Origin of the sequence: Pseudomonas guariconensis (assembly GCF_024127895.1) — a bacterium.
GTDB lineage: Bacteria > Pseudomonadota > Gammaproteobacteria > Pseudomonadales > Pseudomonadaceae > Aquipseudomonas > Aquipseudomonas guariconensis_B.
On sequence record NZ_JAMYBK010000002.1, the window covers coordinates 112,134 to 167,216 of the forward strand.

A 55,083-nucleotide genomic window follows, 5' to 3' on the forward strand; every position below is an offset into this window, starting at 1 on the left:
CGTTATCCGCTGATCTGGCGGCCGCTGAAATAGAAATGAAAAAGCCGACCTAGAGGTCAATGCCGGTCAGTTAAGACTTTCAGTTGTCATTTGGGGCCGCTTCGCGCCCCATCGCCGGCAAGCCGGCTCCCACATTGTCCGTGCAAACCGCATCATATGTGGTCGCCGCGGTCTCTGTGGGAGCCGGCTTGCCGGCGATGGGCTGCAAGGTAGCCCCAAAAATGACAAAGCGCTGCTTAACTGACTGACATTAACCTCGAGGTCGGCTTTTTCATTTGTGCTGTCCTCTTCGCGGGCAAGCCCGCGAAGGACCAGGCCACACTTTAGATGGTCAGTGTCCAGTCATAGTCCACGATCAGCGGCGCATGCTGGGAGAAGCGTGGCTGACGCGGCAGGCGCGCATTGCGCACGAAGCGGCGCAGGCCCGAGGTCAGGATCTGGTAGTCGAACCGGTAGCCCAGGTTGAGCATCTCGGCCTGCTCGTTGTCGGGCCACCAGCTGTACTGGTCGCCTTCGCGACTGACTTCGCGCAGGGCATCGACATAGCCCATGTCGCCGATGATCGCATCCATCCACGCGCGCTCCGGTGGCAGGAAGCCCGGCGACTGCTGGCTGTCGCGCCAGTTCTTGATGTCGAGCTTCTGCTGCGCCACGTAGAGCGAGCCGCAATAGATGTATTCGCGACGCTTGCGTCGCTGCTTGTCCAGGTACTTGGCGAAATCGTCCATCAACTTGAACTTCTGGTTCAAGTCTTCGTCGCCGTTCATTCCCGAAGGTAGCAGCAGGCTGGCGATGCTTACCTTGTCGAAATCGGCCTGCAGGTAACGCCCGTAGCGGTCGGCTGTCTCGAAGCCCAGGCCGGTGATGACTGCCTTGGGCTGCATCCGCGAATACAGTGCCACGCCACCCTGGGCAGGCACTTCCGCGTCGCAGGCGTAAAGGAAATAGCCATCGAGCTGGAAAGCTGGGTCGTCGAGTTCAAAGGCCGAGGCGCGGGTATCCTGAAGGCAGATGACGTCGGCATTCTGGGCTTGCAGCCAGCTGAGCAATCCACGCTCGGCCGCAGCCTGAATGCCATTCACGTTCACACTGATGATCCGCATAAATGGCCCCAAAAATCTCGTGCGTGTATGATACCCGAGCTCAACCCATTTAGCTAAATCCGTGGTGTCCGGGACTCTTCATGCAGCCGTATCAGCGCGACTTCATTCGTTTTGCCATCGATCGCGGGGTTCTGCGCTTCGGTGAGTTCACCCTGAAATCGGGGCGTACCAGCCCGTACTTCTTCAATGCCGGCCTGTTCAACAGCGGTTCGGCCCTGGCCCAGCTGGGGCGTTGCTACGCGGCGGCCATCGTCGACAGCAAGATCCCCTTCGACGTGCTGTTCGGCCCGGCCTACAAGGGCATTCCTCTGGCGGCGGCCACCGCGGTGGCCCTGGCCGAGCAACACCAGCTCGACGTGCCCTGGTGCTTCAACCGCAAGGAAGCCAAGGACCACGGCGAAGGCGGCAGCCTGGTCGGCGCGCCGCTGGCCGGTGAGGTGCTGATCATCGACGACGTGATCACTGCCGGTACCGCCATCCGCGAGGTCATGCAGATCATCAATGCCCAGCAGGCCAAGGCCGCGGGCGTGCTGATCGCGCTGAACCGCGAGGAGCGTGGCAACGGCGAGCTGTCGGCTATCCAGGAAGTAGAGCGCGATTTCGGCATCCCGGTGGTGAGCATCGTCTCGCTGACCCAGGTGCTGGAATTCCTGGCGGACGATCCGCAGCTCAAGCAGCATCTGCCGGCTGTGGAGGCCTATCGGGCGCAGTACGGGATCTGATCCTGACACAGGTAATGAAAAAGGCGACCTCCGAGGTCGCCTTTTTGTGCTGTTGTCTGCAGCGGCCTATCGCCGGTGCAGGCGATCAATGCCGCTTGCGGTTGGTGATCAGGGTACCCACGCCGCTGTCGGTGAAGATCTCCAGCAGCACCGCGTTCGGCACGCGGCCATCGATGATGTGCGAGCTGTTCACGCCACCTTGCACCGCTTCCAGCGCGCACTTGATCTTCGGCAGCATGCCGCCGTAGATGGTGCCGTCGGCGATCAGCTCGTTGACCTGCTCGGTGGTCAGGCCCGTGAGGACCTGGCCCTGCTTGTCCATCAGGCCGGCGATGTTGGTCAGCAGCATCAGCTTCTCGGCCTTCAGCGCCTCGGCCACCTTGCCGGCGACCAGGTCGGCGTTGATGTTGTACGACTCACCGTTGGCGCCCACGCCGATCGGCGCGATCACCGGGATGAAATCGCCCTTGACCAGCATGTTCAGCAACTCGGTGTTGACGCTGACCACCTCGCCCACATGGCCGATGTCGATGATCTCCGGCTGGGTCATGTCCGGTGTCTGACGGGTGACGGTGAGCTTGCGTGCACGGATCAGCTCGGCGTCCTTGCCGGTCAGGCCGATGGCGCTGCCGCCATGACGGTTGATCAGGTTGACGATGTCCTTGTTGACCTGGCCGCCCAGGACCATCTCCACCACGTCCATGGTCGCCGAGTCGGTGACGCGCATGCCATCGATGAAGTGGCTCTCGATCGACAGGCGCTTGAGCAGGTCGCCGATCTGCGGGCCGCCGCCGTGCACCACCACCGGGTTGATGCCGACGGCCTTCATCAGCACGATGTCGCGGGCGAAGCCGGTCTTGAGCTCCTCGCTCTCCATCGCGTTGCCGCCGTACTTGATCACCAGGGTCTTGCCGACAAAGCGGCGGATGTAGGGCAGCGCTTCGGACAGTACCTTGGCGACTTGGGAAGCGGCATCGCGATCGAGGGTCATGCAGGGCTCCAGTAAGGAACAGATAGTCGGTCAGAACGGCAGTTGCAGGGCTGGATCGACCCGCAGCAACTGCGAGCGGAAAACAGCCTGGATACGTTGCAGCTCGGCGTCGCTGTCGGCCTCGAAGCGCAGCACCAGCACCGGTGTGGTATTGGAGGCGCGGACCAGGCCCCAGCCGTGGGCGTAGTCGACCCGCACACCGTCGATGGTGGTCAGGTTGGCTTCGCCCCAGTCGGCGTCGCGTTGCAGCGCATCAATGATGCTGAATTTACTCTCGTCGGTCACATCAATGTTGATTTCCGGCGTGGAAATATCGTTCGGGAACGCGGCGAACAGGGTTTCGGCATCCTGGTCGGCCTTGCTGAGGATCTCCAGCAGACGCGCGGCGCTGTAGATACCGTCGTCGAAGCCGTACCAGCGCTCCTTGATGAAGATGTGCCCGCTCATCTCGCCGGCCAACAAGGAGCCGGTCTGCTTCATCTTCTTCTTGATCAACGAATGGCCGGTCTTCCACATTAGCGCGCGGCCGCCGTGCTGCTCGATCAGCGGGGTCAGGCGGCGGGTGCACTTGACGTCGAAAATGATCTCGGCGCCCGGATTGCGCGACAGCACGTCCTGGGCGAAGAGCATCAGCAGGCGGTCCGGGTAGACGATGCTGCCGGTATTGGTCACCACGCCGACGCGGTCGCCGTCACCGTCGAAGGCCAGGCCGATGTCGGCACCGGTTTCCTTGACCTTGGCGATCAGGTCTTCGAGGTTCTCGGGCTTGCCCGGGTCCGGATGGTGGTTGGGGAAGTTGCCGTCGACCTCGCAGAACAGCGGGATCACATCGCAGCCCAGGGCTTCGATCAACTGCGGGGCGATGACGCCGGCGGCGCCGTTGCCGCAGTCCACCACCACTTTCAGCTTCCTGGCCAGCTTCACGTCGCGGGTGATCTGCTGGAAGTAGCGCTCGAGGATCTCGACCTTTTCCACGCGGCCTTCGCCACGGCTGAGGTCGTTGGTCTTCAGGCGGGTCAGCAGGGCCTGGATCTGCTCGTTGGCCAGGGTGTCGCCGGCGATGACGATCTTGAAACCGTTGTAGTCGGGCGGGTTGTGGCTGCCGGTGAGCATCACGCCGGACTTGCCGGCCAGCACGTTGGCGGCATAGTACAGCGCCGGGGTCGGTACCAGGCCGACATTGCTGACCTGGCAGCCGGCATCGGCCAGCCCCTTGATCAGCTGTTCCACCAGCATCGGGCCGGACAGGCGGCCGTCACGGCCGACCGAAACCTGGGGCTCGCCCTGGGCCAGGCTCTGTGCGCCGATGGCGCGGCCGATCCAATAGGCGGTCTCGCCGGTCAGGGTCTTGCCGACCACGCCGCGGATGTCGTAAGCGCGGAAGATGCTGTCGGGCAGTGCGGGTACCAGCTGGGCCATGTCATTCATCTCTGGAACTCCAATAATCAAAGGCTTTTGGGCAGGCGCGAATTGAACGCTTGGACGATGCTTTCGCCAGAGAGTTCGCCATCCATGGCCTGAACGGTCGTCGAGCCGGCTCAGTGGCTGCCGGAATGGCCGAAGCCGCCGGCACCGCGCTGGCTCTCGTCGAAGGATTCGACGATATCGAAATGTGCTTGCACCACGGGCACCAGCACCAGCTGTGCGATGCGCTCGCCGACGGCGATGGTGAACGGGGTGTTGCCACGGTTCCAGCACGACACCATCAGCTCGCCCTGGTAGTCCGAGTCGATCAGGCCGACCAGGTTGCCCAGCACGATGCCGTGCTTGTGGCCCAGTCCCGAGCGGGGCAGGATCATGGCGGCCAGGCCCGGGTCGCCGATGTACACCGACAGGCCGGTGGGGATCAGCAGGGTCTGGCCCGGCTCGAGGACGGTGTCTTCCTTGAGCAGGGCGCGCAGGTCAAGGCCGGCGGAGCCAGGGGTGGCGTATTGCGGCAGGGGGAATTCGTTGCCCAGGCGAGGGTCGAGGATCTTGGCTTGGAGAGCGTGCATGTAGCTTATTGGACCTGGTTGAGCCGTTCGGCGATGAAGGCGACCAACTGGCGGGCGATCTTGCCCTTGCTGGTCTGCGCGAAGAGGGTCTGGTGTTGCTGGCGGTCGATCACGGTCAGGGCGTTTTCCTCGCTGTTGAAGCCGATGCTGGGGTTGGCCACATCATTGGCGACGATCAGGTCGAGGTTCTTGTCCTTGAGCTTGCGCGTGGCGTAGTCGAGCAGGTGCTCGGTCTCGGCGGCGAAGCCGACGCTGAACGGGCGATCGGGGCGGCCAGCGATGGTCGCAAGGATATCTGGATTGCGCACCATCTGCAGCAGCATGCCGTCGCCGGTCGTGGGATCTTTCTTGAGTTTTTGCGGGGCGACGACCTCGGGGCGGTAGTCTGCGACCGCAGCCGAGGCGATGAACAGGTCGCAGGGCATGGCGGCCTCGCACGCGGCGAGCATGTCCCGCGCGCTCACCACGTCGATGCGGTTGACACGATCGGGCGTCGGCAGGTGCACCGGACCGGTGACGAGGGTCACCCGAGCCCCGGCTTCGGCGGCCGCCTCGGCCAGGGCGAAGCCCATCTTGCCGGAGCTATGATTGGTGATGTAGCGCACCGGGTCGATGTTTTCCTGGGTCGGCCCGGCGGTGATCAGCACGTGCTTGCCGGTCAGTGCCTGGCGCTTGAAGCTTTCGGCGGCGCACCAGGCGAGGTCCGTGGCTTCGAGCATGCGGCCAAGGCCCACGTCGCCGCAGGCCTGGCTGCCGGAGGCCGGGCCGAACACCTGGATGCCGCGGCTCTTGAGCAGGTCGAGGTTGGCTTGGGTGGCTGGGTCGCGCCACATGGCCTGGTTCATGGCCGGCGCCACGGCGACGGTGGCGTCGGTGGCCAGCACCAGGGTGGTCAGCAGGTCGTCGGCCATGCCTTGGGCCAGGCGCGCCATGAGGTCGGCGGTGGCCGGGGCGATCAGCACCAGGTCGGCCCACTTGGCCAGTTCGATGTGCCCCATGGCCGCTTCGGCGGCGGGATCGAGCAGATCCATGTGCACCGGGTGGCCGGACAGCGCCTGCAGGGTCAGCGGCGTGATGAACTCGGCGCCGCCGCGGGTCATGACGACGCGCACTTGCGCGCCGTGTTCCAGGAGTCGGCGAATCAGCTCGGCGCTCTTGTAGGCGGCGATGCCGCCACCCACGCCGAGAACGATGCGCTTGCGATACAGCCGCTGCATAGGCTTGCCTTTTTCCAGTGAAAGCGGGCGGCGACGACAACTGCCTGCGGCAGAACGTCGCATCTACGGAGCGGGATAGATTAACACAGGGCTCAAATGTGCCGCAGTACGACGCAAGGAGAGGGGATGAGCATCAGGGAGTGGCCGGCGCAGGAGCGGCCGAGGGAGAAGTTGCTGCAGCGCGGGGCTGCGGTGTTGTCGGATGCCGAACTGATGGCCGTGCTGCTGGGGTCGGGGGTTGCCGGGCGTAATGTGCTGGACCTCGCCCGAGGGTTGCTGGTGCGTTTTGGTGGTTTGCGGCAGTTCCTGGAGGCCGATCGTGGGGCGATCCTCAGCGAGCCTGGCTTGGGGCCGGTGAAGTACGCCCAGTTGCAGGCATTGCTCGAGATTGGCCGGCGCTACCTGGACGAGAGCATCGAGCGTGCTCCGGCCCTGGAGAGCCCGTCGGCGGTGCGGCGTTATCTCAAGTCAATGTTGCGTCATGAGGCCAGCGAAGTGTTTGGCTGCCTGTTTCTTGATACCAAACACAGGCCACTGGCTTTCGAGATCCTGTTCAGAGGCACGATCGACCGGGCAAGCATCTACCCGCGCGAAGTCGTGCGCCGGGCGTTGTTGCATAACGCGGCGGCGCTGATCCTCTGTCACAACCATCCTTCCGGCCACTGTGAGCCCAGCCAGAACGACGTGCACATGACGCTTTCGCTGAAGCGGGCGCTGGCCTTGATCGATGTGCGGGTGCTCGACCACATCATCGTTGGCGATGGTGAGCCACTGTCCATGGTCGAGCATGGGTGGATCGCGACCTGATGGTCCAGGGGGCCAGTACCGGCCTATTCGCGGGCAAGCCCGCTCCCACAGGGCCTGAGTCGAGCACACATGATGTGGCTTGCAGGGCCATGTGGGGGCGGGCTTGCCCGCGAATAGGCCGGTACAGCCTGCATCATCTTCAGCGGCTTACCGAGACCTTGCTGAAATCCAAGCGCCCGAACGGGCTCACCTGGTACCCCTCGACCCCCTGGCGCAGCAAGGTCGCCGCCGTCGGATGCGCCAGCGGTACCCACAGGGCCTGCTGCTGGATCAGCGTTTGCGCCTGCTGGTACAGCCGGCTGCGCACGCTCTGGTCATTGGTGGTGCGACCGGCGCTGATCAACTGGTCCAGGCGGCTGTCGCAAAAGCGCGCGAAGTTGGTTCCCGACTGTACCGCCGCGCAGGAAAACTGCGGGCTGAGGAAGTTGTCCGGGTCGCCGTTGTCGCCAGCCCAGCCCATGAACAGCAGGTCATGCTCGCCAGCCTTGGCGCGGCGGATCAGTTCGCCCCACTCGATCACGCGGATCTCGGCCTTGATCCCGATTTTCGCCAGGTCGGCCTGGAGCATCTGTGCGCCCAGGTTGGGGTTGGGGTTGAGCAGGCTGCCGGAGGGGCGGGTCCAGATCGTGGTGGCGAAGCCGTCCGCAAGGCCGGCCTTGGCCAGCAATGCCTTGGCCTTCTTCAGGTCCTGTGGATAGCCGGGCAGGTCCTTGGCATAGCTCCAGGTATTGGGCGGATAGGGGCCGTTGGCGGCGGTGGCGGTGTCCTCGAACACGGCCTTGAGGTAGGCCGGCTTGTCGAAGGCAAGGTTGATCGCCTGGCGCACTTCAGGTTTGTTCAGCGGCGGATGCTGGCTGTTGATGGCGACGAAGGCGGTCATGAACGCCGGGGTGGTCGCGACCTCGAGGTTGCCATCCTTGCCGGCTTCGGCGACATCCAGTGGCTTGGGCGAGAGCGCCACCTGGCATTCGCCGCGCTTGAGCTTCTGCAGGCGCACGTTGGCGTCTGGGGTGATGGCGTAGATCAGCGGGTCGACCGTGGGCTTGCCGGCGAAGTAGTCGGGGTTGGCGCGGTAGCGCACCACGGCGTCCTTCTGGAAGCGCTGGAACATGAACGGCCCGGTACCCACCGGCTGGCTGTTGAGCTTTTCCGGGGTGCCGGCCTTGAGCAGCTTGTCGGCGTACTCGGCGGAATAGATCGAGGCGAAGCCCATGCTCAGGGTCGCCAGGAAGGTCGCGTCCGGGTGGGTGAGGGTGAAGCGCACGGTGTGCGGCTCCGGCGCCTCGATCAGCTTGATCAGGCTGCCCAGTTGCAGCGACTGGGCATGCGGGTAGCCGCCCGGGGCTGTCTTGTGCCAGGCGTGGGCGGGGTAGAGCATGCGCTGGAAGCTGAACAGCACGTCGTCGGCGTCCAGTTCGCGGCTTGGCTTGAACCAGGGCGTGGCATGGAATTTCACGCCGTTGCGCAGCTTGAAGTCATAGACCAGGCCGTCATCGGACACCGTCCAGCTTTGCGCAAGGCTAGGCACGACCTTGCCCTGGTTCGCATCGAACTCCACCAGGCGGTTCATCAGCACGTCGGCCGAGGCATTGGTGGTGGTCAACGAGTTGTATTGGACGACGTCGAAACCTTCGGGGCTGGCCTCGGTGCAGACGGAGAGGGGCGCCGCCTGGGCGAGGCCTGCGGCGAACAGGGAGGTGAACAACAGTGAAAGGGCGGCGACACGCATGCTGGACTCCTTGTGGCCCATCTGACTGTGCAGTGAGGAAACGTCCTACCCTAGTGTGCGCGTCGATAAATGACCACCTTCTTTTTCGTCTTCTCTGCGACGAGCGGTCGACAGTGCGCGAGGCTTGTCGCTATGCTGGCCAGGCGCGCTCGGCCCAGCCAGGATACGTATCATCTATTGTTGTGGCCGAGTCTTTCTGGTATAAAGCAGCGCTCTTTTCTAGGGGCTCGGCCTGTCGCACCTGCGGATCCGGTCGATAAGACCCCCGGAATCACGGCGCCTGGCGCCAAAGACTGAGAGATTAAGCGGCCAACCCATGCCGGGTTGGGCATGTGGTTTTAGAGGGCTGAGGCATGTCGAGAGTCTGTCAAGTTACCGGTAAGGGTCCGGTAACCGGGAACAACATTTCCCACGCAAACAACAAAACCCGTCGTCGTTTCCTGCCGAACCTGCAGCACCACCGTTTCTGGGTTGAGTCCGAGAAGCGCTTCGTGCGTCTGCGCGTTTCCGCCAAGGGCATGCGTATCATCGACAAGCGCGGTATCGATGCCGTTCTGGCCGACATCCGCCGCAGCGGCGCCAAGGTTTAAGGGAGAACATCATGCGTGAACTGATCCGTCTGGTATCGAGTGCTGGCACTGGCCACTTCTACACCACCGACAAGAACAAGCGCACCACTCCGGACAAGATCGAGATCAAGAAATACGATCCGGTCGTCCGTAAGCACGTGATCTACAAGGAAGCCAAGATCAAGTAATTGATCGGCGACCTGAAAAAACCCGCATCCACAAGGAGGCGGGTTTTTTTATGCCTGGCGGTCAGCCATTGGCTGCCACTCAGGGCCGCTTTGCAGCCCCATGGCCCCAAGTGGCAAAGGCGGGCTTACTTCTGTTCGAACATCACATAGATCTTGCGGCACGGCTCCAGCACTTCCCAGGTGCCCTTGAAGCCCGCCGGGATGACGAACCGATCACCGGTACGCAGGGTCTTGGCATTGCCTGCCTCGTCACGCAGCACCGAGACGCCCTGGACGATCTCGCAGTATTCGTGCTCGGTGTAGTTCACCGTCCATTGGCCCACCTCACCCTCCCAGACGCCCGCGGCGAATTGCCCGCATGGGCTGGAATAGTGGTTGTAGACGGCCTGGTCGGGTTCGCCCTTGAGGATTTTCTCCGCTGCCGGGCGGTAGCGTTCGGCCTCGGTAATGGTCTGGGCGAAGTCGATGATGCTGTCGATGCTCATGGTGAACCCCTCTTGTTGTTTAATAAAATGCACATCAGTAGGCTTTTAGGCCTTTCGTGTCAAATATATTGATAGTTTGCACGGGCTGGTTTAGGGTATCGGTTGCCAGTGTGCGTTTGTCGCCCGGCCAGAATTTCTGACAGCGCCCGTGAGTCCTCAGTGCGGCGTTGCACCTTAACAAGAGGAGGAGTTTCGTATGACCACCCTGACTCGTGCGGACTGGGAACAGCGTGCCCAACAATTGAAGATCGAAGGTCGCGCTTTCATCAACGGCGAATACACCGATGCCGCATCCGGTGAAACCTTCGACTGCCTGAGCCCGGTGGACGGACGCTTCCTGGCCAAGGTCGCCAGCTGCGACCTGGCCGACGCCAACCGCGCCGTGGCAAACGCCCGCGCCACCTTCGAGTCCGGCGCCTGGTCGCGCCTGGCCCCGGCCAAGCGCAAATCGGTGCTGATCCGCTTCGCCGGCCTGCTGCGCCAGCACGTCGAGGAACTGGCCCTGCTGGAAACCCTGGACATGGGCAAGCCGATCGGTGACTCCTCGACCATCGACATCCCCGGTGCAGCCAACGCCATCCACTGGACCGCCGAAGCCATCGACAAGGTCTACGACGAAGTCGCCCCGACCCCGCACGACCAGCTCGGCCTGGTGACCCGCGAGCCGGTGGGCGTGGTCGGCGCCATCGTGCCGTGGAACTTCCCGCTGCTGATGGCCTGCTGGAAACTCGGCCCGGCCCTGGCCACCGGTAACTCGGTGGTGCTCAAGCCGTCGGAGAAGTCGCCGCTGACCGCCATCCGCATCGCCCAGCTGGCCATCGAGGCCGGCATCCCGGCCGGCGTGCTGAACGTGCTGCCAGGCTATGGTCACACCGTGGGCAAGGCCCTGGCCCTGCACATGGACGTCGACACCCTGGTGTTCACCGGCTCCACCAAGATCGCCAAGCAACTGATGGTGTATGCCGGCGAATCGAACATGAAACGCGTCTGGCTGGAAGCCGGCGGCAAGAGCCCGAACATCGTCTTCGCCGACGCGCCGGACCTCAAGGCCGCCGCCGAAGCCGCCGCCAGCGCCATCGCCTTCAACCAGGGCGAGGTCTGCACCGCCGGCTCGCGCCTGCTGGTCGAGCGTTCGATCAAGGACCAGTTCCTGCCCATGGTGGTCGAGGCCCTCAAGGCCTGGAAACCGGGCAACCCACTGGACCCGGCGACCACCGTCGGCGCGCTGGTCGACACCCAGCAGATGAACACCGTGCTGTCGTACATCGAGGCTGGCCACCAGGACGGCGCCAAGCTGCTGGCCGGCGGCAAGCGCATCCTGGAGGAAACCGGCGGCACCTATGTCGAGCCGACCATCTTCGACGGCGTGACCAACGCCATGAAGATCGCCAAGGAAGAGATCTTCGGCCCTGTGCTGTCGGTGATCACCTTCGACAGCGCCGAGGAAGCCGTGGCCATCGCCAACGACACCCCGTACGGCCTGGCTGCCGGCATCTGGACCGCCGACATCTCCAAGGCCCACCGCACTGCCCGCGCCGTGCGTGCCGGCAGCGTGTGGGTCAACCAGTACGACGGCGGCGACATGACTGCGCCGTTCGGTGGCTTCAAGCAGTCGGGCAACGGCCGTGACAAGTCGCTGCATGCACTGGAGAAATACACCGAGCTGAAGGCGACCTGGATCAAGCTGTAAGCCAGAGGGGCCGCCTTGCGGCCCAATCGCCGGCAAGCCGGCTCCCCACAAGGATCGCCTCGAACCCTGTGGGACGCTTGCGGTGATTGAGCTGCACAGCAGCCCCAATGACAGCCGGGCCGGTTCACACCGTCCCGGCTGTGTCGTTTCTGCTCTTCAAGAATGCTGCCTGGGAGGCTGTGATGCGTTGGGGAACCTACTTTGCCGTGCTGGCGTCGGTGCTCAGTGTCGGGCTGGCGCTCGGCGTGAGCATGCCGCTGGTGTCCTTGCGCCTGGAGGGCTGGGGCTACGGCGGGTTCGCCATCGGTGTCATGGCGGCGATGCCGGCGCTCGGGGTGCTGCTTGGCGCCAGCCTGGCCAGCCGCCTGGCCGGCTGGGTCGGCGTGCCATCGGCCATGCGCCTGTGCCTGTGGGGCGGTGCGCTGTCCATCGGCCTGGTGGCGCTGCTGCCGAGCTACTCGCTGTGGCTGGCGCTGCGCCTGCTGATCGGCATGTCCCTGACGGTGGTGTTCATCCTCGGCGAAAGCTGGATCAACCAATTGGTGGTCGAGCAATGGCGTGGCCGGCTGGTGGCCTTGTATGGCAGCAGCTATGCCCTGAGCCAGCTGGCCGGGCCGCTGGTACTGGGGTTTCTCGGCTCGGACGACGACTTCGGTTTCTGGGCCGCCACCGGCCTGCTGCTGTTGGCGCCGCTGGTGCTGCTGGGCCGTGGTGGGGCACCGACCACCGAGGCTTGCAGCGTCACCTTCAGCGACCTGTTCGCTTTCTGCCGGCGCCTGCCGGTGATCGCCTGGGCCATTGCCCTGTTCGCGGCGTTCGAGGCGATGATCCTGACCTTGCTGCCAGTGTACTGCCTGCAGCAAGGGTTCACCGCCGAGCTGGCGCTGTTCATGGTCAGTACCGTGGTGGTGGGGGACGCCGTGCTGCAATTGCCGATCGGTGCCCTGGCCGACCGCATGTCGCGACGCACCCTGTTCAGCGGTTGCGCCCTGACGCTGCTGGTGTCCAGCCTGGCCATTCCGTTGTTGCTGCATACGCCGGCGATCTGGCCGCTGTGGGTGCTGTTCGGGGCCAGTGCCGGGGGGCTGTTCACCCTGTCGCTGGTGTTGATCGGCGAGCGTTATCGGGATGATGCGCTGGTGCGGGCCAATGCCCACGTGGCGCAATTGTGGGGGATTGGCTGCCTGGTCGGGCCATTGCTGGCCGGTGCCGGCAGCCAGTGGATCAGCGGGCATGCGCTGCCGTTGCTGATGGCGGCAGGGGCGGCGGGGTTGGTATTGCTGACCCGGCGGCGGGATGCCTTCGAGCCGGCTTCGGTCTGATTGCGCCAGGGGCGGCTGCCCTGCAGCCCATTCGCGGGCTTGCCCGCGAATGGGGCTACACACGTCACGCTTGGGCTAGAGCATCTTCTCCAGCCCCACTGCCTTGCTGATCCAGGCATTGAAGCGCCGCCACATCCCACCCGGTTCGGAGGTCAGCATACGGCGCTGGCCATCGTCCTCGGTCACCCACACGATCTTTCCGCCCACTAGCCTGGGTTGGTAGCTCAGCGCCGGTGCCATCCCCTGCACCGCCAGTTCCCGCGTGTACTCGGCCAGCTCCGGGCTGTCCACCAGCACGCCGACCTCGGTGTTCCACAGCACCGAACGTGGATCGAAGTTGAACGAGCCGATGAAGGTCTTGCGTCGGTCGAAGACGATCGCCTTGCTGTGCAGGCTGGAGTCGGAGCTACCGTGGAAGCTCAGGCCGCGGTTGGCGCTGGGGTCGCCAGGCTGGCGGCGCAGTTCGTAAAGCTGTACGCCATGTTCGAGCAAGGCGCGGCGGTAGGGCGCGTAGCCACCGTGCACCGCCGGCACGTCGGTGGCCTCCAGCGAGTTGGTCAGCAACTTCACCGAGATGCCGGCATCGGCCTGGCTGGTCAGGTACAGCAGGCCTGACTCGCCTGGTACGAAGTAGGCCGACACCAGGATCAGCTCGTGACGGACGTTTTTCAGATCCGGTGCCAGTTGCTGGGTCATCAGCAACTGCGGGTCCGGCTCGTCCTGGGCCAGTACCTTGCTCGGCGCGTCCCACAGGGCCTGGCTGTGGGCCCAGATCAGCTCGTTGCGCCAGACGTCCAGGCGTGGCCGGGCCTGGTAGGCCATCAGCCGGTCATACAGCGCCTTGTGCTGGATCCGCGCCTCGGCCAGGGAAATCTCCAGGCGCTGGCGGCTGGTGCGCAGGTCGCTGGCGTCTGGCTGGCGCCAGAGAAAGTCGCCGATCGGGCGGCTCAGGGCACTGTTCCAGTACTGGTCGAAGCTGTGCCCGAGCTGTTCGGCCACAGGCCCGACGCCGAGCAGGTCGATGTCGGTGAAGTTCAGGTTGGGCTCGGCGTCGAAGTACTCGTCGCCCAGGTTGCGACCGCCGACGATGGCCATGCTGTTGTCCACCAGGAACAGCTTGTTGTGCATGCGCCGGTGCTGGCGCGACAGGTTGAACAACCGGCCCACCGCGCGGGTGACGCCGGTACTGCGTCCCAGGTGCAGTGGGTTGAACACGCGGATATGGATGTTCGGGTGGGCGGCGAGGGTGCCCATCAGGCTGTCGAGACCGTCGCTGGTGGTGTCGTCGAGCAGGATGCGCACGCGCACGCCACGGTCTGCGGCGCGCAGCAACTCGTGAACCAGGGCGCGGGTGCTCAGGCCGTCATGGACGATGTAGTACTGCAGGTCGATGCTGGCCTGGGCGTTGCGGATCAGTTCGGCACGGGCGCGGAAGGCTTCGTTGCTGTTGGGCAGCAGGCGAAAGCCCGAGCGCCCTTCGTAGGGGGCCGCCTGGCGCAGCACCGAGCGGCCGAAGGCGGACTCGCTGGCCGGCAGGGCGTGGCTGACGTCGTGGGACGTGCCGACACTGGCACAGCCCGCAAGGCCGAGCAGCAGCGCCAGCAAGAGAGGCAGAGCTCGCTGGAGTCTCAAGGGAGGATCGTCCTGTACAGCAAAGGCCTATCGATATGGACCGTGGAGGGCGGCGCAAAGTTACCCTGCGTGCGCATCCGCATCCAGTAGACGAAGGGCGGTTTCGCCCACCTTGCGCACGGCCGCCTCGATCTGTGGCGTCGGCCGGGCGGCGAAGTTCATGCGCAGGCAATGGCGGAACTTGCCCGACGCCGAGAAGATGCTGCCGACGGCGACCTGCACGCCTTGCTCCAGTAAAGCGCGATTCAGGCGCAGCGTATCGAAACTTTCCGGCAATTCCACCCACAGCATGAAGCCGCCCTGGGGCCGGCTGGCACGGGTGCCGGGCGGGAAGTAGCGGGTCACCCAGTCGCTCATCAGGTCGCGACCACGCTGGTACTGGCTGCGCATGCGGCGCACGTGCGGGTGGTAGTGGCCGGCGGCGATGAAGTCGGCGATGGCCAACTGTGGCTGGCTGGCGGTGCTGCCGGTGCTGATGTACTTCATGTGCAGCACCCGCTCCAGGTAGCGCCCAGGGGCGACCCAGCCGACCCGCAGGCCTGGGGCCAGGGTCTTGGAGAACGAACTGCACAGCAGCACGCGGCCGTCTTCGTCGAACGATTTGATGGTCCGTGGGCGCGGATAGGTGTAGGCCAGGTCGCCGTAGACATCGTCCTCGAGGATCGCCACGTCGTAGCGCTGGGCCAGCGTCAACAGGGCCTTCTTGCGCGCCTCGGGCATGATGTAGCCGAGCGGGTTGTTGCAGCTGGGCGTGATCTGGATGAGCTTGATCGGCCACTGCTCCAGGGCCAGTTCGAGGGCTTCGAGGCTGATGCCGGTGAGCGGGTCGGTGGGGATCTCCAGGGCCTTCATGCCCAGGCCCTTGAGGGTCTGCATGGCGCCATGGAAGCTCGGCGAGTCGACCGCGACGATGTCGCCGGGCTGGCACACCGCGCGGATGCTGGTGGACAGCGCCTCGTGGCAGCCGGTGGTCACCACCAGGTCGGCCGGGCCCAGGCGGCAGCCGGAGTCGAGCATCAAGCGGGCGATCTGTTCGCGCAGGGCCAGGTTGCCGTGGATGTTGTCGTAGTACAGGCCGGGCATGTCCTGGCGTCGGCTGAGCTGGGCGAGGCTGCGCAACAGAGGCTTGAGGCTCGGGCTGTCGATGTCGGGCATGCCGCGGCCGAGCTGGACCACGTCGGCGCGTGGGGTGCTGCGCACCAGTTCCAGCACCTGTTCCCACTGGGAGATGTCCACGGGCCGCTGGGCCGGCCGGCTGACCGCGGGCAGGGCAGGGAGGCTGCGGTCTTCGGCGACGAAATAGCCTGACTTGGGGCGCGGCGAGACCAGGCCGTTGTCCTCCAGCAGGCGGTAGGCCTGCTGCACGGTGCTCAGGCTGACGCCGTGCTCGAGGCTCAGGGCACGGACCGAGGGCAGGCGCTGGCCGGGGCGGTACAGGCCTTGTTCGATACGGGCGCCGAGCAGCTCGGCGAGGTTGACGTAGAGGGTCACGGCATACTCCTGCCCGGGGTGCGAGCTAAGACCAGTACAGATCGGGCGAAAATACAGCATTCAGCAGGCTTTCTGCCAATGCTGTATGGAAATAATAAAGCTGTATTGAATCTGTATTGCCGGGGGTACAAACCCGCATGCTTTCTCCATGGCTCGATCAGATCAGGAGAACGCAGTGATGGGCGGTTTGAGCGACGTACGTTTGCAACTGTTGGCCAAGGCGTTGGCGGACGGCCAACGCCCCAAGGTCCACGCGGCCCCGGCCGGCCTGGGCCGCTGGGGGTTGATGATGCACCGCTGGCGCACCCGCAGGGCCCTGCTGCAGCTGGATGATGGCCAGTTGCGGGATATCGGCTTGAGCTGGCAGCAGGCCCGGGAGGAAGGGCGCAAACCCTTCTGGCGGGATTAGACCAGCTCCTTGAGGCGATGCCACAGCATGCCCAAAGCCAGCAGTGGCGAGCGCAGCAACCTGCCGCCGGGGAAGGTGATATGCGGGACCTGGGCGAACAGGTCGAAGCGCCCGCTCTGCTGGCCGCTGATGGCTTCGCCGAGCAAGCGCCCGGCCAGGTGGGTGGCGTTCACGCCATGGCCGGAATAGGCCTGGGCATAGTAGACATTGGGCTGGCTGGCCAGGCGGCCGATCTGCGGCAGGCGGTTGGCGCCGATGCCGATCATGCCGCCCCACTGGTAGTCGATGCGCACATCGGCCAGGTGCGGGAACACCTTGAGCATCTTCGGACGCATGTAGGCGGCGATGTCCTGCGGGTCGCGCCCGGAGTAGTGGCAGGCGCCGCCGAACAGCAGGCGATGGTCGGCGGACAGGCGGTAGTAGTCCAGGGCCACGCGTTGGTCGCACACCGCCATGTTCTGTGGCAGCAGTTGGCGCGCGCGTTCCTCGCCCAGTGGCTCGGTGGCGATGACGTAGCTGCCGGCGGGCAGCACCTTGCCGCCCAGTTCGCGGTTGAGGTCGTTGTGGTAGGCGTTGCAGCACAGTACCAGGGTGCTGGCGCGGACCCGCCCCTTGGCGGTGTGGACCTGTACCTGCGGGCCGTAGTCGATGCGGGTCACTTCCGACATTTCGTGCAGTTTCACCCCCAGCCGGGTGGCGGCTTGCGCTTCGCCCAGGGCCAGGTTGAGCGGGTGCAGGTGCCCCGAGCCCATGTCGACCAGCCCGCCGACGTAGCGGTCGGAGCCGACCACGCTGTGGATGTCGCTCTGTGGAACCAGGCGCAGTTCATGGCGATAGCCCAGGCTGCGCAGCTCTTCGGCGTCCTCGGCGAAGCCTTCCAGCTCGCGAGGCTTGTTGGCCAGGTCGCAGTAGCCCCAGGTCAGGTCGCAGGCGATGGCGTGACGCTCGATGCGCTCGCGGACGATGTCCACGGCCTCCAGGCCCATCAGCTTCATGCTGCGCACGCCTTGCTCGCCGATGATCGGCAGGAATTGCTCCAGGCCGTGGCCGACGCCACGGATCAGTTGCCCGCCGTTGCGCCCGCTGGCGCCCCAGCCGATCTTGCGGGCTTCCAGGAGGATCACCGAGAGGCCGCGTTCGGCCAGTTCGATGGCGGTGTTCAGGCCTGAGTAGCCGCCGCCGACGATGCACACGTCAGCGCTGTGTTCGCCTTGCAGGGCAGGGTAATCGGGCTGTGGCGCGCTGCTGGCGGCGTAATAGGAGGCGGCGTGCTGCGCGCTGTGGGTCATGGGGCGGGTCCTGGAGTTGGAGCGGGAGGGGCGAGGATAAGCTGGGGGTTCGCGGTGGGGCAACTAGAGCAATACCCGTCAGTTAAGCGGCCCCAAAGCCCGCCACCGCGAATAGGATATAATCCGACCCACCTCTTCGACTCGCCCGCCGACCATGTCCTGCAACCGCCACAAGATCCACTTCCTGCGCGAACTGATCCCGTCCTTCGACTGTGAGCGCGGCTGCCACGACTGCTGCGGCCCGGTCACCACCTCGGCCGAAGAGATGGCCCGGCTGCCACGCAAGTCCCGCGCCGAGCAGGAGGCCGCGCTGGAGCGCCTGGACTGCGTGCACCTGGGCCCCGAGGGATGCACGGTGTACCAGGAGCGGCCGCTGATCTGCCGCCTGTTCGGCACCACGCCACGCATGGCCTGCCCGCGGGGGCGCGGGCCTGCGCAGATGATCGAGCCCGAAGCCGAGCAGCTCGTCCACCAGTACATCGCCAGCACCCGCCAGGTGCTGGTCTGACGCTCAGTCCGGGATCGGCAGGCAGAGGCTTTCCTTCACCTCTTCCATGACGATGTAGCTCTTCGACTCCCGCACATGGGGCAGCTTGAGCAGGATGTCGCCAAGCAGCTTGCGGTACGAGGCCATTTCCGAGATGCGCGCTTTCACCAGGTAGTCGAAGTCGCCCGATACCAGGTGGCACTCCAGCACATGAGGCAGCTTGAGCACGGCACGGCGGAACTCCTCGAAGGTATCGCCGGACTTGTAGTCCAGGCTGATCTCGACGAATACCAGCAGGCTGCCCTTGAGGTGCTGCGGATTGAGCCGGGCGTTGTAGCCCATGATGATCCCCTCGCGCTCCAGCCGGCGCACACGCTCGGTGCATGGCGTGGTGGAAAGGCCGACCTTCTCGCCCAGTTCGGTGAACGAGATGCGCCCGTCGTTTTGCAGGATACGCAGGATGTTGCGGTCGATCTTGTCCAGTTCACGCTTGCTCTGGTGCTGGGTTCTCATAGGGGATGCCCCTCCACAAAAGGCGACTATGCCGAGAATTCTCGCCAAATATAGGCTTTTATATAGTGAAATGCACTGGCCTGTCCTTCTTATACTGCGCCCATCCAAGCCATTTCAACAAAAGACTGCGGCAAGCCGCGTGCGAGGGATAAACAATGCGAGTTCTGGTACTTGGTAGCGGTGTGATCGGAACCGCCAGTGCCTATTATCTGGCCCGGCAAGGTTTCGAAGTCGTGGTGGTCGATCGCCAGCCGGCGGTGGCCATGGAGACCAGCTTCGCCAACGCTGGCCAGATCTCGCCGGGCTATGCCTCGCCCTGGGCCGCGCCGGGCGTGCCGCTGAAGGCCATCAAGTGGCTGCTCGAGCGCCATGCCCCGCTGGCCATCAAGCTCACCGGCAACGTCGACCAGTACCTATGGATGGCGCAGATGCTGCGCAACTGCACCGCCAACCGCTACGCGGTGAACAAGGAGCGGATGGTGCGCCTGTCCGAGTACAGCCGCGACTGCCTCGACGAACTGCGCGCCGAGACCGGTATCGCCTACGAAAGCCGCACCCTGGGCACCACCCAGCTGTTCCGCACCCAGGCCCAGGTGGATGCGGCGGCCAAGGACATCGCCGTGCTCGAGCAATCCGGCGTGCCATACGAGTTGCTCGATCGTGACGGTATCGCCCGCGTCGAGCCGGCCCTGGCTGGGGTGAAGGACATCCTCGCCGGCGCCCTGCGCCTGCCCAACGACCAGACCGGCGACTGCCAGCTGTTCACCACCAAGCTCGCCGAGATGGCCATCAAGCTGGGCGTCGAGTTCCGCTTCGGCCAGGACATCCAGCGCCTGGACTGCGCCGGCGACCGTATCAATGGCGTGTGGATCGACGGCAAGCTGGAAACCGCCGACCGCTACGTCCTGGCCCTGGGCAGCTACTCGCCGCAGATGCTCAAGCCGCTGGGCATCAAGGCTCCGGTGTACCCGCTCAAGGGCTACTCGCTGACCGTGCCGATCACCGATCCGGACATGGCGCCGACCTCGACCATCCTCGACGAGACCTACAAGGTCGCCATCACCCGTTTCGACAACCGCATCCGTGTCGGGGGCATGGCCGAGATCGCCGGCTTCGACCTTTCGCTGAACCCGCGTCGGCGCGAAACGCTGGAGATGATCGTCAACGATCTTTATCCTCGCGGCGGCGACCTGAGCCAGGCCAGCTTCTGGACCGGCCTGCGCCCGGCGACCCCGGACGGCACGCCGATCGTCGGCGCTACCTCCTTGCGCAACCTGTACCTCAATACCGGTCACGGCACCCTGGGGTGGACCATGGCCTGTGGTTCTGGCCGCCTGCTGGCCGACCTGATCGCGCGCAAGAAGCCGCAGATCAGCGCCGAGGGCCTCGACATTTCGCGTTATGGCAAAAATCAGGAGATCGCCAAGCATGCCAATCCAGCGCCAGCTCACCAATGAGCGCATGAGCCAGATCGTCGTTCACAACGGTACCGTCTACCTGGCGGGCCAGGTGGGTGACGACATGGATGCCGGGATCGAGCAGCAGACCCGCGAGACCCTGGCCAACATCGAACAGTTCCTCGAGCAGGCCGGCACCGACAAGACCCGCCTGCTCTCGGTGACCATCTACCTGAAGGACATCGACGCCCACTTCCAGGGCATGAACGCGGTGTGGGACCAGTGGCTGCCCCAGGGCGTCGCGCCGGCCCGCGCCACGGTCGAGGCCAAGCTGTGCGAGCCAGAGATCCTCGTCGAGATGTCGGTGATCGCCGCACTGCCGTAAACCGTTCCCTCACCCTGGTGCGGCGGGCACTACCCCTCACCCGTCGCGCCAGGGGCTTATCGATAACCAGAACTGCCAGAAGGCTGCCGCCATGCGTCCTGCCCGTGCCCTGATCGACCTCCAAGCCCTTCGCCACAACTACCGTCTGGCCCGTGAACTGTCCGGCGCCAAGGCCCTCGCCGTGATCAAGGCCGATGCCTATGGCCATGGCGCGGTGCGCTGCGCCCTTGCCCTGGAGGCCGAGGCCGACGGTTTCGCCGTCGCCTGCATCGAGGAGGCGCTGGAGCTGCGCGCCGCCGGGATCAAGGCGCCGGTGCTGCTGCTCGAAGGCTTCTTCGAGGCCAGCGAGCTGGCGCTGATCGCCGAGCACGACCTGTGGTGCGTGGTGCATTCGTTGTGGCAACTGGAGGCCATCGAAAAGGCCCAGGTGCACAAGCCGCTGAACATCTGGCTGAAGCTGGACACCGGGATGCATAGGGTCGGCCTGCACCCGAAGGACTACCACGACGCCTACCAGCGCCTGCTGGCCAGCGGCAAGGTGGCGCGCATCGTGCTGATGAGCCACTTCGCCCGTGCCGACGAGCTTCAGGCCGACGCCACCGCGCAGCAGGTGGCGGTGTTCGAGGCGGCGCGCCAGGGCCTGGCCGCCGAGTGCAGCCTGCGCAACTCGCCGGCGGTGCTGGGTTGGCCGCAGGTGCCGAGCGACTGGGTGCGCCCGGGCATCATGCTGTATGGCGCAACGCCCTTCGAGGTGCCCCAGGCCCAGGCCGAACGCCTGCAGCCCGTGATGACCCTGCAATCGCGCATCATCGCCGTACGTGAGCTGCCGGCCGGCGAGCCGGTCGGCTATGGCGCCAAGTTCATCAGCCCACGCCCGACCCGCGTCGGTGTGGTCGCCATGGGTTATGCCGATGGTTACCCACGCCAGGCACCTACCGGCACCCCGGTGATGGTCGCCGGCAAGCGCACCCAACTGATTGGCCGGGTTTCGATGGACATGCTCTGCGTCGACCTGACCGACGTGCCGCAAGCGACCGTCGGCAGCCCGGTGGAGTTGTGGGGCAAGCAAGTGCTGGCCAGCGAAGTGGCGCTATTGGCGGGGATGATCCCCTACCAGATCTTCTGCAACCTCAAGCGCGTGCCGCTGGACTATATCGGCGAATGAGGCGCTGAAGCGGACAGGCTGCGGGGCGAAGTGTTGTAAATACTGAACGGCGTTGCCATCATATCGTTCACACTTCTCCCCCACCTCGACCGTTTCAGGAGGCTCCAGCTTTGGACGTCGGTGAACGACTGCAAGCCATCCGCAAGCTCAAGGGCCTGTCCCAGCGTGAACTCGCCAAGCGTGCGGGCGTGACCAACAGCACTATCTCGATGATCGAGAAGAACAGTGTGAGCCCGTCGATCAGCTCCCTGCGCAAGGTGCTCAGTGGCATTCCCATGTCCATGGTCGAGTTCTTCTCCGTCGAGCTGGCGCCGGAAAGCCCCACGCAGATCGTCTACAAGGCCCACGAGCTGATCGACATCTCCGACGGTGCGGTGACCATGAAGCTGGTGGGCAAGTCGCACCCCAACCGGGCCATCGCTTTTCTCAACGAGGTCTACCCGCCGGGTGCCGACACCGGCGAAGAGATGCTCACCCATGATGGCGAGGAAACCGGCATCCTGCTCGAAGGCCGCCTGGAGCTGGTGGTCGGCACCGAGACCTTCATCCTCGAGGCCGGCGACAGCTACTACTTCGAAAGCACCCGCCCGCACCGTTTTCGCAACCCCTTCGACGAGCCCGCCCGGCTGATCAGCGCGGCCACGCCTTCCAACTTCTGAATGGCTGCGCGGCATGTTGTCGCGGCTATACCCTTTCGAACACTAGGGTTGTTCCGCTCACCTCCGGGATCCCGCTATACTTTCCAACGCCCGCGTATCCCGTGGCCGCGGGCGTGATTAGCCACCATGAGGGTGTACGCGTGAACCAAATCAAGAAGATGCTGGCCCTACCAGCAGCCGTAGTAGCCCTTTGGGCAATCAATGCACACGCAGCGACCAATGACGATATCGCCAAGCGCCTGGAGCCGGTCGGCCAGGTGTGTATCCAGGGCCAGGAGTGCAAAGGCATGGAGGTGGCCGTTGCCGCTGGCGGCGGCGGAGCCAAGACCCCGGACGAAATCATCGCCAAGCATTGCAACGCCTGCCACGGCAGCGGCCTGCTCGGCGCGCCGAAGATCGGCGACACCGCCGCCTGGAAGGAGCGGGCGGATCACCAGGGTGGCCTCGACGGCATCCTGGCCAAGGCCATTACCGGCATCAACGCCATGCCGCCGAAGGGGACCTGCGCCGATTGTTCGGACGAGGACCTGATGAACGCCATCAAGAAGATGTCCGGTCTGTGAGTTGCACCTGATCACGCCACGGCCTGCCTTCATGGCGTGATGCTGTTCACTCAAGACGTGTAGCGACCCTTTTCGCGGGCAAGCCCGCTCCCCCGGATTCGGCGCCGACTTCGAAAGTGGCGCGGCCCTTGTGGGAGCGGGCTTGCCTGCGATGGGCTGCAAAGCAGCCCCAACGCTTTGCCCATGGGCCCATGCAGCAAAACCAGGCAGGCAAGGGTCCAACCCCCTGTATGCATGGATGTCACAGGAGGCACCGATGGCGCAACGCTGTTCCCTCGATGCGGTGGTCGACCAGGTGCTGGCTTGCCTGCCCGCCCATATCCACCTGGGCCTGCCGCTCGGCCTGGGCAAGCCCAACGCCTTCGTCAACGCGCTTTACGCCCGGGTGCGTGAGCTGCCCGAACGTCGCCTGACGATCTACACCGCCCTGAGCCTGGGCCGCCCGCCCTTGGGCGACGGCCTGCAGCAGCGCTTCCTCGAACCTTTCGTCGAGCGTGTGTTCGCCGACTATGAGGAGCTCGATTACCTGGCCGACCTGCGGGGCGACAACCTGCCCGCGAACATCCGCATCGAACAGTTCTTCGTGCAGCCCGGCAGCCTGCTGAACAGCGACCTCGCCCAGCAAGACTATGTCAGCAGCAACTACAGCCACGCCGCCCGCGATATCAACGCCAAGGGCCTGAACCTGGTCGCTCAGCTGGTGGCGGCCACGCCCGAGTGCCCTGGCCGCTTGAGCCTGTCGTGCAATCCCGACATCACGCTCGACCTGCTGCCGATGATCGCCCGTCGCCGTGCCGCCGGCGAAACCATCCTGTTGCTGGGCCAGGAGCATGTCGAGCTGCCCTATATGCCGGGCGATGCCGAGCTTGCCGAGGACGCCTTCGACCTGCTGATCGACGAGCCCGAGCGGCGCCGCCTGTTTTCCACCCCGAACATGCCGGTCACGACCCAGGACCACTGCATCGGCCTGTTCGCCAGTGCCCTGGTGCGCGATGGCGGTACGCTGCAGGTCGGCATCGGCGCCATGGGCGATGCGCTGACCGCGGCCTTGCTGGCGCGCCACGGCGACAACGCAGGTTACCGGGCGCTGCTCGCCGAGTTCGAGCCGGGCCCATGGCAGGGGCTGATCGACAGGGAAGGGGGCCTGGAGACCTTCGCCGAGGGTCTGTACGGCTGCAGCGAGATGTTCGTCAACGGCCTGCTGGCGCTGGTCGAAGCGGGCGTGGTACGGCGCTGCGCCGATGAGCGGGGAACGCTGGTGCATGGCGGTTTCTTCCTCGGCCCTCGGGCCTTCTACCAGCAACTGCGGGAAATGCCGCTCGGGCAACGAGAGCGCTTCGCCATGAGCGCTATCAGCTTCATCAACGAGCTGTATGGCGAGGAAGACCTCAAGCGTCGCCAGCGCCGCGATGCGCGCTTCGTCAACACGGTGTTCGGCATGACCCTGCTCGGTGCCGGGGTGGCTGACCAACTGGAAGATGGGCGAGTGCTCAGCGGTGTGGGTGGGCAATACAACTTCGTCGCCCAGGGCCATGCCCTGGAAGGCGGACGCTCCATCCTGCTGCTGCGCAGCTGGCGCGAGGCGGGCGGCGAGGTGACCTCGAACCTGTTCTGGACCTACGGTCACTGCACCATTCCCCGGCATCTGCGCGACATCGTGGTGACCGAGTACGGCATCGCGGATTTGCGCGGGCAGACCGACAGCGAGGTGATCGCGCGGTTGCTGGCGATCAGCGATTCACGCTTCCAGGGTGAGTTGATGGTGCAGGCCAAGGAGGCCGGCAAGCTGGCCAAGGACTTCCAGCTCGATGCGCGTTTTACCGACAACACGCCGGAGCGCCTGGAGGCGATACGCGCACGCTATCGGCGGTTGTTCCCGGAGTATCCGCTGGGGACCGACTTCTCGGCTGAGGAACAGGAGCTGTTGCGGGCGCTGAACTGGCTCAAGGGCAAGTTCAGGTTGAGCGAGGTGCTGGAGCTGGGCAAGGCGACGCTGGATGCACCTGGGCCGCAGGGGTATGCGGCACAGTTGGCGCGCATGGGACTGGATGAGCCGCAGGGGCTCAAGGAGGAGCTGTATCAGCGGCTGTTGCTGGCAGGGTTGGCGGCGACGCGGTGACTGCAAGGGGCTGCTGCGCAGCCCATCGCCGGCAAGCCGGCTCCCCTGTGGGGCTTGCCGGCAATAGGGCCCGTACGGTCAATCGATGAACGTGACCACACCACCTTCCAGCGACTTCACCCGGGCCAGCGATTCGACGCGATAGCCCTGGCGATCCAGCTCGGCGCGACCGCCCTGGAACGACTTCTCGATGACGATGCCCAGGCCCGCGACAGTGGCGCCGGCCTGCTTGATGATCGAGATCAGCGCCTGGGAGGCCTTGCCGTTGGCCAGGAAGTCGTCGATCACCAGCACGCGGTCGCTGCTGTTGAGATGGCGTGGCGAGATGGCCACGGTGTTCTCGGTCTGCTTGGTGAAGGAATACACCGAGGCGGTCAGCAGGTTCTCGGTCAGGGTCAGCGACTGGTGCTTGCGGGCGAAGATGACAGGCACACCCAGCTTCAGGCCGGTCATCACGGCCGGGGCGATGCCCGACGCCTCGATGGTGACGATCTTGGTCACGCCGGAGTCGGCGAACAGGCGGGCGAATTCGTCACCGATCAGCTGCATCAGCGCTGGATCGATCTGATGGTTGAGAAACGCGTCGACTTTGAGAACCTGGTCGGAAAGCACGATGCCTTCTTCGCGAATCTTCTGCTGCAGTGCTTCCACTGTGGTATTCCTCGATGTAGCAAAGGTGGCCACGGCCGGGGCCGCGACAAAGGTTAAAGAGTAATGGTTGATCAGCGTTTGAGCATTGCCCGGATGTCGGCCAACGCATTGTTGCCTCGCGCCGCGCGAACCTCGGTCGGCGCATCTTCCAGCCCTTCCCAGGCCAGGTCGTCCGGTGGCAGTTCGTCGAGGAACCGGCTGGGCGTGCAGTCGATGATCTCGCCGTACTGCTTGCGCTTGGCGGCGAAGGTGAAGGCCAGGGTCTGGCGTGCGCGGGTGATGCCCACGTAGGCCAGGCGGCGTTCTTCCTCGATGGTGTCGGCCTCGATGCTGGAGCGGTGCGGGAGGATTTCCTCCTCCATGCCCATGATGAACACGTAGGGGAACTCCAGGCCCTTGGAGGCGTGCAAGGTCATCATCTGCACGCCCTCGGCGTTCTCTTCCTCTTCCTGCTGGCGCTCGAGCATGTCGCGCAGCACCAGCTTGCCGATGGCGTCCTCGATGGTCATGTCACCCTCTTCGTCCTTCTCGAGGGTGTTCTTCAGCGCGTCGATCAGGAACCAGACGTTGCTGATGCGAAACTCCGCGGCCTTGTCGCTGGCGGTGTTCTGGCGGATCCAGTTCTCGTAGTCGATGTCGCGGATCATCTCGTGCAGGGCGGCGATCGGGTCTTCCAGGGCGACCCGCTGGCGCACCCCATCGAGCCAGTGCTTGAAGCGCTGCAGGCGCTCGGTGTAGCGCGCATCCAGGTGCTCGCCCAGGCCCAGCTCGTCGCTGGCGGCGTACATCGACACGCCACGTTCGGTGGCGTAGTTGCCGAGTTTCTCCAGGGTGGTCGAGCCGATCTCTCGGCGAGGCACGTTGATCACTCGCAGGTAGGCGTTGTCGTCGTCCGGGTTGACCAGCAGGCGCAGGTAGGCCATGAGGTCCTTGACCTCCTGGCGGCCGAAGAAGCTGTTGCCGCCAGAGAGGCGGTAGGGCACCTGGTGGTGCTGCAGCTTGAGTTCGATCAGCTTGGCCTGGTAGTTGCCCCGGTAGAGGATGGCGAAGTCGCTGTAGGGGCGGTTGGTGCGCAGGTGCAGGGTGAGGATCTCCATGGCCACCCGCTCGGCCTCGGCTTCCTCGTTCTTGCAGCGGATCACGCGGATCTCGTCGCCCACGCCCATCTCGCTCCACAGCTGTTTCTCGAAGGCGTGCGGGTTGTTGGCGATCAGTACGTTGGCGCAGCGCAGGATGCGGCTGGTGGAGCGGTAGTTCTGCTCCAGCATCACCACCTTCAGGGAGGGGTAGTCCTCCTTGAGCAGCATGAGGTTTTCCGGGCGGGCGCCACGCCAGGCGTAGATCGACTGGTCGTCGTCGCCGACCACGGTGAACTGGTTGCGCATGCCGATCAGCATCTTCACCAGCAGGTACTGGCTGGCGTTGGTGTCCTGGTATTCGTCCACCAGCAGGTAGCGCACACGGTTCTGCCAGCGTTCGAGCACGTCCTTGTGTTCCTCGAACAGTTTCACCGGCAGCAGGATCAGGTCGTCGAAGTCCACCGCGTTGAACGCCTTGAGCGTGCGCTGGTAGTGGGTGTAGACGATGGCGGCGGTCTGCTCGCGTGGGTTGCGTGCCTTTTCCAGGGCCTCGGCGGGGAGGATCAGGTCGTTCTTCCAGGCACCGATCATGTTCTTGATCTCGTCGATGCCGTCGTCGCCGGAGTATTCCTTTTGCATGATGTCCGACAGCAAGGCCTTGATGTCGGTCTCGTCGAAGATCGAGAAGCCCGGCTTGTAGCCCAGGCGCTCGTGCTCCCGGCGGATGATGTTCAGGCCCAGGTTGTGGAAGGTGCACACCGTCAGGCCACGGCCTTCGCCGGGGCGCAGCAGGGTGCCGACCCGCTCCTTCATCTCGCGCGCCGCCTTGTTGGTGAAGGTCATGGCCACGATGTACTGGGCACGGATGCCGCAGTTCTGGATGAGGTGGGCGATCTTGCGCGTGATCACGCTGGTCTTGCCGGAGCCTGCACCGGCGAGCACCAATAGAGGGCCGCCGACGTAGTCACAGGCTTCCTGTTGCCGGGGATTGAGTCGGGACATGCTAGAAACCGGGGGTCACCAGAAAATAGCCGCGCATTCTAGCAGGCATGGGGCGCTTGTGGCGCGACCGTCTGACAGTGTGAATCGGATTTGCCGACCGCGCCGGTTTCGCGCAGGATGCACGACAAAATACGTCGGGGCGCAGGCCACGCAGTGGCATGTATTAAAGTGAAAATCATTTTCACTTATACGGTAGGATACCTCGCGCCCGCTCGTCGATTCACCGTCCACGCCTTAAGGAGCCCGCTTGTCCACGCCTGTCGAACCCTTGCGTTTGCTGCTGTTGGCCGATGAGCCGGAATGGGCTGCCCTGCTGCGCGAGTGCCTGCAACCGTTGGCCGGCAGTGTGGTGTTGCTGACCGCGCCGGACTGGGCGGCGGTCGACAGCCTGTTCGCCCACGACCGCCAGGCCGTGGTGCTGGCGACCCCGGCCTTGCTGCCGGCGCCGGGCCGCTGCGACCTGCCCACCATCCTGCTGCTGGAGGACGAGCCCGAAGCGCCGCCGGCCGGCGTCAGCGACTGGCTGGTACGTACGCAGCTGACCGGCGATACCTTGCGCCGCTCCCTGCGCCACGTGCGCGAGCGCGGTGTGCTGGTGGCTACCCTGCAGCGGCTGGCCGAACAGGATCCGCTGACCGGTATCGCCAATCGCCAGGGTTTCCAGGCCTTGCTGAGCGCGCGCCTGGCGCAGAACGAGGGCCGTGGCGTAGCCCTCGGGCACCTCGACCTGGACAATTTCCGTCACGTCAACGACGCCCTCGGCCACCAGGGCGGTGACCGCCTGATCCTGCAGGTGGTGGCGCGGTTGAAGCAGCAGTTGGAAGCTGGCGACCAGCTGGCGCGCCTGGGCAGCGACGAGTTCGCCCTGCTGATCGATACCCGCCGCGACGGCAACCGTGCCGAGTGGGTGGCCGAGCGCATCGTCGAGGCCCTGGCCGAGCCCTACTGGATCGACGGCGAGAGCCTGTTGCTCGGCTGCAGCCTGGGGCTGGCCCATGCCCGTGCCCAGGGTGGGGCCGACCCGCTGATGTGGCATGCGCACATCGCCATGCGCCAGGCCAAGGGCAGCCAGGGTTGCACCTTCCATGTGTTCAACGAGCGGATCAACCGTAACGCCCGCAGCCTGGCCGACCTGGAGAGCGAACTGCGCCGGGCCCTGCGCCGCGACGAGCTGGAGCTGCACTACCAGCCGCGGCTGAACCTGGCCGATGGCTGCATCGTCGGCCTGGAGGCCCTGGTGCGCTGGCGCCATGTCGAGCGTGGCCTGCTGCCGCCCAGCGAATTCGTGCCCCTGGCCGAGCAGAGCGGGCTGATTGTGCCGCTGGGCTACTGGGTGATCTCCCGCGCCCTGCGCGACATGCAGGCCCTGCGCGAGCGTGGCGTGGCGCCGTTGCACATGGCGGTGAACCTGAGCTTCCGCCAGTTCCAGGACAGCCAGCTGCTGGCCACCCTGAGCCGGCTGATCATCGAGCACGGCGTCGATGCCCGTTGGCTGGAGTTCGAGCTGACCGAGACCGCGGTGATGCGCCGCAACGAACTGGTGCAGCAGACCATGGATGCCCTGGGCCGCCTGGGGGTGCGCTTTTCGCTCGATGATTTCGGCACCGGGTTTTCGTCGTTCGTTCACCTCAACAGCTTGCCGATCACCTTGCTCAAGGTCGATCGCAGCTTCGTCGGCGGCATGGAGCAGCGCGAGGAGAACCGCAAGCTGGTGCACGCCATGATCAACCTGGCGCACAACCTCAACCTGGAAGTGGTGGCCGAGGGGGTCGAGACCGAGGAACAGATGGCGTTGCTGCGTGGGTTCGGCTGCGACCAGGTGCAGGGGTACCTGGTGAGCAGGCCGTTGCCGGTAGGGGAGTTGATGGAGTACCTGGTATCAGGCGCTCGCCGGCAGATGGCCGAGGCCCTGTAATCGCGCGGTGTTCAGGGCTGCAAGGCAGCCCCAGGACTACAAGGTGTCTTTGGATCAGGTCGCGACGCTGGCCTCCCCAGCAACCTCCGCCTTCCCCAGCATCCGTTTCATCCGCCACTCGAAAGCGATGGTCAGCGCCACTGCCGCACAGGCCAACCCCAGTGCCAGCCCCCACCACACACCGACCGCGCCGCCACCCAGGGTAAAGGTGAACAGCCAGGCGCAGGGCGCACCCACCAGCCAGTAGCAGGCCAGCCCGATGAGGAAGGTGGTCTTGGCGTCCTTCAGCCCACGGATCGAGCCCATGGCGATGGTCTGCATGCCGTCGAACAGTTCGAACCAGGCCGCGACCATCAGCAGGCTCACCGCGAGCTGGAAGATCGCTGCGAAGGCCGGGTCGTCGCGGTCGATGAACAGTCCCACCAGCGCATCCGGCAGCAGCCAGAACAGCGCGGCGAAGGCGAACATGATCGTCGCCCCGAAGCCGATCCCCACGCGCCCGGCGCTACGTGCAGCCAGCAGGTTGCCAGCGCCGTAGTAGAGCCCCACGCGCATGGTCACCGCATAGGACAACCCGGTCGGCACCATGAACGCGGTGGAGACGATCTGCAAGGCGATCTGGTGCGCGGCGAGTTCCGTGCTGCCGAGCACGCCCATGCACAGGGCGGCGAAGGCGAACAGCCCGACCTCGACCATGTAGGTGCCGCCGATCGGCAGGCCCAGCCGCCACAGCTCGCGCAGTGCCGGCAGCGAAGGCCGCGACAGGCCCCGGCGCAGCGGGTAGGCGTCGTAGGCCTTGTGCCAGCGGATGTACAGGGCCAGGGCAATGGCCATGCCCATCGAAACCAGGGCGGTGACCATGCCGATGCCCATCAGCCCCAGCTTGGGCAGGCCGAACATGCCTTCGATCAGCGCATGGTTGAACAGGTAGTTGAACACCGTGCCCACCAGGCTGATGACCATCACCGGCGTCGAGCGGCCCAGGGCACTGGTGAAGCCACGCAGGGCCATGAACGTCAGGTAGCCGGGCAGGGCCAGGGGCAGCAGGGTGAGGAACTCCATGGCCGAGGTGACGTTCTCCGGCTTCTGCCCGAACAGCAGCAGGACCGGCTCCAGGTTCCACAAGGCCAGCGCGGCCACCAGCGCCAGGCCCCAGGCCAGCCACAGGCCATTCTGCGCCAGCCGCGTGGCCCCGGGGATGTCGCCGGCGCCCTGGCGGATGGCGACCAGGGTGCCGACCGCGGCGATCACGCCCAGGCAGAAGATCGACACGAACGAATAGCTGGCCGCCCCCAGGCCGCCGCCGGCCAGGGCCTGGGGGCTGATGCGGGCCATCATCAGGGTATCGGTCAGCACCATCAGCATGTGCGCCAACTGCGAGGCGATCAGCGGCCCGGCCAGGCGCAGCAGAGCCTTGAGTTCGGTGGTGGGCGCGACGTGCATGGAGGTGGTCCTTCTTGTTGCAGGGGGAATGAGGCGACGATTCTGAGGCTTCGGTCAACTTTGCACAAAAGGATAAAAGCGATCGTTGGCATGAGTTAAAGTCATGTTCATATGATGCCTGGCAGGCTTGCCAGCCCCCGAAAAAGCAGGTGCGAAATGTCCCGACAGCTACCGCCGCTTTATGCGTTGCGCGCATTCGAAGCCGCCGCCCGGCTGAGCTCCTTCACCCGTGCTGGCGAGGAATTGTCCATCACCCAGAGCGCGGTCAGCCGGCACATCCGCACCCTGGAGGAGCACTTCGCCTGCCGCTTGTTCGTGCGTAGCGGCCGTAGCCTGCAACTGACCGAGGCAGCGCGGATGTTGCTGCCCGGCGTGCGCGACGGTTTCGCTGCGCTGGAGCGGGCCTGCGATACCCTGCGCGGCGAGGATGACATCCTGCGCATGAAGGCCCCCTCGACCTTGACCATGCGCTGGCTGTTGGCGCGCCTGAGCCAGTACCGTCACCTGCAACCAGGCAACGAGGTGCAACTGACCAGTGCCTGGATGGATGTGGACCATGTGGATTTCAACCAGGAACCGTTCGACTGTGCCGTGCTGCTCAGCGACGGTGCATTCCCGGCAGACTGGGAAGTGCGGCGGCTGTTCTCTGAATTGCTGATCCCGGTAGGCGCCCCGGACCTGCTCGACGAGGGCCCCTGGGATGAGCGTCGCCTGGCGGGCATCGAGCTGCTGCACCCGACCCCGGACAAGCGAGACTGGCGCGCCTGGCTGGAGCGCATGGGCCTGCTCGACAAGGTCTCGCTCAAGGGCGGGCAGGTGTTCGACACCCTGGAGCTGGGCATGATCGCGGCGGCCCGTGGCTATGGCATTTCCATGGGGGATTTGCTGATGGTGGCCGAGGACGTGGCCCAAGGGCGGCTCAGCCTGCCTTGGCCGACCGCCGTGCCCAGTGGCATGGACTATTACCTGGTGTGGCCGCGCACGCGCCCTGGCGCAGAGCGGTTGCGGCGATTGAGCCAGTACCTGCAGGAGGAGGCCGATGCCGTGAACCTGCCCGATGTGCGGATCCTGGAGGCGCCGCCGCGAGCAAGGGCGTAGAGCCCTGGCATCGGCGGTTCGGCGCCGCGAATGCTCGCTATCGGCTCACAATGCTTCCAGGTTCAACGCCTGGGCACAGGCTTGCAGCGATCGCTGCTCGCTCTGGGCATACAGCGCCAGTTCATCCTGCACCTTCAGCCCCAGCGCCGCCTCGAAGGCATCCCGGTTGGCGTTGCTGCCATATTCGGCCTGGGCATCGTCGCCCAGGTTGGACTGGAAGATCCCGGCCGCGCTGACTGGCAGGAAGTCCTCGTACACCAGCGCTTCATAGTGCACATGGCCTGCGTCGATCAGCCCTTGCAGGGTGGTCGGGCGGCCGGCCTGGTCGCGTGCGGCCAGGCCCTTCTCGGTCGGGAAGTAGCGGAAGTAGGCCAGGCCTTGTTCACGCATCTGCGCCAGGTCATCCGGGAATTCGGCGAAGTGCATCTCGAGCAGGGCCTTGTAGCGTTCGGCATTGGCCTCGGCCGGCGCACCGCCCAGGGCGCTACGGGTGGCATCGAGCAGGCGGTCGTAGAGCTGGCGGCCCTTCGGCGTCAACGCCGCCCCGCGTTGTTCGATCTCGCCGAAACGCGCGGTATGGCTGCCTTGCGCGTCGCTGAAGGCGACCTTTTCCTGCAGGGCCTTGAAGCTGGTCTGGCGCAGCAGGATCGGATGACGGCGGCCAGGTGGGCCTTCGACCACGGCCTTGGGCGGGATGCCCTTGGCCGGCATGCCCAGCTGGATCGCGTCGATGTCCAGGGTGCGCGGGGTCAGGTGGTTGATGTGCGGGCCTTTGAACGCCACCACGTCGGCGATCAGGCGGTGCTGGTCGTGCAGTCGCTGGTACTGCTCGGCTGTCACCGTCGCTTCCTGGTGCCAGCGGAAGGTGTGCAGGGCTTCCTGGACGAAGACCTCGGCATCCGTGGCGTTCAGGCCGCCCTCGCGCTCGTGCTGGGCGATCAGCTCCAGGACGCGCGGCGTGAAGATCCTGCGCTTGGCCAGGATGCCCTGGGCCAGTTCGCGCAACTGCGGGCTGTCGATCAGCTCCAGGCGCAGCAGCGAGGTGAACACGCGGAACGGGCTGACATGCAGCGATCGCTCGTGCACCGCGCGGAACGCGGTGGAATGCACCGGCACGCCGGCCGAGCTGAGGTCGTAGTAGCCGACCGGCTGCATGCCCATGACCGCGAACAGCCGGGCGATGGTCGCCAGCTCCTCGGCGGTGCCGACGCGGATGGCGCCATGGCGTTCCTGGTCGAGGCGCTCGATCTCGCCGGTCCAGCGCAGGGCCTCGGCCACTTGAGGCTGCTGGGTCATGACCTGCTGGTTGATTTCGCTCACCAGCTCCAGCAGCGTGCCATACAGGGGCACTTCCTGTTTGTACATGAGCGACATGGCGGCAGAGAACTGCGCACGGATGCTGTCGGGGCTGACGAAATCGTGGGCGGGCATCGCTAGCTTCCTGAGGGTGGGGAGTACCCTTACATGAAAGCGGGGAATGCACCCTCCTCACAAGCGAAAAAAAGTGCAGCTGTCATTCCTTTTTGGATCGATCCAGCAGCTCCCCCAGCTCATGCAGGCAATTGCTCCTTCACCCACTTCACCAACGCCCGCACCTTCGGCACCTCCGCTGCATGTTCGGCGAACGCCAGGTAGTGCGCGCCCTCGCTTTTCATCGCATGGTTCCAGGCAAGCACCAGGCTGCCCTCGGCCAGCTCCTTCGCCACCAGGTAGCGTGGCACCAAGGCCACCCCGCAGCCTGCCTGCGCCGCGCTCAGCGCCATGTAAAAGGTATCGAACCGTGGCCCGTGGTAGCTGTTGTCGGTGTGCAGCCCCTGCTCCAGGAACCACTCATGCCAGGCCTCCGGTCGCGAGGTGCTCTGCAGCAACACCAACTGCGCCAGCGCACCGGCATTCGCCAGCTCATGCCCCTGCAGCAGCTCTGGCGCGCAGACCGGCACCACTTCCTCGCGGAACAGTTCCATGCAGGTTGCCCCTGGCCAGGTGCCCCGGCCATAGAAGAACACCACGTCGGCCGAGCCCTGGAGCAGGGCGAAGGGTTCCATTTCGTTGCGGATGTCCAAGTGGATGTTCGGGTGGCGTTTGCCGAAGCCCTTGAGATGCGGAATCAGCCAGCGCACACCGAAACTCGGTTGAGTGGCTACCTTCAATACTTCGGTCTGCTCGCCGTAGGTGAGGACGTAGCGGCTGGACATGTCCACCTGGGTGAGGATCTTGTTGACCTCCGCCAGGTACAGCGAGCCCGCCGGCGTCAGTTGCAAGCGCCGGCGGATGCGCAGGAACAGGTGATGGCGAAGCATCTCTTCGAGCTGCGCCACCTGCTTGCTGACGGCACTCTGGGTCAGGTGCAGTTCCTCGGCGGCGCGGGTGAAGCTCAGGTGTCGAGCAGCAGCCTCGAAGCACTGCAGGGCGGTCATGGAAGGCACCAGGCGTTTGGACATAGCGTTCTCTGCGGCTGAAATCATTACCTGGTGGAATGATATGCGGAATAAAGGTCGTTTGTTGCACCGGTGTGATCGGATTAATACTGATCCACATCATTTTTCCACCCCATCACCCGATGTAGGAGAAGCACAAATGGTTGCTGGATTGCTCGAGCGCCTTGGCGTTGCCGCCGAGGCTTACACCCAGGGCGACTACCCTGTTCACACGCCGATCGACGGCAGCCAGATCGCCTCGGTGAAACTGCTCGGCAAGGCCGAGACCACCGCCCGCATCGACCAGGCGCAGCAGGCCTTCGAAGCCTGGCGCAGCGTACCGGCCCCGCGCCGTGGCGAGCTGGTGCGCCTGTTCGGCGACGTGCTGCGAGAGCACAAGGCCGATCTCGGCGAGCTGGTCTCGATCGAAGCCGGCAAGATCACCCAGGAAGGCCTGGGCGAAGTGCAGGAAATGATCGACATCTGCGACTTCGCCGTTGGCCTGTCTCGCCAGCTCTACGGCCTGACCATCGCCTCCGAGCGCCCTGGCCACCACATGCGTGAAACGTGGCACCCGCTGGGCGTGGTCGGCGTGATCAGCGCCTTCAACTTCCCGGTGGCAGTCTGGGCCTGGAACACCGCCCTGGCCCTGGTGGCGGGTAACTCGGTGGTCTGGAAACCTTCGGAAAAGACCCCACTGACCGCCCTGGCTTGCCAGGCGCTGTTCGAAAAAGCCCTGAAAGCTTTCGGCGATGCCCCAGTTGGCTTGGCACAACTGGTGATCGGCGGCCGTGAAGCCGGCGAAGCCATGGTCGATGACCCGCGCGTGCCGCTGGTCAGCGCCACCGGTAGCACCCGCATGGGCCGTGAAGTGGGCCCACGTGTTGCCGCCCGCTTCGGCCGCAGCATCCTCGAACTGGGCGGCAACAACGCCATGATCCTGGCCCCGAGTGCCGACCTGGACCTGGCCGTGCGCGGCATCCTGTTCTCCGCTGTCGGCACCGCCGGTCAGCGTTGCACTACCCTGCGCCGTCTGATCGTGCACCGTTCGATCAAGGATGAAGTGGTTGCCCGCGTCAAAGCCGCCTACGGCAAGGTGCGCATCGGCGACCCACGCAAGGACAACCTGGTCGGCCCGCTAATCGACAAGCAGTCGTTCGACGCCATGCAGGGCGCGCTGGCCAAGGCCCGCGACGAAGGCGGCCAGGTGTTTGGCGGCGAGCGCCAACTGGTCGACCAGTACCCGAACGCTTACTACGTTTCGCCTGCCATTGCCGAAATGCCTGCGCAGAGCGACGTGGTGCGCCATGAAACTTTCGCACCGATCCTGTACGTGCTGACTTACGACGACTTCGAAGAGGCCCTGCGCCTTAACAACGAAGTGCCACAAGGCCTGTCGTCGTGCATCTTCACCACCGACATCCGCGAAGCCGAGCGCTTCCAGAGCGCGTCGGGCAGCGACTGCGGCATTGCCAACGTCAACATCGGCACCAGCGGCGCCGAGATCGGCGGAGCGTTCGGTGGCGAGAAGGAAACCGGCGGTGGTCGTGAGTCCGGTTCGGATGCCTGGAAAGGCTACATGCGTCGCCAGACCAACACCGTGAACTACTCGCGCGAGCTGCCGCTGGCGCAGGGGATCGTGTTCGATTGATCGGTTGATGCTGCATGGCCGGGGGCACTGCCCCCGGTTCGCGGCAGTGCGGCGAATGGGCCGTACTGCGGCGCCAAACAAGAACAAATTGCTGGAGCCTGGCCATGTCCGAACTGCGTCAAGAATGCCTGTGGGAATCCGTCAGCGAACCGACCGTCGCCGCCCAGGCCCTGGCCGGTGAGCACAAGACCGATGTCTGCGTGATCGGTGGCGGCATCACCGGCCTGTCGGCGGCCATCCACCTGCTCGAACAGGGCAAGTCGGTGATCCTGCTGGAGGCCTGGAAGATCGGCCACGGTGGCTCCGGGCGCAACGTCGGCCTGGTCAACGCCGGTACCTGGATCCGCCCCGACGATGTTGAGGCGACCCTCGGGCAGAAGCAGGGCAGCCGCCTGAACAAGGTGCTCGGCGAGGCGCCGGGAGAAGTGTTCGCCATGATCGAGCGCTTTGGCATCGACTGCCAGGCCCAGCACAAGGGCACCCTGCACATGGCGCATAACGCCACCGGTATCGCCGACCTCGAAGCCCGCCACGCCCAGTGGGCTCGGCGCGGTGCCGATGTCGAGCTGCTGACCGGTGCGCAGTGCCAGGAATATTGCGGTACCGACAAGATTTCCGCCGCGCTGCTCGACCGCCGCGCCGGCACCATCAACCCCATGGGCTACACCCAGGGCCTGGCTGGCGCCGTGGTGCGCCTGGGCGGCCAGTTGTTCCAGCAATCCTCGGTCGAGGGCCTGGAACGCGACGGCGACGCCTGGCGGGTGAAGACCGCGCGTGGTTCGGTGCGCGCCGACAAGGTGGTGATCTCCACCGGGGCCTACACCGAAGGCGAGTGGAGCAACCTGCAGAAGCACTTCTTCCGTGGCTACTACTACCAAGTGGCCTCCAAGCCGCTGCAAGGCGCCGCCGCCGACAAGGTGCTGCCCCATGGCCAAGGCTCCTGGGACACCCGCACGGTGCTCAGCAGCATCCGCCGCGACGACCAGGGCCGCCTGCTGCTCGGCAGCCTGGGGCGGGTCGACAACAAGCCGACCTGGTTCGTGCGCAGTTGGGCCGACCGTATCCAGAGCCATTACTACCCGGAGCTGGGCAAGGTCGAGTGGGAGATGCACTGGACCGGCTGCATCGACTTCACCCCTGACCACCTGATGCGCCTGTTCGAGCCGGCTCCAGGCCTGGTGGCCGTGACTGGCTACAACGGTCGTGGCAATACCACCGGCACGGTGATCGGCCGGGCGTTCGCCGAGTTCCTGCTCAAGGACGACCCCGACAGCCTGCCCATCCCGTTCTCGCCGATGAAACCGGTGAGCGCGCCGTCGCTGCGTACGACCTTCTACGAGACGGGGTTCTCGCTGTATCACGCGGGCCAGTGTTTGCGGGTGGTCTTGTAACCCAAGGCGAAACCGGACCACACGCCATCACTTGTGCAGCCAACTGAGGAATCCACCTTTCTTCACCACCGGTGGCTTCTGCATCAGCAGTGACTCACGGCCCTGGCGGCGAAAGCGTTGCAGCTTGGTCAGGGCTGTCTCCACTTCGCCACGTGTTGCCAGGCAACTGCGCACCTGCTCCTTGTCGATGCGATAAAGCAGGCAACCGGTGAGGGTGCGGAACTCGACGAAAGAGTCGTCCTCGTCGATGAGGCCCTCGATGCCCAGCACCTCGCCGGGCCCCATGCGCCCAGCCTCGATCAGCCGCTCGCCATCGCGGATCGATGCAGCGACCACTCCGCTGCCAATCACCAGCAGGTGGTCGGACTGTTCGCCCACGCCGAGAATCACCTGGTCCGCCAGGTACTCCACGGCGGTCATGCGCTGGCTCAGGGCGTCGCGCTCCTCGCTGGCCAGCGAGCGGAACACCCGCACCTCGTCAAGCAGTTCGCGCTGGCGGCTGCGGGGAGGCACGGTGAGGTCGATGTTCCACACCACCCCGCTTGCTTCCAGGTGACGATGGGCCAGATCGAACAGCTGGTTGCGTACTTCGGTCTTGCGGGCCATGTCGGCAATGAAGCCGCTGGCCTCGTACTCCACCGATTCCAGGGTCGAGGCTTTTACCGTGACCTTGGGCCGGGGCGTGGCGAGCAGCGCGCTGGAGCCCTGCAGCGCCTTCTCCAAGGCATCGAATACCCACTTGGGCCTTACCCTGGCCGGCACTACCACGCTGATCGACACCCCATGCATATCGGCCGGGCGGCTGAAGTTGAGCAACCTGGCTTTGGCCGCCACCGAGTTGGGGATTACCGCCAGGCTGCCGTTGCCGGTAAGCAGGCGGGTAGTGCGCCAGTCGATATCCACCACCTTGCCCTCGGTGCCGTCGATGGAAACCGAGTCGCCGATCTGGTAGGGCCGCGTGGTGTTGAGCACGATGCCGGAGAACACATCCGCCAGGGTGCTCTGCAACGCCAGGCCGATGACGATGGCCATCACGCCGGAGGTTGCCAGCAGGCCCTTGACCGGCAGTTGCATCACATAGGCCGCGGCGGCCACCACTGCCGCGAGAAAGATCAGTGCCCCGAGCACATCCTGCAGCAGCCGCCCACCATGGCTGCCCCGCGCCACCAGCAGCAGGCCGAAGACCACCGTGACCGTGCGCGCACCGAACAACCACCAGGCGATCGCCAGCACCGTGGCCATCAGGTTGCGTGGCACATCGTCCACCCAGGGCGGAGGTTGCAGCGGGCTCATCCCGGCGGCCAGCAGCACCCAGCTGAACAACAGGAAGATCAGCAGCCGCGTGGCGATGCGCCAGGCCCGGCGTTCGAGCGGAATCAGCTGCCACAGCAGCAGGTCGAGCAGGAGCAGGCAAGCGCCGAGCGACAGCGGGGAGGACTGGATGAAGGCCGGCATGGCGGTCTCGGTACGGAGGGGCTCAGAGCTAGTAAAGAGCAGGGTGTTTGCACAATCAACCGAGGACCGAAGCCAACGGATGCAAGGTAATTGTGCGTTTGGAGCGCTGGAGGTGATTCGTTACGCCATATCGCTGATGGCGAACTCTTGCGCCAGGTGATCGAGCAGCGAACGTACAGAAGGCAGCAAGCCCCGTCGCGACGGGAAGATCGCATGGACGATGCCGCAACGCGGATGCCAGCCCGGCAGCATTTCCACCAGCCTCCCGGCCGCCAGGTCCTCGCGCACCGACACCCGTGGCAGATGGACAATGCCCACGCCAGCCAGGACGAAGTGGCGCAGCGTGACCAGGTCGTCTGTAACCACCCGTGGCGTATGCACGATCACCTGCTTGTGCGCCATGTCCTCTCCCTGGTACAGCTCCCATTGGTACTCCCGCTGCGAGCCGCCCCAGTGCAGGCTGGGCAGTTGTCCCAGCAGCTGAGGGTCGAAGCCCTGCGGCAGTTGTTCCAGGAACGAGGGTCGGCCGACCAGGCACTGGGTGCTGTTGCCCAGTACCTTCATCACCATGTCGGTATTCTCCAGCGGCGGGAAGCGCACCCGCAGGGCCAGGTCGAAGCCCTCGTGCAGCAGGTCGACCCGGCGGTTGGTGCTTTCGATGAACAGCTCGACGCGGGGGTACTTGAGCATGTAGCGGGTCAGCATCGGCCCGACCCAGGCGTTGAGCAGGGTGGTGGGGCAACTGAGGCGCACCAGCCCTCGTGGCTCGCTGCGGTTGCGTTCGATGATTTCCGCAGCGCCTTCGGCCTCCACCCGCATGGCCAGGCAGCGCTGGTAATAGGCCTGGCCGATCTCGGTCAGCGAGCAGTGCCGACTGGTGCGATGCAGCAGCCGCACGCCGAGGCGTTCCTCGAGCTCGGCGATACGCCGGCTGAGCTTGGACTTGGGCATGTCCAGGGCCCGGCCGGCCGGCGCGAAGCCACCGTGCTCGACTACCTGGGTGAAGTAGTAGAGGGAGTTGAGGTCTTCCATGGAGCGTTCTCGGGACGGGCGCTGGGAGTATTTGCGCAGTCTACCGCAGCGGTGGCGAGGGGGCGTGCCGGGCTGGCCTCGTGCTGCCGGTGGCGAAGGCGCCTGCTCTGGTGCCGAGGGGGCATTCAAAATCTACGTCTTCTGGCGCTGCGCTTTCGACCAGTGCCCTGCACACTGGGTTGCTCGCAATCATGTGCTGGGTGCGCCAGGATGCCGATAGTTCATTGGAAAATTCGGACATGGACTCGGTCTCCATGCGATCGAACAGGTTCTCCTCCTGAGCATGAAGGCTGGTCATTTTAAAAAGCAGCAAAATGTCTTGACTCTTCATGGGCATTTGTCGGATGGCATATTTTTAAAAGTCAAGAAATTTCGAAAAATCATCGATTCCGCATTTGATCCTCAAGTAAATCAAGAGATTAAAATTCGTGCGGTGTTTCGCCTTGCCCGCGAAACACCGCGATCAGCCGATTACTCGAGGTGCTCTTTGAGCGCCTGGGCAGCCTGGGTCATGGCACTGCGTGTCCCCGGCACCTGCCCCAGCACATTGAGCAGGCCGAAGTCATGGATCATGCCGTTGTAGCGCACGGCGGTCACCGGCACCCCGGCGGCATCGAGCTTGCGGGCGTAGGCTTCGCCTTCGTCACGTAGTACGTCCATCTCGGCAGTCTGCACCAGGGCCGGTGGCAGGCCCTCGAGCTGTTCCAGGCTGGCGCGCAGTGGTGACGCATGGATATCGTCGCGCTGCTTCGGATCGGTGGTGTAGTTGTCCCAGAACCACTGCATCATGTTGCGAGTCAGGAAATGGCCTTCGGCGAACTGGTTGTAGGAGCCGTTGTTGAAGTTGGCATCGGTCACCGGCCACAGCAGGGCCTGGAAGCGCAGCTTCGGCGTGCCGGCTTCCTTGGCCTTGAGCGCCACGACTGCGGCCATGTTGCCGCCCACACTGTTGCCCGCCACGGCCAGGCGGCTGCCATCGACACCGATCTGCCGGCCATGTTCGGCAACCCAGCGGGTCGCGGCATAGGCTTGGTTGATCGCCGTGGGGTACTTGGCTTCGGGCGATGGTGTGTAGTCGACGTAGACCGCCGCTGCGCCGGAGCCCACCACCAGGTCATGGATCAGGCGTTCATGGGTGGGGTAGTCGCCCAACACCCAGCCACCGCCGTGGAAGAACATGAACACCGGCAGGTCGCCTTGCGTCCCTTCTGGCCGCACCACGCGGATTTCCAGCGCCTGGCCGTCGGCCTGGATGGTCCGGCGTTCGACGCTGATGCCCGACAGGTCGACCTTGACGCCTGCCTGGGCGTTGCTCAATACGCTGCGCGCGGCTTGTGGGGAAAGGGTTTCGAGCGGTTTGCCGCCACCTGCGGCCAGGGCATCGAGGAAGCCCTGGGTGGTGCGTTCCACTCCAGGGCTGCCGGCGGCGAAGGCGCCTGCGCTGGTGCCGAGGGTGAGGGTGGCGATGGCGACTGCTTTGCGAAGGGTGGTCATGATCGTGCTCCGAGTTCGGTGAGGGGGCAGCGACTGCTTGCTGCTTGAGAGCTATATTGCGCAATAATATTTAGTGCGCAAAATATATTTCAGCTATGGAGACGATTGAACCGGTGCATTGGCCCGCAAGGGCCGCTCAGGAGCCGGGACGATATTGCAGGGCTTCGGCCAGATGCTGGCGGGCGATAGCCTCGGCCTGTTCCAGGTCGGCGAGGGTACGTGCCACCTTGAGCAGACGGTGGGCGGCGCGCAGGGACAGGTTCAGGCGCTCGCAGGCGTTTTCCAGCCAGGCCTGGTCGGCGCTCTCCAGGCGGCAATGGCGGTGCAGCCCATTGAGCGTGAGGAAGGCATTGGCACAGCCCTGGCGACGCTGTTGCCGTTTACGGGCCTCGGCCACCTGCCGGGCGACCGTGGCGCTGGATTCGCCACTGGGCTGGTTGGTCAGCACGGTGCTTTCCCGGGCCACGGTCAGGTGCAGGTCGATGCGGTCGAGCAGCGGGCCGGACAGCTTGTTGCGGTAGCGCTGGATCTGTTCGGTGCTGCAGCGGCAGCGACCGCTGGGGTCGCCCAGGTAGCCGCAGGGGCAGGGGTTCATGGCGGCCACCAACTGGAAGCGCGCGGGGAAGCGTACCTTGTCCTTGGCCCGCGCCACCACGATTTCGCCAGACTCCAAAGGCTCGCGAAGCACTTCCAGCACACGTCGTTCGAACTCCGGGAGCTCGTCCAGAAACAGCACGCCATGATGCGCCAGGGTGATCTCCCCGGGCTGCGGCCGGCTGCCGCCACCCACCAGGGCCGGCCCGGAGGCGGAATGATGGGGATGGCGAAAGGGCCGCTGTGGCCAGCTGTCCAGGGGCGTATGCCCAGTGACCGACTGGATGGCCGCGACCTCCAGCGCCTCGCGCTCGTCCAGCGGTGGCAACAACCCTGGCAGGCGGCTGGCGAGCAAGGTCTTGCCGGTGCCGGGAGGCCCGGTGAACAGCAGGTTGTGGGCACCGGCCGCTGCCACCAGCAGGGCGCGCTTGGCCGCCACCTGCCCCTGCACCTCGCTGAGGTCAGGGTAGGGCCGGCTGTGCAGCAGCAGGCCATTGGCGGCGTAGGGTGGCAGTGGCACCTGCCCATTGAGATGGGCCACCAGCTCCAGCAGATGGCCCACCGCGTAGACCACCAGCCCGCTCGCCAGGCTCGCCTCCTCGGCGTTCTCCCGTGGCACCACCAGCGCCCGCCCGGCCTCCCTGGCCGCCAAGGCTGCAGGCAACACGCCCTGCACCGGGCGCAGGCTACCGGAGAGTGCCAGTTCGCCGAGGCATTCGATCTCGCTCAAGGTCGCCGCCGCCACCTGGCCGTTGGCGGCGAGGATGCCCAGAGCGATGGCCAGGTCGTAGCGGCCGCCGTCCTTGGGCAGGTCGGCGGGGGCGAGGTTCTGGGTGATGCGCCGGGCTGGGTAGTCCAGGCCGGAATTGACGATGGCGCTGCGTACCCGGTCCTTGCTTTCCTTGACGGTGGTTTCGGGCAGGCCGACCAGGGTCAGTGTGGGCAGGCCGTTGGCCAGGTGGGTTTCGACGCTGACAGCCGGCGCCAGCACCCCGACCTGGGCGCGGCTGTGGACGAGGGCGAGGGACATGGATACTCCGTGGTCGCTTGTGGAAAAGCCGCTTCCTGCGGTCACGGAAGAATAGTGAGCGATGGTGAGGGGCACTGGGAAAGAGTGCATCCGGATTTTACTGCGGATGCCTGGGGACTGGGTCTTGGGATTGCCCCAATGCTGGTCAGCCAGGGCTTTCAGCTGTCATTTGGGGCTGCAAAGCAGCCCCATGCTCAAGGTGTCAGGGCTTGGCGCCCAGGATGATGTGCGAGGCCTTGATCAACGCCGTGGCCGCCACGCCCGACGTCAGGCCCAGCTCCTGCACCGCTTCGCGGGTGACGATGGCAGACACCTCGGTACCGCCTGCCAACTGCAGCACCACCTCGGCGTTCACCGCACCGTCGCCGACCCGCACCACCTTGCCTTGCAGGGCGTTGCGCGCCGACAGCCTGTAGCCGTCGGCATCGGTCATCAGCACCACCCAGGGCGCCTTGACCAGGGCCACGGCCTGCTTGCCGACGTTGATGTTCAGGTTGTGCAGGCTGGCCATGGTGACCACCGCCACCAGTTTCTCGCCGCCGCCCAAGGTCAGTTCGACCTCGGCGTTGACCGCGCCAGGCTGGACGTTGCTGACGGTACCTTCGAAGACATTGCGGGCACTGACTTTCATGGGAGCCGCTCCGTGTGTCGGTTGTTATTCCTGGATTGTCGGCGCCATCCGGGCTTCCAGCTCAGCGACTTGTCGTTCCAGGGCTTCCAGGCGCGCGCGGGTGCGGGCCAGGACGACCATCTGGCTGTCGAATTCTTCCCGGCTGACCAGGTCGAGCTTGCTGAAGGCACTCTGCATCAGGATCTTGAACTGGCTCTCCAGTTCGGCCCGTGGCGGCGTGTTGTCGCCGTTGAACAGGCGCGAGGCCTGGTCGCTCAGGGCATCGAGAAAGGCTTTGGGCGCGAGCATGTTCGGCGTTCCGCTAATCATGGAAAAGGAGGGCAGTGTAGCACGCTGCCTGGCGGGCCTTGCGCTGCACACTTTTTGCGCAGGGCGGCCGAGGTGTGCGCACCGAAGTTGTGCATCTTTTCTCTGCTGGCGACTGGCCAATGCCGGGCTTTTTCCACAACTGATTGTTTTCACTGGCTTTCCATGACCTGGCAAGGTTTCTGCAAAGACCTTGGCAAGCCATGCACTGATGCAGTTCCTTGTGACCAGGCAGTGCGCAGGTGGAGCTGAAAGGCCCTTCGTCATTGCCGCGACATGCGTCGGCGGGGGAGGAGGGAGTCGACGACGGGTTACAAAGCCAGGCGCTGCGCTTAGACTTGAGACGGGTTTGTTTTCCTGGGGCAAGTCCACCAAATCGGGAGAGAGTTTCATGAAGCTAGTCACTGCCATCATCAAGCCGTTCAAGCTGGACGACGTGCGCGAGTCGCTGTCGGAAATCGGCGTGCAGGGCATCACCGTGACCGAGGTCAAGGGCTTCGGTCGGCAGAAAGGCCATACCGAGCTGTATCGCGGTGCCGAGTACGTGGTCGATTTCCTGCCCAAGGTGAAGATCGATGTCGCCATCGACGACAAAGACCTTGACCGGGTGATCGAAGCCATCACCAAGGCCGCCAACACCGGAAAGATCGGTGACGGCAAGATCTTCGTGGTCAATCTGGAGCAGGCGATCCGCATCCGTACCGGCGAAACCGATACCGACGCGATCTAAGAAAAAGCCTCACCAAACCCAACGCCCCAGGAGAAAACAACATGACTCTGCGCAAGATCGCAGGGCTAGGAGCCCTATTGTCCCTCGTAATGCCTGGCCTGGCCCTGGCAGAGGAAGCCACCCCGGCGCTCAACGCCGGCGACACCGCCTGGATGCTCACCGCCACCGCGCTGGTGCTGTTCATGACCATTCCGGGCCTGGCCCTGTTCTACGGCGGCATGGTGCGTTCGAAGAACGTGTTGTCGGTGATGATGCAATGCTTCGCCATCACCGGCCTGATGAGCATCCTGTGGATGGTCTATGGCTACAGCCTGGCGTTCGATACCACCGGTATGGAACAGGGCGTGGTCAACTTCAATTCCTTCGTGGGCGGCTTCTCCAAGGCATTCCTCAGCGGCGTGACCCCTGACAGCCTGACCGCGGAATTCCCCGAGGCGGTGTTCATCACCTTCCAGATGACCTTCGCCATCATCACCCCGGCGCTGATCGTCGGTGCCTTCGCCGAGCGCATGAAGTTCTCCGCCATGCTGATCTTCATGGGCGTGTGGTTCACCCTGGTCTACGCTCCGATCGCGCACATGGTCTGGAGCGGTGACGGCGCGCTGATGTGGGACTGGGGCGTGCTGGACTTCGCCGGTGGCACCGTGGTGCACATCAACGCCGGTATCGCCGGCCTGGTCTGCTGCCTGGTGCTGGGCAAGCGCAAGGGCTACCCCACCACGCCAATGGCGCCGCACAACCTGGGCTACACCCTGATGGGCGCGGCCATGCTGTGGATCGGCTGGTTCGGCTTCAACGCCGGCTCCGCCGCAGCCGCCAACGGCACCGCCGGCATGGCCATGCTGGTGACCCAGATCGCCACGGCTGCCGCGGCCTTGGGCTGGATGTTCGCCGAATGGATCGGTCACGGTAAGCCAAGCGCCCTGGGCATCGCCTCCGGCGTGGTCGCCGGCCTGGTGGCCATCACCCCGGCCGCCGGCACCGTCGGCCCGATGGGCGCCCTGGTGATCGGCCTCTGCTCGGGCGTGATCTGCTACTTCTGCGCCACCAGCCTCAAGCGCAAGCTCGGCTATGACGACTCCCTCGACGCCTTCGGCGTGCACGGGATCGGCGGTATCGTCGGCGCGATCCTCACGGGGGTCTTCGCCGCCCCGGCCCTGGGCGGGTTCGGCGAGGTCGTGGATATCGGCGCGCAGGTCTGGGTGCAGGCCAAGGGCGTGATTTTCACCGTGGTCTACACCGCCATCGTCACCTTCGTGATCCTCAAGGTGCTGGATGTGGTGATGGGCCTGCGGGTCAACGAAGAAGAAGAGTCGGTCGGCCTCGACCTGGCTCAGCACAACGAACGCGGCTACAACCTGTAACTGCGACGCGGTAAAAAATCTGCCCGGTTCGCCGGGCATTTTTTTGCCTGGAATTCGCTGTTCGGCGAAGAGCAAACGGTTTACCCGACACGTTCGTGACACGGCCCGAAAACTTACAGCTCACAGGGCATTCAGGGAGCTTTGCTTTTTCTCCGGGCGCGCTAGAATGCGCGCCGGAAGGGTGCTTGACGAGCTGTCCGCACACTTCGCCACCCTTTGCTAGGCTTGCCAATAGCACGGAGCCAGCAGGTGGCGCCGGGCTGTTCCGGCCAATGGCTCAAGGATTTCGTCAGGCCCTGCCAGGAGCAGGGTCTGCAGGGTGCCGGCCTCCCATCAGGAGGTGAACGCCCAGGGCAGTGGCCAACCCACGGCCAGTTGAATTTTCACCGATGGCTGCCGGTCTACGGCTGCACGGTCTATAACTAATCTGCTTTTCGCAAGTCATGAGGTAGAACATGAGCGACGACGATCTGGAAAACGATGACCTCGAAGTAGGCGATGAAGACGAGGGTGATGAGGGCCTCGACGCAGCAGCGGCAGATGATGTAGCCGAAGACGCTGGCGAAGACGACAGCCCCGCCCCCGCTGCGAAGGGCAAGGCCAAGGCCGCTGTCTCGGTTGACGACATGCCGAGCTTGGAAGCCAAGCAGAAGGAGCGCGATGCCTTGGCCAAGGCCATGGAAGAGTTCCTGGCGCGTGGCGGCAAGATCCAGGAGGTCGAGCCCAACGTGGTCGCCGATCCGCCCAAGAAGCCGGACAACAAGTACGGCAGCCGCCCTATCTGAGTGGTTGAATGCAAGAAAGCCCGCCGTCGCTGCGGGCTTTTTTGTGGGCGCTGTCGGCCCAAATGACGGCTGGAAAGTCTTAACTGACCGGCCTCGAGCTTGCTCTGCAGGGTGCCGAGCCCCTAGCGCCAGCGTGCCAGAACGTCGGGCAACTGCGATAACCGCTGGATCTGCGCATCCGGCGCCTGTTCGCCTTCCCAGTCCTTGCCCTGGGGGTTGAACCACACCGCTCGCAGCCCGGCGCGCTGGGCGCCGGCGATATCGTCCCCAGGGTGGTCGCCGATATGCACGGCGGCCTGCGCCTCTACTTCACCCCGGCGCAGGGCCTCCAGGAACGGGGCTGGGTCCGGCTTGCCGATCCCCAGGTCCTCGGCGCACAGGGCGAACCTGAAGTAGTCCGCCAGCCCCAGGCGGTGCACGTCGGCATTGCCGTTGGTGACCACGCCGAGGGTGTAGTGATGGCGCAGGATCTCCAGCACCGGCTGCACCTCGGGGAACACCTCGACCTGATGTCGTGCGTGGAGGAACACTTCGAAACCTTCGTTGGCCAGCTCCTGGGCGTGCTTCTCGCTGTAGCCGACCTCTTCCAGGGCATGGAACAGCACGCGCCGACGCAGGGCGCTGATGCGGTGCTTGAGGCCCGGTTCGGCCTGCACCAGGCGTTCGCGGATGGCATACAGGTGCTCGACCGGTACGCTGCCCAGGCTTGGCGCGTTGGCTTCGAGCCAGTCGCGCAGGACGATCTCGGCGCTGGCGATCACCGGTGCGGTGTCCCACAGAGTGTCGTCCAGGTCGAAGGTGATCAGCTTGATGCTCATGAGTCTGTGCCTTTGCTGCGTTTGGCCCGGGGGTGGGCGCTGTCGTACACCGCGGCCAGGTGCTGGAAGTCCAGGTGGGTGTAGATCTGCGTGGTGCTGATGTCGGCATGGCCGAGCATCTCCTGTACCGCGCGCAGGTCCTGGGACGACTCCAGCAAGTGGCTGGCGAAGGAATGGCGAAGCATGTGCGGATGCAGGTGCTGGCCCAGCTCGCGCTCGCCGGCGGCCTTGACCCGCAGTTGGATGGCGCGTGGGCCCAGGCGCCGGCCCTGGCGGGAGAGAAACACCGCGTTATCCTGTGGGGCGCTGATACCGCGCAGCCGGAGCCACGCCTGCAACGCTTCGCGGGCCTTGCGGCCGACCGGCAACACGCGGGTCTTGCCGCCCTTGCCCAGCACCTGCACCAGCCCGCCTGCCAGGTCCAGATGCTCCAGGTCGAGGTTGGTCAGCTCCGACAGGCGCAGGCCGGACGAATAGAACAGTTCGAGGATGGCCTGGTCGCGGCGGGCGATGAAGTCGTCGTCGACGCCACCGTCGAGCAGTTGCAGGGCGCGATCGGTATCCAGCGCCTTGGGCAGCCGGCGCTCCCCTTTGGGTGGCGCCAGGCCGTTGGCCGGGTCGTGCTGGCACAGGCCCTCGCGGTTGAGGTAGCGGTACAGGCCGCGCACCGCCGAGAGCAGGCGTGCCAGGCTGCGGGCGGACTGGCCATGATGGTGCTGGCGCGCCACCAATTGGCGCAGTTGCTGGACCTGCAGCGCTTCCCAGCCAGCGATACCCTGGCTGTTGCAGAAGTCGATGACCTTTTCCAGGTCGCGGCGATAGGCCAGCTGGGTGTGTTCGGACACCTGGCGCTCGTTGCGCAGGTGTGCGCAATAAGCCTCCAGCTGGCGTTCCATCAGCGCACCGATCGCAGGGTCTGGGTGAAGCGCGGGAGGACGCGGCCGAGCACCTCGGCGATATAGCTCAGGAACAGGGTGCCAACGGAGCTCTTGTAGTGCTGCGGATCGCGGCTGCCGATCGCCAGCACGCCGTGCAGGCCCTGGTGCTCGAGGGTGGCGACGGCGCTGGAGCCGACCTCCTTGTGCTGCTCCTCGCCGAACAGGAAGGCCAGTTCGTGCTCGCGCAGGTTGCCACTGACCGTCTTGCCACTGCCCAGCAGCCCGCCAATGGCTTGCTGGGCCTCGGCGCTGCTGACCCAGCGGCCGACCGGGGCGGCATTCTCGCCGAACAGGATCAGGCTGACGAAGGGCACCTGGAACGCCTGGCGCAGGCTGTCCTCGACCGCCATCACCACTTCCTCCAGGCTGCTGGCATCCAGCAGGTCGAGGATCAGCCGGCGGGTCTTGTCGAACAGCCGGTCGTTGTCCCGGGCCACATCCATCAACTGCGACAGGCGATGGCGCATCTCGATGTTGCGGTCGCGCAGCAGCGTGAGCTGGCGTTCGACCAGCGACACGCTGTCGCCGCGCTGGTGCGGGATGCGCTGCTCGATGAGCAGCTCGTCGTGCTCGGCGAAGAACGTCGGGCGGGCACGCAGGTAGGCGACCACGGCCTCGTCATCGAGGTCGCTGGCCTGTTCGGGTAGAACCTGGGGCTGATCGGTCATGGAAGTCACTCGCTTAGAGACGAACCTGTCCCTCAAAGACACGTACGGCCGGGCCGGTCATCAGCACCGGTTTGCCGGGGCCGGCCCACTCGATGCTCAGGCGACCGCCTGGCAGGTCGATGGATACCGGCGAGTCCATCCAGCCCTGGCTGATGGCCGCCACCGCGGCCGCGCAGGCACCGGTGCCGCAAGCCTGGGTCTCGCCAGCACCACGCTCCCAGACGCGCAGGTTGGCGCGGTGGCGGTCGATGACCTGGATGAATCCGGCGTTGACCCGCTGCGGGAAGCGCGGATGGTGCTCGATCTTCGGGCCCAGTTCATGGACCGGGGCCGTGCGCACGTCGTCGACGCGCAGCACGCAATGGGGGTTGCCCATGGACACCGCGGCGATCGGGTAGATCTGGCCGTCGACCTCCAACGGATAGCTCAGCGCCTGGGCCTGGGCAACGAACGGGATGTCGGCCGGGGCGAGGCGTGGTGGGCCCATGTCGACACAGACCTGGCCATCGTTGCGCACGTCCAGCTCGATGATGCCGCCCTTGGTTTCCACACGGATGCGCTTTTTCGCGGTCAGGCGCTTGTCCTGCACGAAACGGGCGAAGCATCGCGCACCGTTGCCGCACTGTTCGACTTCGGAGCCATCGGCGTTGAAGATCCGGTAGCGGAAGTCCACGTCCGGGTTGTTCGGTGCCTCGACGATCAGCAGCTGGTCGAAGCCGACGCCGGTGTGGCGGTCGCCCCATTGCTTGGCATGCTTGGGCTGGATGTGCGCGTGCTGGCTGACCAGGTCGAGGACCATGAAGTCGTTGCCCAGCCCATGCATCTTGGTGAAACGCAGCAGCATGGGGTCACTCCGGCAGCAGGCTTTCGCCGGCGAACAGTTCGGCGATGGTTTCCCGGCGACGTACTTCATGGGCCTGGTCGCCGTCGACCAGTACCTCGGCGCAACGGCCACGGGTGTTGTAGTTCGAGCTCATGACGAAACCATAGGCGCCCGCGGAGCGCACGGCCAGCAGATCGCCCTCGGCGAGGTTCAGCACGCGGTCCTTGGCCAGGAAGTCGCCGGTCTCGCAGATCGGGCCGACCAGGTCGTAGGTGCGGCCTTCGCCCTCGCGCGGGGTGACGGCGTCGACCCCCATCCAGGCCTGGTACAGGGCCGGGCGGATCAGGTCGTTCATCGCCGCGTCGATGATGGCGAAGTCCTTGTGCTCGGTGTGCTTGAGGTATTCCACCCGGGTCAGCAGGACACCGGCGTTGGCCACGATGTAGCGGCCCGGCTCGAACACCAGGGCCAGGTCGCGCTCGCCCACGCGCTCGCGGATCGCCTTGATGTAGTCGGCCACCAGGGGCGGCTCTTCGTCACGGTAGCGCACGCCGACACCGCCGCCCAGGTCCAGGTGGCGCAGGTGAATGCCGCATTCGGCGAGGCGATCGACCAGCACCAGCAGGCGGTCGAGGGCATCGAGGAAGGGGGCGACGCTGGTCAGCTGCGAGCCGATGTGGCAGTCGACGCCGACCACGTCCAGGTTCGGCAGTTGCGCCGCGCGTACGTACAGGGCCTCGGCGTCGGTGATGGCGATGCCGAACTTGTTTTCCTTCAGGCCGGTGGAGATGTAGGGATGGGTACCGGCATCGACGTCCGGGTTGACCCGCAGCGAGACCGGTGCCTGCACGCCCATCTCGGCAGCGACTGCCTGCAGGCGTTCGAGCTCGTCGGCGGATTCGACGTTGAAGCAGTGCACGCCCACTTCCAGGGCGCGACGCATGTCCTGGCGGGTCTTGCCGACGCCGGAGAACACCACGCGATCGGCACGGCCACCGGCGGCCAGCACGCGCTCCAGCTCACCGCCGGAGACGATGTCGAAGCCTGCGCCCAGGCGGGCGAGCAGGTTCAGCACGCCGAGGTTGGAGTTGGCCTTGACGGCGAAGCAGACCAGGTGCGAGGTGCCCTCTAGGGCATCGGCGTAGCTGCGGTACTGGGCCTCGATGTGGGCTCGCGAGTACACGTAGGTGGGGGTGCCGAAACGTTCGGCGATGGCCGACAGGGCCACGCCTTCCGCGAACAGTTCGCCGTCGCGGTAGTTGAAAGCGTCCATTGGATTTCCTTACTGCGCTGGCGTCTGCTCGGGCTGCAGCTCAGGCTGCTGTTCCTGCGGCTGCGATGGCTGGGCGTGTTGGTGCTGGTGGGACTTTTGCTCTTTCCCATTGCCCTCTTCAGGCAGGTACAGGGGGCCCTTCTGACCGCAGGCCGAAACCAGGCAAGCAACCGCGACCAGCGCCGCAAGGGAGGAAATCAGGCGCTTCATTGGCGAAATCCTTTGAAATAAGCAGTATTGCGCCCGAGTATACCGAGCGACCGCCGGATTGCCTATGCAAGGGCCGGTCCGCCCGGCGGGCCAGCCTCGAGCGGCAAGCGGCAAGAAAAAGCAGCCTGGCGCACAATGTCAGTCAGTTAAGCGGCGCTTTGTCATTTTTGGGGCTACCTTGCAGCCCACCGTCGGCAAGCCGGCTCCCACAGGGATCGCGGCGACCACACATGATGCGGTTTGCATGGACAGTGTGGGAGCCGGCTTGCCGGCGATGGGGCGCGAAGCGGCCCCAAATGACAACTGAACGTCTTAACTGACCGGCATTGGCCTGGCGCATGCTTGGCTTTTTCTTGCCGCTCGACGCTTGCAGCTTGCAGCTGATTGGCGTGAAGCTTTGCATTCCCGCCAAGTCGCCCGTATCTTGCCCGGCTTGCCGTAAGTAGCCAATTTCGAGGTTCCTGCAATGAGTTTGAGCGAAGCGCGTTTCCATGATCTGGTCGACGCGACCCAACAGGCCCTGGAAGACCTGTTCGATGAGAGCGGCCTGGATGTGGACATGGAGAATTCCGCCGGGGTGCTGACCGTCAAGTTCGACAACGGCAGCCAGTTGATCTTCAGCCGCCAGGAACCGCTGCGCCAGTTGTGGCTGGCCGATCGCTCCGGCGGCTTCCACTTCGACTACGACGAACAGAGCGGCAAGTGGGTCTGCGAGAAGAGCGAGGAGCTGCTGGGCGAGATGCTCGAGCGTATCGTCTGGGAGCGGGCCGGCGAGAAGCTGGACTTCGACGAGATCTGAGATGAGCGACCCGGCACGGCCCCCGAAGCCGCTCTACAGCAACGTCAGCCCGGCGGTACCTTCGCCGTGCGTGAACGTCTGCCGGCTCGATGAGCACAAGGTCTGTCGTGGCTGTTTCCGGCCGGTGGAGCACATCCGCGAATGGCGTTCGGCCGATGACGAGCGACGCCGGCAGATCTGCCGCGAGGCCCAGGCCCGACGGGTGCGGTACGCCGCGCAGTGACGGCCGGGCTTGAGTATTTGCCCGGCTGTGGTAGTGTCGAACCCAGCGTCGGTGATGCCGAAAGTATTCACAAACCCCGCCCTTGGGCGGGGTTTTGCTTTATCTGCCTGTTAAAAAGGAGTCTGACTGGATCATGAGCACCAAGCCTTCCCTCATCCTCACCCGATTGGACGTACAGCGTCTCGAGCGTCTGATCGACAGCCTCGATGAAAGTACGCCGGGTGTGCTCGCCCTGCAGGACGAGCTGGACCGCGCCGACCAGGTTGTCGGTCACGAGGAGGTCCCGGCCGGTGTAGTGACCATGAATTCGCGCGTGCACTGCCGCGAAGAAGCCAGTGGCAAGGACTACCACCTGACCCTGGTCTATCCCAAGGACGCAGGGCCTGAAGGGAACGTCTCCATTCTCGCGCCGATCGGCTGTGCGTTGCTGGGGCTGTCGGTGGGCGACCAGATCGACTGGCCGGCCCCTGGTGGCAAGACCCTCAAGCTCACCCTGCTGGATGTCGAATACCAGCCGGAGGCGGCGGGCGACTACGACCTGTAGGCGGTTTTCGCGGTAGCGGTGCCGGCCATCTGGGGACGCGAAGCGGCCCCAATGAAGGCCTGCAGGGCCCCACTAGGGCTCCAGGGCCGCCTGCAACTGCTCCAGCCCATCGTTGAGCGCCTGCTCCAGCTCGCGCTTGTAGCGCAGGTAGAGCACCGTCGAGCCTTGGTCGTCCTCCAGTAGCTCGGACAGGTCCAGGTCGGTGATGTAGCAGCGGTAGTTGCCGGCGCTGCGACGCCGGCCGATGATCTGGCGGGCAACCACGGCGTAGAGCTGGTCGCCATGCTCCAGTTCGGAGAACTCCTGCTGGTCGCAGTAGAGCGTGACGTGCACATCGTCGCCCGTGCCAGCCTGCAGGATCGCTTGCACCTCATAGTAGGGCTGGTCGCTGCCATCGCTCGGCGCCGGGCGCGGCTCCAGGCTGCGGGCCTTGCCGGCACCGGAGGGCTGCAACTGGTAGTAGAGGATGTCCAGCGATGCCTGTTGCAGGCTGTCGAGCGGCAGCAGGGCGTCGCGGCGTATCACTACCGAACGCAAGAAGCGCTGCAGGGGCAGCAGCAGGTGGGTTTCGTCCTGCAAGGGCAGGCGCTGCTGCCAGAGGGCGTTGTACTCGTCCAGCACGTAGAGGTCGGCCCAGCCGTCGAGCAGGCGATAGAACACCTGGATGCAGCCCGGTTGCCCTTGCCCCAGAATCAGCGGCAGGTCGTGATCCTGCAGGGCATTGGCGTCCAGGTGCAGGGGGCTGTACTCACCGCGTTCCTCGCCCAGGCAATCGAGCACGGCCTCGTGGTCGGCGAGGGTGGCCAGGCTGACCTGCCCAGGCTGCAGCTCCAGCACATGGGTGTACTGCGCCACCTGCAGCAGGTAGCGATGGTTCAGCGCCTGGTCGAGCAGCGACTGCGCGGTATCGAAGATATCCTCGACCCGCTGGCGGATGGCCTGGGCGCGGTTGTGGCAGAAACAGCGTACCCGCAGCCGTGGCCGGTGCTTGCGCTGGCCGAGGCTGTTGAGGAAGTCGCGCAGGCAGCGCACCAGCGCGTGCTCGCCGTCGTAGCGCTGCACCAGCACTTCGTTCCAGCTGTTGAGGGTGACCTGGTCGAGGGTCAGCACCAGGTTCTCGCGCACACCGGCGTAGCTCAGCGAGTCGGTGCGCTCGGTGGTCATCAGGATGTTCAGGTCGCGATGATGGCGCAGCGGGTCGATGCCGACGTTGACCAGCAGCAGGATCTCGTCGGCCACGCTCGGCTGCAGCAGGCGGATCTCGCTGACGGTTTCCAGCGGCAGCGCAATGGTCTGTTGCAGGCTGCCCAGCAGGTTGAACAGCTCGAATTCGCTCAGGTCGCTGACCCCGGGGTGCAGGGCCAAGCGTGTGCTGCTGTCGATCACCCCGTTGCGATGGGCCCAGGTGAGCAGTTCGAGCAGTTCGCGGCAGCGCTTGATCGGGCTGAAGTGCTCCCATTCGTGCACGCCGAGGTTGCCATTGTACAGCCCCCAGTGGTGGGTCCCGGGCTCCTTGCGGTTGGGCGATTGGACCAGGGTCAGGGTATCTTCGGCCAGGTCCGGGGCGATGCCTGGGTTGATCACCTCGATCTTGCCAGCGCGGCGCTCGAAGGCAGCGTACAGGCGGCGGCCGAGGACGTTGAGGTCGCGCTGGTCGGCGCGGCTGCTGGCGTTCTGGCTGCGGGCGAACTCGCCGAGGAAGCGGTAGCTGTGGTTCAACTCGGCCACCAGCTCACGGCGCTCGGCAGCTACCTGGCGTACCTTCCACTGGCTGCGGCTGTCGAGCATGGCCA

The 55,083-nt window shown here is 65.1% G+C and carries 53 protein-coding genes and 2 pseudogenes (2 of these 55 running past the window's edge); 25 read left to right on the forward strand and 30 right to left on the reverse strand.

Features of this window, described 5'->3' with window-relative positions:
• Window positions 1-33: the end of a DUF4870 domain-containing protein gene (locus NJF35_RS03070; protein ID WP_253080391.1), read on the forward strand. The gene continues 336 nt to the left of window position 1, outside the view; only the last 33 of its 369 coding nucleotides appear in the window; its start codon lies off the left edge, out of view; the stop codon is at window positions 31-33.
• 290 nt (window positions 34-323) lie between these two features.
• On the opposite strand, the gene NJF35_RS03075 is transcribed toward NJF35_RS03070, so the two are convergent.
• Window positions 324-1,103 (reverse strand): exodeoxyribonuclease III, encoded by a 780-nt coding sequence (locus tag NJF35_RS03075; protein WP_225786759.1) that lies wholly within the window; start codon window positions 1,101-1,103, stop codon window positions 324-326.
• Window positions 1,104-1,183: 80 nt separating this feature from the next.
• On the opposite strand from NJF35_RS03075, the gene pyrE reads away from it, so the two are divergent.
• Window positions 1,184-1,825 carry an orotate phosphoribosyltransferase gene (gene pyrE, locus NJF35_RS03080; RefSeq protein ID WP_170033799.1) on the forward strand — a complete coding sequence of 214 codons (642 nt, stop codon included), beginning with the start codon at window positions 1,184-1,186 and terminating at the stop codon, window positions 1,823-1,825.
• 85 nt (window positions 1,826-1,910) lie between these two features.
• Here pyrE and argB read toward each other — a convergent pair whose 3' ends face one another.
• The 4 genes and pseudogenes from argB to coaBC form a co-directional block, all read right to left on the reverse strand.
• The gene (gene argB / locus NJF35_RS03085; RefSeq protein ID WP_225786758.1) at window positions 1,911-2,816 is read right to left on the reverse strand and encodes an acetylglutamate kinase; all 906 of its coding nucleotides are present in this window, start codon (window positions 2,814-2,816) and stop codon (window positions 1,911-1,913) included.
• Window positions 2,817-2,846: 30 nt separating this feature from the next.
• A pseudogene (locus NJF35_RS03090) lies at window positions 2,847-4,220 on the reverse strand (phosphomannomutase/phosphoglucomutase); the annotation flags it as partial.
• A 134-nt stretch (window positions 4,221-4,354) separates the two neighbouring features.
• Window positions 4,355-4,810: a dUTP diphosphatase gene (gene dut / locus NJF35_RS03095; RefSeq protein ID WP_225786757.1), complete on the reverse strand. Its 456-nt coding sequence runs from the start codon at window positions 4,808-4,810 to the stop codon at window positions 4,355-4,357.
• Window positions 4,811-4,815: 5 nt separating this feature from the next.
• Entirely contained in the window at window positions 4,816-6,027 is a 1,212-nt protein-coding gene (gene coaBC, locus NJF35_RS03100) for a bifunctional phosphopantothenoylcysteine decarboxylase/phosphopantothenate--cysteine ligase CoaBC (RefSeq protein WP_225786756.1), read from the reverse strand.
• A 126-nt stretch (window positions 6,028-6,153) separates the two neighbouring features.
• On the opposite strand from coaBC, the gene radC reads away from it, so the two are divergent.
• Window positions 6,154-6,834, forward strand: a complete 681-nt coding sequence (radC, locus tag NJF35_RS03105) for a RadC family protein (RefSeq protein WP_225786755.1) — start codon at window positions 6,154-6,156, stop codon at window positions 6,832-6,834.
• Between the two features lie 139 nt (window positions 6,835-6,973).
• Here radC and NJF35_RS03110 read toward each other — a convergent pair whose 3' ends face one another.
• Window positions 6,974-8,563: an ABC transporter substrate-binding protein gene (locus NJF35_RS03110; protein ID WP_253080649.1), complete on the reverse strand. Its 1,590-nt coding sequence runs from the start codon at window positions 8,561-8,563 to the stop codon at window positions 6,974-6,976.
• Window positions 8,564-8,916: 353 nt separating this feature from the next.
• Here NJF35_RS03110 and rpmB point away from each other — a divergent pair, with 353 nt between their 5' ends.
• Both rpmB and rpmG read left to right on the forward strand, forming a co-directional pair.
• Window positions 8,917-9,153: a 50S ribosomal protein L28 gene (rpmB, locus tag NJF35_RS03115; protein WP_225786753.1), complete on the forward strand. Its 237-nt coding sequence runs from the start codon at window positions 8,917-8,919 to the stop codon at window positions 9,151-9,153.
• Window positions 9,154-9,164: 11 nt separating this feature from the next.
• The gene (gene rpmG / locus NJF35_RS03120; protein ID WP_012703270.1) at window positions 9,165-9,320 is read left to right on the forward strand and encodes a 50S ribosomal protein L33; all 156 of its coding nucleotides are present in this window, start codon (window positions 9,165-9,167) and stop codon (window positions 9,318-9,320) included.
• Window positions 9,321-9,445: 125 nt separating this feature from the next.
• On the opposite strand, the gene NJF35_RS03125 is transcribed toward rpmG, so the two are convergent.
• Window positions 9,446-9,805: a cupin domain-containing protein gene (locus NJF35_RS03125; RefSeq protein WP_253080648.1), complete on the reverse strand. Its 360-nt coding sequence runs from the start codon at window positions 9,803-9,805 to the stop codon at window positions 9,446-9,448.
• Window positions 9,806-10,001: 196 nt separating this feature from the next.
• On the opposite strand from NJF35_RS03125, the gene NJF35_RS03130 reads away from it, so the two are divergent.
• Together NJF35_RS03130 and NJF35_RS03135 are read left to right on the forward strand one after the other, a co-directional pair.
• A complete protein-coding gene (locus tag NJF35_RS03130) occupies window positions 10,002-11,495 on the forward strand; it encodes an aldehyde dehydrogenase (RefSeq protein ID WP_253080647.1) in 1,494 nt (497 codons plus the stop codon).
• A 182-nt stretch (window positions 11,496-11,677) separates the two neighbouring features.
• Window positions 11,678-12,817: an MFS transporter gene (locus tag NJF35_RS03135; RefSeq protein WP_225786750.1), complete on the forward strand. Its 1,140-nt coding sequence runs from the start codon at window positions 11,678-11,680 to the stop codon at window positions 12,815-12,817.
• A gap of 75 nt (window positions 12,818-12,892) precedes the next feature.
• Here NJF35_RS03135 and NJF35_RS03140 read toward each other — a convergent pair whose 3' ends face one another.
• Window positions 12,893-14,449: a phospholipase D family protein gene (locus NJF35_RS03140; RefSeq protein ID WP_253090662.1), complete on the reverse strand. Its 1,557-nt coding sequence runs from the start codon at window positions 14,447-14,449 to the stop codon at window positions 12,893-12,895.
• Window positions 14,450-14,509: 60 nt separating this feature from the next.
• Window positions 14,510-15,940, reverse strand: coding sequence for a PLP-dependent aminotransferase family protein (locus tag NJF35_RS03145; protein WP_253080645.1), 1,431 nt, complete (start codon window positions 15,938-15,940; stop codon window positions 14,510-14,512).
• 178 nt (window positions 15,941-16,118) lie between these two features.
• Between NJF35_RS03145 and NJF35_RS03150 the strand changes: the two genes are divergently transcribed.
• The gene (locus tag NJF35_RS03150; protein ID WP_225786747.1) at window positions 16,119-16,349 is read left to right on the forward strand and encodes a DUF1127 domain-containing protein; all 231 of its coding nucleotides are present in this window, start codon (window positions 16,119-16,121) and stop codon (window positions 16,347-16,349) included.
• Here the strand turns inward: NJF35_RS03150 and NJF35_RS03155 are convergent.
• Window positions 16,346-17,638: an NAD(P)/FAD-dependent oxidoreductase gene (locus NJF35_RS03155; protein ID WP_225786746.1), complete on the reverse strand. Its 1,293-nt coding sequence runs from the start codon at window positions 17,636-17,638 to the stop codon at window positions 16,346-16,348. The two genes, NJF35_RS03150 and NJF35_RS03155, sit on opposite strands and share 4 nt — an antisense overlap.
• A 154-nt stretch (window positions 17,639-17,792) precedes the next feature.
• On the opposite strand from NJF35_RS03155, the gene NJF35_RS03160 reads away from it, so the two are divergent.
• Window positions 17,793-18,146, forward strand: coding sequence for a YkgJ family cysteine cluster protein (locus NJF35_RS03160; RefSeq protein WP_253090663.1), 354 nt, complete (start codon window positions 17,793-17,795; stop codon window positions 18,144-18,146).
• Window positions 18,147-18,149: 3 nt separating this feature from the next.
• On the opposite strand, the gene dadR is transcribed toward NJF35_RS03160, so the two are convergent.
• Complete coding sequence (dadR, locus tag NJF35_RS03165) at window positions 18,150-18,638, reverse strand: transcriptional regulator DadR (RefSeq protein WP_003258963.1); 489 nt, start codon at window positions 18,636-18,638, stop codon at window positions 18,150-18,152.
• A 155-nt stretch (window positions 18,639-18,793) separates the two neighbouring features.
• Between dadR and dadA the strand changes: the two genes are divergently transcribed.
• The 6 genes from dadA (at window position 18,794) to NJF35_RS03195 (ending at window position 24,926) form a co-directional block, all read left to right on the forward strand.
• On the forward strand, window positions 18,794-20,095 hold the full coding sequence (gene dadA / locus NJF35_RS03170) for a D-amino acid dehydrogenase (protein ID WP_225786744.1): 1,302 nt from the start codon (window positions 18,794-18,796) through the stop codon (window positions 20,093-20,095).
• Entirely contained in the window at window positions 20,067-20,420 is a 354-nt protein-coding gene (locus tag NJF35_RS03175; protein WP_225786743.1) for a RidA family protein, read from the forward strand. Before dadA ends, NJF35_RS03175 begins: the two co-directional genes overlap by 29 nt.
• Before the next feature lie 91 nt (window positions 20,421-20,511).
• A complete protein-coding gene (gene alr / locus NJF35_RS03180; RefSeq protein ID WP_253080644.1) occupies window positions 20,512-21,585 on the forward strand; it encodes an alanine racemase in 1,074 nt (357 codons plus the stop codon).
• 110 nt (window positions 21,586-21,695) lie between these two features.
• On the forward strand, window positions 21,696-22,244 hold the full coding sequence (locus NJF35_RS03185) for a cupin domain-containing protein (RefSeq protein WP_225786741.1): 549 nt from the start codon (window positions 21,696-21,698) through the stop codon (window positions 22,242-22,244).
• A gap of 158 nt (window positions 22,245-22,402) precedes the next feature.
• A complete protein-coding gene (locus NJF35_RS03190; protein ID WP_225786866.1) occupies window positions 22,403-22,807 on the forward strand; it encodes a c-type cytochrome in 405 nt (134 codons plus the stop codon).
• A gap of 256 nt (window positions 22,808-23,063) precedes the next feature.
• A complete protein-coding gene (locus NJF35_RS03195; protein ID WP_225786740.1) occupies window positions 23,064-24,926 on the forward strand; it encodes an acetyl-CoA hydrolase/transferase C-terminal domain-containing protein in 1,863 nt (620 codons plus the stop codon).
• 78 nt (window positions 24,927-25,004) lie between these two features.
• Here NJF35_RS03195 and xpt read toward each other — a convergent pair whose 3' ends face one another.
• Window positions 25,005-25,577: a xanthine phosphoribosyltransferase gene (gene xpt / locus NJF35_RS03200; protein WP_225786739.1), complete on the reverse strand. Its 573-nt coding sequence runs from the start codon at window positions 25,575-25,577 to the stop codon at window positions 25,005-25,007.
• Window positions 25,578-25,648: 71 nt separating this feature from the next.
• Window positions 25,649-27,658 carry a DNA helicase Rep gene (gene rep, locus NJF35_RS03205; protein ID WP_225786738.1) on the reverse strand — a complete coding sequence of 670 codons (2,010 nt, stop codon included), beginning with the start codon at window positions 27,656-27,658 and terminating at the stop codon, window positions 25,649-25,651.
• Window positions 27,659-27,905: 247 nt separating this feature from the next.
• On the opposite strand from rep, the gene NJF35_RS03210 reads away from it, so the two are divergent.
• Window positions 27,906-29,573 carry a putative bifunctional diguanylate cyclase/phosphodiesterase gene (locus NJF35_RS03210; protein ID WP_253080642.1) on the forward strand — a complete coding sequence of 556 codons (1,668 nt, stop codon included), beginning with the start codon at window positions 27,906-27,908 and terminating at the stop codon, window positions 29,571-29,573.
• Between the two features lie 54 nt (window positions 29,574-29,627).
• On the opposite strand, the gene NJF35_RS03215 is transcribed toward NJF35_RS03210, so the two are convergent.
• Window positions 29,628-31,016 (reverse strand): NorM family multidrug efflux MATE transporter, encoded by a 1,389-nt coding sequence (locus NJF35_RS03215; protein ID WP_225786736.1) that lies wholly within the window; start codon window positions 31,014-31,016, stop codon window positions 29,628-29,630.
• 156 nt (window positions 31,017-31,172) lie between these two features.
• Between NJF35_RS03215 and NJF35_RS03220 the strand changes: the two genes are divergently transcribed.
• Window positions 31,173-32,114 carry a LysR substrate-binding domain-containing protein gene (locus NJF35_RS03220; protein WP_225786735.1) on the forward strand — a complete coding sequence of 314 codons (942 nt, stop codon included), beginning with the start codon at window positions 31,173-31,175 and terminating at the stop codon, window positions 32,112-32,114.
• A 45-nt stretch (window positions 32,115-32,159) separates the two neighbouring features.
• Here NJF35_RS03220 and NJF35_RS03225 read toward each other — a convergent pair whose 3' ends face one another.
• Together NJF35_RS03225 and NJF35_RS03230 are read right to left on the reverse strand one after the other, a co-directional pair.
• Window positions 32,160-33,545 carry a VOC family protein gene (locus NJF35_RS03225; RefSeq protein ID WP_225786734.1) on the reverse strand — a complete coding sequence of 462 codons (1,386 nt, stop codon included), beginning with the start codon at window positions 33,543-33,545 and terminating at the stop codon, window positions 32,160-32,162.
• A gap of 119 nt (window positions 33,546-33,664) precedes the next feature.
• Window positions 33,665-34,555 (reverse strand): LysR family transcriptional regulator, encoded by an 891-nt coding sequence (locus NJF35_RS03230; RefSeq protein WP_225786733.1) that lies wholly within the window; start codon window positions 34,553-34,555, stop codon window positions 33,665-33,667.
• A 136-nt stretch (window positions 34,556-34,691) separates the two neighbouring features.
• Between NJF35_RS03230 and NJF35_RS03235 the strand changes: the two genes are divergently transcribed.
• Window positions 34,692-36,182 (forward strand): aldehyde dehydrogenase family protein, encoded by a 1,491-nt coding sequence (locus NJF35_RS03235; protein WP_317235043.1) that lies wholly within the window; start codon window positions 34,692-34,694, stop codon window positions 36,180-36,182.
• Window positions 36,183-36,286: 104 nt separating this feature from the next.
• Complete coding sequence (locus tag NJF35_RS03240) at window positions 36,287-37,573, forward strand: NAD(P)/FAD-dependent oxidoreductase (protein ID WP_225786732.1); 1,287 nt, start codon at window positions 36,287-36,289, stop codon at window positions 37,571-37,573.
• Window positions 37,574-37,600: 27 nt separating this feature from the next.
• Here NJF35_RS03240 and NJF35_RS03245 read toward each other — a convergent pair whose 3' ends face one another.
• The 7 genes and pseudogenes from NJF35_RS03245 to NJF35_RS03275 all read right to left on the reverse strand — a co-directional run bounded on the left by NJF35_RS03245 (window position 37,601) and on the right by NJF35_RS03275 (window position 44,097).
• Entirely contained in the window at window positions 37,601-39,028 is a 1,428-nt protein-coding gene (locus NJF35_RS03245) for a mechanosensitive ion channel family protein (RefSeq protein WP_253080638.1), read from the reverse strand.
• 120 nt (window positions 39,029-39,148) lie between these two features.
• Window positions 39,149-40,060, reverse strand: a complete 912-nt coding sequence (locus tag NJF35_RS03250) for a LysR substrate-binding domain-containing protein (RefSeq protein ID WP_225786731.1) — start codon at window positions 40,058-40,060, stop codon at window positions 39,149-39,151.
• Window positions 40,061-40,291: 231 nt separating this feature from the next.
• Window positions 40,292-40,391, reverse strand: a pseudogene (locus tag NJF35_RS03255) (MarR family transcriptional regulator); the annotation flags it as partial.
• A gap of 140 nt (window positions 40,392-40,531) precedes the next feature.
• Window positions 40,532-41,554: an alpha/beta hydrolase gene (locus NJF35_RS03260; RefSeq protein WP_253080637.1), complete on the reverse strand. Its 1,023-nt coding sequence runs from the start codon at window positions 41,552-41,554 to the stop codon at window positions 40,532-40,534.
• 136 nt (window positions 41,555-41,690) lie between these two features.
• A complete protein-coding gene (locus NJF35_RS03265; protein WP_253090664.1) occupies window positions 41,691-43,178 on the reverse strand; it encodes a YifB family Mg chelatase-like AAA ATPase in 1,488 nt (495 codons plus the stop codon).
• A gap of 202 nt (window positions 43,179-43,380) precedes the next feature.
• Entirely contained in the window at window positions 43,381-43,809 is a 429-nt protein-coding gene (locus NJF35_RS03270) for a molybdopterin-binding protein (RefSeq protein ID WP_253090665.1), read from the reverse strand.
• A 24-nt stretch (window positions 43,810-43,833) separates the two neighbouring features.
• Window positions 43,834-44,097, reverse strand: a complete 264-nt coding sequence (locus NJF35_RS03275) for an accessory factor UbiK family protein (RefSeq protein ID WP_225786727.1) — start codon at window positions 44,095-44,097, stop codon at window positions 43,834-43,836.
• A gap of 409 nt (window positions 44,098-44,506) precedes the next feature.
• Between NJF35_RS03275 and glnK the strand changes: the two genes are divergently transcribed.
• From glnK to sutA, 3 genes are all read left to right on the forward strand, one after another.
• Complete coding sequence (gene glnK / locus NJF35_RS03280; protein WP_002555808.1) at window positions 44,507-44,845, forward strand: P-II family nitrogen regulator; 339 nt, start codon at window positions 44,507-44,509, stop codon at window positions 44,843-44,845.
• A 41-nt stretch (window positions 44,846-44,886) separates the two neighbouring features.
• Entirely contained in the window at window positions 44,887-46,209 is a 1,323-nt protein-coding gene (locus tag NJF35_RS03285; protein ID WP_253090666.1) for an ammonium transporter, read from the forward strand.
• Window positions 46,210-46,664: 455 nt separating this feature from the next.
• Window positions 46,665-46,994 carry a transcriptional regulator SutA gene (sutA, locus tag NJF35_RS03290; protein ID WP_225786725.1) on the forward strand — a complete coding sequence of 110 codons (330 nt, stop codon included), beginning with the start codon at window positions 46,665-46,667 and terminating at the stop codon, window positions 46,992-46,994.
• Between the two features lie 122 nt (window positions 46,995-47,116).
• Here the strand turns inward: sutA and NJF35_RS03295 are convergent, their stop codons facing one another.
• Genes NJF35_RS03295 through lptM form a run of 6 tightly spaced genes read right to left on the reverse strand, consistent with a single transcriptional unit; the run spans window position 47,117 to window position 51,724 of the window.
• A complete protein-coding gene (locus NJF35_RS03295) occupies window positions 47,117-47,812 on the reverse strand; it encodes an HAD family hydrolase (protein WP_225786724.1) in 696 nt (231 codons plus the stop codon).
• Window positions 47,809-48,708, reverse strand: coding sequence for a tyrosine recombinase XerC (xerC, locus tag NJF35_RS03300; protein WP_253080633.1), 900 nt, complete (start codon window positions 48,706-48,708; stop codon window positions 47,809-47,811). The genes NJF35_RS03295 and xerC overlap by 4 nt, the downstream gene beginning before the upstream one ends.
• A complete protein-coding gene (locus NJF35_RS03305; protein WP_253090667.1) occupies window positions 48,708-49,418 on the reverse strand; it encodes a DUF484 family protein in 711 nt (236 codons plus the stop codon). Before NJF35_RS03305 ends, xerC begins: the two co-directional genes overlap by 1 nt.
• Before the next feature lie 13 nt (window positions 49,419-49,431).
• Window positions 49,432-50,262: a diaminopimelate epimerase gene (dapF, locus tag NJF35_RS03310; RefSeq protein WP_225786721.1), complete on the reverse strand. Its 831-nt coding sequence runs from the start codon at window positions 50,260-50,262 to the stop codon at window positions 49,432-49,434.
• A gap of 4 nt (window positions 50,263-50,266) precedes the next feature.
• Window positions 50,267-51,514 carry a diaminopimelate decarboxylase gene (gene lysA, locus NJF35_RS03315; RefSeq protein WP_253080632.1) on the reverse strand — a complete coding sequence of 416 codons (1,248 nt, stop codon included), beginning with the start codon at window positions 51,512-51,514 and terminating at the stop codon, window positions 50,267-50,269.
• A 9-nt stretch (window positions 51,515-51,523) separates the two neighbouring features.
• Window positions 51,524-51,724 (reverse strand): LPS translocon maturation chaperone LptM, encoded by a 201-nt coding sequence (gene lptM, locus NJF35_RS03320; RefSeq protein WP_225786719.1) that lies wholly within the window; start codon window positions 51,722-51,724, stop codon window positions 51,524-51,526.
• Between the two features lie 466 nt (window positions 51,725-52,190).
• On the opposite strand from lptM, the gene cyaY reads away from it, so the two are divergent.
• From cyaY to rnk, 3 genes are all read left to right on the forward strand, one after another.
• The gene (cyaY, locus tag NJF35_RS03325; RefSeq protein WP_225786718.1) at window positions 52,191-52,523 is read left to right on the forward strand and encodes an iron donor protein CyaY; all 333 of its coding nucleotides are present in this window, start codon (window positions 52,191-52,193) and stop codon (window positions 52,521-52,523) included.
• 1 nt (window position 52,524) lies between these two features.
• The gene (locus NJF35_RS03330; RefSeq protein ID WP_225786717.1) at window positions 52,525-52,746 is read left to right on the forward strand and encodes a DUF1289 domain-containing protein; all 222 of its coding nucleotides are present in this window, start codon (window positions 52,525-52,527) and stop codon (window positions 52,744-52,746) included.
• Window positions 52,747-52,879: 133 nt separating this feature from the next.
• The gene (gene rnk / locus NJF35_RS03335; protein ID WP_225786716.1) at window positions 52,880-53,290 is read left to right on the forward strand and encodes a nucleoside diphosphate kinase regulator; all 411 of its coding nucleotides are present in this window, start codon (window positions 52,880-52,882) and stop codon (window positions 53,288-53,290) included.
• A gap of 72 nt (window positions 53,291-53,362) precedes the next feature.
• Here rnk and NJF35_RS03340 read toward each other — a convergent pair whose 3' ends face one another.
• Window positions 53,363-55,083: the 3' portion of a class I adenylate cyclase gene (locus NJF35_RS03340; RefSeq protein ID WP_253090668.1), read on the reverse strand. Its footprint extends 1,144 nt past the window's final position; the window shows 1,721 of its 2,865 coding nt (coding positions 1,145-2,865); the start codon falls outside the window, past its right edge; its stop codon occupies window positions 53,363-53,365.

What these genes read in the sequence shown, in the direction of transcription:
- NJF35_RS03075 (WP_225786759.1), bottom strand. Translation starts at nt 1,103, where the DNA reads ATGCGGATCATCAGTGTGAACGTGAATGGCATTCAGGCTGCGGCCGAG.
- pyrE (WP_170033799.1), top strand. Translation starts at nt 1,184, where the DNA reads ATGCAGCCGTATCAGCGCGACTTCATTCGTTTTGCCATCGATCGCGGG.
- argB (WP_225786758.1), bottom strand. Translation starts at nt 2,816, where the DNA reads ATGACCCTCGATCGCGATGCCGCTTCCCAAGTCGCCAAGGTACTGTCC.
- dut (WP_225786757.1), bottom strand. Translation starts at nt 4,810, where the DNA reads ATGCACGCTCTCCAAGCCAAGATCCTCGACCCTCGCCTGGGCAACGAA.
- coaBC (WP_225786756.1), bottom strand. Translation starts at nt 6,027, where the DNA reads ATGCAGCGGCTGTATCGCAAGCGCATCGTTCTCGGCGTGGGTGGCGGC.
- radC (WP_225786755.1), top strand. Translation starts at nt 6,154, where the DNA reads ATGAGCATCAGGGAGTGGCCGGCGCAGGAGCGGCCGAGGGAGAAGTTG.
- NJF35_RS03110 (WP_253080649.1), bottom strand. Translation starts at nt 8,563, where the DNA reads ATGCGTGTCGCCGCCCTTTCACTGTTGTTCACCTCCCTGTTCGCCGCA.
- rpmB (WP_225786753.1), top strand. Translation starts at nt 8,917, where the DNA reads ATGTCGAGAGTCTGTCAAGTTACCGGTAAGGGTCCGGTAACCGGGAAC.
- rpmG (WP_012703270.1), top strand. Translation starts at nt 9,165, where the DNA reads ATGCGTGAACTGATCCGTCTGGTATCGAGTGCTGGCACTGGCCACTTC.
- NJF35_RS03125 (WP_253080648.1), bottom strand. Translation starts at nt 9,805, where the DNA reads ATGAGCATCGACAGCATCATCGACTTCGCCCAGACCATTACCGAGGCC.
- NJF35_RS03130 (WP_253080647.1), top strand. Translation starts at nt 10,002, where the DNA reads ATGACCACCCTGACTCGTGCGGACTGGGAACAGCGTGCCCAACAATTG.
- NJF35_RS03135 (WP_225786750.1), top strand. Translation starts at nt 11,678, where the DNA reads ATGCGTTGGGGAACCTACTTTGCCGTGCTGGCGTCGGTGCTCAGTGTC.
- NJF35_RS03150 (WP_225786747.1), top strand. Translation starts at nt 16,119, where the DNA reads ATGGGCGGTTTGAGCGACGTACGTTTGCAACTGTTGGCCAAGGCGTTG.
- NJF35_RS03155 (WP_225786746.1), bottom strand. Translation starts at nt 17,638, where the DNA reads ATGACCCACAGCGCGCAGCACGCCGCCTCCTATTACGCCGCCAGCAGC.
- NJF35_RS03160 (WP_253090663.1), top strand. Translation starts at nt 17,793, where the DNA reads ATGTCCTGCAACCGCCACAAGATCCACTTCCTGCGCGAACTGATCCCG.
- dadR (WP_003258963.1), bottom strand. Translation starts at nt 18,638, where the DNA reads ATGAGAACCCAGCACCAGAGCAAGCGTGAACTGGACAAGATCGACCGC.
- dadA (WP_225786744.1), top strand. Translation starts at nt 18,794, where the DNA reads ATGCGAGTTCTGGTACTTGGTAGCGGTGTGATCGGAACCGCCAGTGCC.
- NJF35_RS03175 (WP_225786743.1), top strand. Translation starts at nt 20,067, where the DNA reads ATGCCAATCCAGCGCCAGCTCACCAATGAGCGCATGAGCCAGATCGTC.
- alr (WP_253080644.1), top strand. Translation starts at nt 20,512, where the DNA reads ATGCGTCCTGCCCGTGCCCTGATCGACCTCCAAGCCCTTCGCCACAAC.
- NJF35_RS03190 (WP_225786866.1), top strand. Translation starts at nt 22,403, where the DNA reads ATGCTGGCCCTACCAGCAGCCGTAGTAGCCCTTTGGGCAATCAATGCA.
- NJF35_RS03195 (WP_225786740.1), top strand. Translation starts at nt 23,064, where the DNA reads ATGGCGCAACGCTGTTCCCTCGATGCGGTGGTCGACCAGGTGCTGGCT.
- rep (WP_225786738.1), bottom strand. Translation starts at nt 27,658, where the DNA reads ATGTCCCGACTCAATCCCCGGCAACAGGAAGCCTGTGACTACGTCGGC.
- NJF35_RS03215 (WP_225786736.1), bottom strand. Translation starts at nt 31,016, where the DNA reads ATGCACGTCGCGCCCACCACCGAACTCAAGGCTCTGCTGCGCCTGGCC.
- NJF35_RS03220 (WP_225786735.1), top strand. Translation starts at nt 31,173, where the DNA reads ATGTCCCGACAGCTACCGCCGCTTTATGCGTTGCGCGCATTCGAAGCC.
- NJF35_RS03225 (WP_225786734.1), bottom strand. Translation starts at nt 33,545, where the DNA reads ATGCCCGCCCACGATTTCGTCAGCCCCGACAGCATCCGTGCGCAGTTC.
- NJF35_RS03230 (WP_225786733.1), bottom strand. Translation starts at nt 34,555, where the DNA reads ATGTCCAAACGCCTGGTGCCTTCCATGACCGCCCTGCAGTGCTTCGAG.
- NJF35_RS03235 (WP_317235043.1), top strand. Translation starts at nt 34,692, where the DNA reads ATGGTTGCTGGATTGCTCGAGCGCCTTGGCGTTGCCGCCGAGGCTTAC.
- NJF35_RS03240 (WP_225786732.1), top strand. Translation starts at nt 36,287, where the DNA reads ATGTCCGAACTGCGTCAAGAATGCCTGTGGGAATCCGTCAGCGAACCG.
- NJF35_RS03245 (WP_253080638.1), bottom strand. Translation starts at nt 39,028, where the DNA reads ATGCCGGCCTTCATCCAGTCCTCCCCGCTGTCGCTCGGCGCTTGCCTG.
- NJF35_RS03250 (WP_225786731.1), bottom strand. Translation starts at nt 40,060, where the DNA reads ATGGAAGACCTCAACTCCCTCTACTACTTCACCCAGGTAGTCGAGCAC.
- NJF35_RS03260 (WP_253080637.1), bottom strand. Translation starts at nt 41,554, where the DNA reads ATGACCACCCTTCGCAAAGCAGTCGCCATCGCCACCCTCACCCTCGGC.
- NJF35_RS03265 (WP_253090664.1), bottom strand. Translation starts at nt 43,178, where the DNA reads ATGTCCCTCGCCCTCGTCCACAGCCGCGCCCAGGTCGGGGTGCTGGCG.
- NJF35_RS03270 (WP_253090665.1), bottom strand. Translation starts at nt 43,809, where the DNA reads ATGAAAGTCAGTGCCCGCAATGTCTTCGAAGGTACCGTCAGCAACGTC.
- NJF35_RS03275 (WP_225786727.1), bottom strand. Translation starts at nt 44,097, where the DNA reads ATGCTCGCGCCCAAAGCCTTTCTCGATGCCCTGAGCGACCAGGCCTCG.
- glnK (WP_002555808.1), top strand. Translation starts at nt 44,507, where the DNA reads ATGAAGCTAGTCACTGCCATCATCAAGCCGTTCAAGCTGGACGACGTG.
- NJF35_RS03285 (WP_253090666.1), top strand. Translation starts at nt 44,887, where the DNA reads ATGACTCTGCGCAAGATCGCAGGGCTAGGAGCCCTATTGTCCCTCGTA.
- sutA (WP_225786725.1), top strand. Translation starts at nt 46,665, where the DNA reads ATGAGCGACGACGATCTGGAAAACGATGACCTCGAAGTAGGCGATGAA.
- NJF35_RS03295 (WP_225786724.1), bottom strand. Translation starts at nt 47,812, where the DNA reads ATGAGCATCAAGCTGATCACCTTCGACCTGGACGACACTCTGTGGGAC.
- xerC (WP_253080633.1), bottom strand. Translation starts at nt 48,708, where the DNA reads ATGGAACGCCAGCTGGAGGCTTATTGCGCACACCTGCGCAACGAGCGC.
- NJF35_RS03305 (WP_253090667.1), bottom strand. Translation starts at nt 49,418, where the DNA reads ATGACCGATCAGCCCCAGGTTCTACCCGAACAGGCCAGCGACCTCGAT.
- dapF (WP_225786721.1), bottom strand. Translation starts at nt 50,262, where the DNA reads ATGCTGCTGCGTTTCACCAAGATGCATGGGCTGGGCAACGACTTCATG.
- lysA (WP_253080632.1), bottom strand. Translation starts at nt 51,514, where the DNA reads ATGGACGCTTTCAACTACCGCGACGGCGAACTGTTCGCGGAAGGCGTG.
- lptM (WP_225786719.1), bottom strand. Translation starts at nt 51,724, where the DNA reads ATGAAGCGCCTGATTTCCTCCCTTGCGGCGCTGGTCGCGGTTGCTTGC.
- cyaY (WP_225786718.1), top strand. Translation starts at nt 52,191, where the DNA reads ATGAGTTTGAGCGAAGCGCGTTTCCATGATCTGGTCGACGCGACCCAA.
- NJF35_RS03330 (WP_225786717.1), top strand. Translation starts at nt 52,525, where the DNA reads ATGAGCGACCCGGCACGGCCCCCGAAGCCGCTCTACAGCAACGTCAGC.
- rnk (WP_225786716.1), top strand. Translation starts at nt 52,880, where the DNA reads ATGAGCACCAAGCCTTCCCTCATCCTCACCCGATTGGACGTACAGCGT.